Genomic DNA, 57671 nt, shown 5'->3' on the forward strand with positions numbered 1-57671 from the left:
TAGACCCGGCCGGTCAGCATCATGTCGGCCATGCGGGGCACGCCGATCAGCCGCGGCAGCCGCACCGAGCCGCCGCCGCCGACGAAGATGCCGCGCTGGCCCTCGGGCAGCGCGAAGTATGCGGACGGTTCGGCGACGCGGATATGCGCCGCGCAGGCCAGCTCCAGCCCGCCGCCGATCACCGCACCCTTCAGCGCCGCGATCACGGGCACGCGGCAATACTGGATGCGGTCGAACACGCGATGCCACATCTGGGAATGGATGAGACCTTCGGTCGCATCGCGCTCGCTGAGCTCGGACAGATCGAGGCCGGAGGAGAAATGGTCGCCGATGCCGTGGATGATCACGGCGCCGATCTCGTCGGGAATCGCGGTGAAACAGTCACGCAGCGCCAGGATGATGCCGTCGTTCAGCGCATTGCGCTTGGCGGGACGGTTGAGCCCGATGGTCAACACCGCGCCCTTGGTCTCGATCTTGAGCAGCGATGCATCACTCGCGGCGGAGGCGGCGTTTCCCATGGCTTTATTACTTCCTGTCCAGAATGATTATATTTTATAACGATCTCACGAAGAGTCAATGGTGGCCTCTTCACCTCTCCCCGCCCTTTTGCGGGGAGAGGTCGGATCGCCCTCGGGCGATCCGGGTGAGGGGCCGTGCACGATGTTGCCATACAATCAACCTCTCCGACTCCGCGATTGCCCAGTCGGCAGGCTGCGAGCTTGTGATGGGCAGTCTGCCTCGCCCCTCACCCGCCGCCTGCGCTGCGCTCCGGCGTCGACCTCTCCCCGCAGAAGGGCGGGGAGAGGTGAAAGGCTAGATCGCGCTCTCACCTTCGTGCTGGAAGCCGAGATAACTTGCCGCCACGCGGCTGTTGGACGCGATCTCCTTGGCCGAACCCGACAGCACGAACTCGCCGAGCTCCATCACATAGGCGCGGTCGGCGATCTTGAGCGCGGCCTGCGCATTCTGCTCGACCAGCAGCACCGAGACGCCGGCAGCACGCAGCTCGCCGACGATGCGGAAAATGTCGGCGACGATGATCGGGGCAAGACCGAGGCTTGGCTCGTCCAACATCAGCAGCTTCGGTGCGCCCATCAGCGCGCGGCCCATCGCCAGCATCTGCTGCTCGCCGCCGGACAGCGTGCCGGCGAGCTGCTTGCGCCGTTCCTTCAGGCGCGGAAACAGCGTGTAGACCCGCTCCAGCGAGGCCGCGGCGGTCGCCTTCGAGATCCGGAAAGCGCCGAGCTCGAGATTGTCCTCGACATTCATGGTGCCGAACAATTCGCGATGCTCTGGCACGAGGCTTAAGCCCGCAGCGACACGGTCCTCGATATCCAGCGGCGCCATGTCGGTGCCGGCGAAGCTGGTGCGGCCCTTGAGCGGGAATACGCCCATGATGGCGTTGAGCAGGGTGGTCTTGCCGGCGCCGTTGGCGCCGATGATGGTCACGATCTCGTTGTCGGCGACGTCGAGCGAGACGCCGCGCACGGCCTCGACCTTGCCGTAGGAGATGTGGACGTCGCTGACCGTCAACAGCGCACTCATGCGGCAGCTCCGAGATAGGCCTTGATCACATCGGGGTTGGTCTTGATCGAGGCCGGCGTGCCCTCCGCGATCTTGGTGCCGAAATCGAGCACCACGATGCGGTCGGCGAGATCCATCACAAAGCCCATATCGTGCTCGACCAGCAGCACCGACATGCCGCCGTCGCGCAGCTGCCGCAGCAGGGCGGCGAGGCGCTGCTTCTCCATGTGGCGCAGGCCGGCAGCCGGCTCGTCGAGCAGCAGCAGCATCGGATCGACGCAGAGCGCGCGGGCGATCTCGACGATGCGCTGCTGGCCGAGCGACAGCGAGCCGGCGAGCTGGTCGATCTGGTCGGTGAGGCCGACGCGCGCGATCTGGCGGGCGGCTTCCGCCAGCAGCTTCGCTTCTTCGGCACGGTCGAACCGGAACATGCTGGTAACAGCGCCGGACGACCCGCGCAGATGCGCGCCGATCGCGACATTCTCCAGCACCGTCATATCGGGCACCAGCTTGACGTGCTGGAAGGTCCTGCTGACGCCGAGCTTCACCACCTCCTGGGGCGGTGCGTTCTCGACTTCCTTGCCGCGCACAAAGATCTTGCCGCTGGTCGCGGTCAGCACGCCCGTGATGAGATTGAAGGTGGTGCTCTTGCCGGCACCGTTCGGGCCGATCAGCGCCACGATCTCGCGGGCGTTGACGTCGAAGGAGACGTCGTTCACGGCGGTGACGCCGCCGAACTGTTTGCGCGCCTTCTCGATGTGCAGCAGCGTCTCCGAGGTCGCAGCCGCGCGTTCGCGCGTCTCGAGCTTCAGGGACGTATCCGGCTTCTTGCTGGCCGGCTTGATCGAAAGCCGCGCCATCAGCCACGGCCAGACGCCTGATGGGGCGAGCTGCAGCAGCAGCACCAGCAGGATGCCGAACACGATGGTCTCGAGCTGGCTCTGGCCGCCGAAAATGTAGGGCAGGTAGCTCTGCAGCACTTCTTTCAGGACGATGACGACCCCGGCGCCGAGCACGGCCCCCCAGACGTACCCGGCGCCGCCCACGACTGCGATGAAGAGATATTCGATGCCGGCCTGCGCGCCGAACGGCGTCGGGTTCGCGGCGCGCTGGAGGTGCGCATAGAACCAGCCGGACAGGCCGGCGAGCACCGCGGCGTAGATGAACACCAGAAGCTTCGCGCGCGGCGTCTGCACGCCAAAGGCTTCGGCGGCGATATGGCCACGGCGCAGCGCGCGGATCGCGCGGCCGGTGCGGGAATCCAGCAGGTTCATGGTGAGGATCGCGGCCAGGAGCACGCCGATCCAGATCGCGTAATAGATCGTATCCGGGCTCAGCATCCTGAACGACCCGATCGACAGCGGCGGAATGCCGGAGATGCCATCATTGCGGCCGAGGAATTCGAGCTTGCTGAACAGATAGAACAGGCCGATGCCCCAGGCGATGGTGCCGAGCGGCAGGTAATGGCCGGAGAGGCGAACTGTGACGATGCCGAGCAGCACCGCGGCGATGCCGCTGACCAGGAGCGAGGCGGGCAATGTCAGCCAGGGCGAGACGCCATAGGCCGTGGTCAGCACTGCCGTGGTATAGGCGCCGAAGCCGCAGAACGCGGCCTGGCCGAACGAGGTGAGGCCGCCGACGCCGGTGAGCAGCACCAGCCCCATCGCCACCAGCGAGGCGAGGCCGATATTGTCCAAGAGCACGATCCAGAACGGCGGGATGCCCGGGATCAGCGGGATCACCGCCATCAGGGCGGCGAAGATGACGAGAGGAAGCCGCTGCATCGCGCTCAATCCTTCTCTTCTTCGACCGCGGGCGCCGCGAGCGAGCGCAGCACCAGCACGGGCAGGATCAGCGTGAACACGATGACTTCCTTGAAATTGCTGGCATAGAACGAGGAGAAGGCTTCGACCGTGCCGACCAGGATGGCCGCGACCGCGGTGAGGGGGTAGCTGACCAGGCCGCCGATGATCGCGGCGATGAAGCCCTTCAGGCCGATCAGGAAGCCGGTGTCATAATAGAGCGTCGTGATCGGTACGATTAGAATGCCGGAGATGGCGCCGATCACCGACGCCAGCAGGAAGGCGATCTGGCCCGACAGCGTGGTGCGGATGCCGACGAGGCGCGCGCCGAGCCGGTTGACGGCCGTGGCGCGCAGAGCCTTGCCCATCTTGGTGAAGCCGAAGAACAGCCACAGCCCGACGATGAAGGCGATGGTCAGGCCGTAGACCGCAAGGCTCTGGCCGGTGAAGACCAGCGGGCCGGCCGGCACCGAGGCCTTCGACAGCGCAGGTCCGCGCAGGCCTTCGGCGCCGAAGAACACGAGGCCGAGGCCTTGCAGCGCCAGATGGCAGCCGACGGAGGCGATCAGCAGCACCAGCACGGACGTGTGCGCGATCGGCTGGAACGCAATGCGATAGAGGAATACGCCGATCGCCGCGACGATCAGCAGCGCCAGCGCAATGTTGACCGCGATCGGCGTGGTCGGCCCGGCGAGCCTGGTGGTGGCGATGAAGAGCGCGATCGGAAACACGATGTTGAGCGCCGCCGAGCGCGCGATCTTGCGCAGATGCAGCGCCTTGCGTGCGGCATAGAGATCAAGCGCAAAGGCGACAAAACCCATCGCGACCGCGAGCCGCACCGTGCCCGGCACCTGGCCGGTCGCGAGCATCGCGTAGCTCAGCGCGCCATAGGTGACGAATTCTCCTTGGGGAATCAGGATGACCCGCGTCACCGCGAACACCAGCACCAGCGCCAGGCCGAGTAACGCGTAAACCGCGCCATTGGTGATGCCGTCCTGCAGCAGGAACAGCAAGATCGTCGTATTCAAGGCCGAGCGCTCCCCCTTTTGGGCGTCCGCATCCGGCGCTCACGTTGGGTGCGACGGCCGGGGCGGCGAATGACGGCTGTTGAAAAGCCGGTGATATTTGATATGGTCCATAACAATTATCAAATATAATCTCAAGGCCCGCGCACGCCGTGCGCAACCATCCTAGCGGGATTGCGAGTTCCGAGCGATGACCGTTTCCAAGACCGCCGCCGATACTGCCAGACCCTCCCGCGCGTCACGGAAGGACTTGGTCGAGCCCGCCGCCGACGACAGCGTGCTCCAGCTCGGCGAACTGGCCGGGCTGCTCGGCTATTCGCTCAAGCGCGCCCAGCTCAAGGTGTTCGAGGACTTCCTGCGCTGCGTGGCGCCGCTGCAGCTGACGCCGGCGCAGTTCTCGGTGCTGCTGCTGCTCGACAAGAACCCCGGCCGCAACCAGACCGAGATCGCCAACACGCTCGGCATCCTCCGCCCGAACTTCGTCGCCATGCTCGACGCGCTGGAGAGCCGCGACCTCTGCAGCCGGATGCGCTCGGCCAACGACCGCCGCTCCCACATCGTGGTGCTGACCGAAAAGGGCCGCGCGGTGCTCGCCCGCGCCAAGAAGTTCGTCGCCAACAAGCACGAGGCCCGCCTGATCGAGGTGCTCGGCCCCGAGCACCACGCGCTGATGCTGGAGATGCTGGCGAAGCTGGCGCGGGAGTTTTGAACCGGGCTCGCCGCCTGCGCTCCCCGGATGCTGCGCAGCGCGTAGCGGTGCGCTGCTGGTCCGGGGCCCATCCGTCGTCATGGACAGACCTGGGTCCCGGCTCTGCGGAGCAGCGTTGCACGCTGCACCGCGTCCGGGACACGAGAGCATCAATCCACCAAAATCACCCGGACGTCATTCACATTCGTCAACGTCGGTCCCGTCAGCAACAGATCGCCGGTCTTCTCAAAGAACCCCGTCGCGTCGTTGTTCTCCAGGTAAGCCTTCGGATCGAGCCCGAGCGATTTCATCTTCGCGAACGTCGCCTGGTCGATGATCGCGCCGGCCGGGTCGCTGGCGCTGCCGGCGCCGCCGTCGGCGCCGTCGGTGTCGGCGGCGAGCGCTGAAACGTTCGGCGTGTCCTTCAGGAGATCGGTGAGTGCGAGGGCGTATTCCTGGTTGGGGCCGCCGCGGCCGTTGCCGCGCACGGTCACCGTGAGCTCGCCGCCGGAAAGGATCGCGATGCGCTTGCCTTCGCTGCGGGCCTGCAGCGCCATGCTTGCATGCGCGGCGGCGACCTCGCGGGCCTCACCCTCGAGATCGGCGCCGAGCTCGATCGTGGCGTAGCCGGCGTCGCGCGCGACTTTTGCCGCGGCTTCGAAGGAGGCGCCGGGTTTTGCGATCAGCTCGAACGTTGCGCGGGCGAACGCGGGATCATCAGGCTTGCAGCTTTCATTCCTGGGATCATCGAGCGCGCGGCGGACCGCGTCGTCGATCGTGAGATTGTAGCGGGCGACGAGGGCGCGGGCGTCCGCGAGCGTGGTCGGATCGGGTACCGTCGGCCCGGAGGCAATCGCGGAGGGATCGTCATGCGGCACGTCCGAGATCGCGAGCGTCACGATCTCGGCGGCGTGCCGGCCGGCGCGGGCGAGGCGACCGCCCTTGATGCGCGAGAGATGCTTGCGCACCACGTTCATCTCGCCGATCGGCGCGCCGGAGCGGAGCAGCGCGCGGTTGACTTGCTGCTTCTGCGCAAAGCTCACGCCCTCGACCGGAGCAATCCAGTTCGCCGAGCCGCCGCCGGTGAGCAGCACCAGCAGCAGGTCGTCGGCGGTCGCTTCCGCGGCGAGCTTCAGCGTGCCGTCGGCGGCCCTCAGCCCGGCCTCGTCGGGCACGGGATGGCCAGCCTCGATCACCTTGATCCGCCTTGTCGGCACGCCATGGCCGTGACGCGTGGTGGCGATGCCGACGAGGCGCGACGGATCGAGCTTGAGCACGTCGAGATAATGCCGCTCGGCGGCCTCCGCCATCGCGCCGGCGCCCTTGCCGGCGCACAGGCAGATCACCCGTCCCTTCGGTACGGGGCGCAGATGCGCCGCCAGCACGACATCGGGATGCGCGGCTGCGACCGCAGCATCGAAGATGGAACGCAGGAAGGAACGTCGGTCGGTCATGATGATACTCGCGAGCTTGCCGCGGAAGGATAAAGCAAAACCCCCTGCGATTGTATCGCAGGGGGCTCGATTTTCCACGATATGGGAAGACTAGCCTTAGCCGTTGGCGTCGGCGCTGATCACGTCGCCGAACAGTTCCCACTTGTCGCCCTTGAATTTCATCAGCTGCAGCTGGCTGATCGGGGCGAAGTCGGTCGGGCCGGTGTTGATCTTGATGCCGGGCAGCAGCACCTCGGTGCGGAAGTCCTTCAGGCTCGCGGCCTGCTTCATGACGTTCTCGCGGGTGAGGTTGTCGCCGCACTGCTTCAGCACCTGCACCAGCGTCTGCGCGACGCCGAAGCCGACCACGGTGCCGCCGTCGAGCTTGTCACCCTCCGGGAAATCCTTGGCCATGAAGGCGTAGAACTCCTTCATGCCGGCGTCATTGTCCCACTGCTTGTCGGAGGCATCCTTCAGATAGGCCGCCGAGATGATGTCCTGCGCATTCTCGTAGCCGGCCGGCTTCAGCACGCTGCCGACCGAGGCCGAGACGTTGTTGAGGAAGTGGGTCGGCTTCCAGCCGATCTCGGCATTCTTCTTGATCGCCTGCGCCGCGAATTTCGGCGTGGTGATGTTGATGAACACGTCGGCGCCGGTCGACTTCATCTTGACGATGTGGGAGTCGATGGTCGGCTCCGAGGTTTCGTAGCTCTCCTCGACGACGATCATCGAGGCGCCCTTGGCGCCGAGGCCGTCCTTCAGGCCCTTCAGATAGTCCTTGCCGTAATCGTCGTTCTGATAGAGCACGGCGATCTTGGCGTTCGGCATGTTCTTCAGGATGTACTTCGCATAGATCTGGGTTTCGCTCTGGTAGTTGGGCTGCCAGCCCATGGTCCAGGGGAAGTCCTTCGGGTCGTTCCACTTGGTGGCGCCGGTGGCGACGAACAGCTGCGGCACCTTCTTGGCGTTCATGTATTTCTGGATCGCCGAGTTCGGTGGCGTGCCGAGCGAATTGAAGATGAACAGCACCTCGTCGCTCTCGACCAGCTTGCGCGCCTGCTCCACCGTCTTCGGCGGCGAATAGGCGTCGTCATAGGAGACGAAATTGATCTTGCGGCCGTTGATGCCGCCGGCGTCGTTGATCTTCTTGAAATAGGCGGCCTCGGTCTTGCCGATGATGCCGTAGGCCGACGCCGGGCCCGAATAGGGCATGATGTTGCCGATCTTGATCTCGGTGTCGGTGGCGCCGGTGTCGTATTTCTTCTGTGCCAGTGCGCCGCCCGTCGAGGCGGCCATGAATGCGAACGCGGCCGAAAGCACCGCAAGTTTTTTGGTAGCGGACATTAATGTCTCTCTCCCTGTTATGGTCTGATGTGCCGTGGCCCTCGGAAGGCTCTTTTTGTTGCGGCGGAAACTATCATCTTGCCGGGGCCGTCTCAACGAAAAGCCCCCGCGGCAATGCCGCAGGGGCTCCCGTCTTTAGTCGACCGTCCGGAGCGATTTCGAGCTAGCCGCCGACGTCGCCGCTCAAAATTTCACCAAAGCGCTCCCAGGTCTCGCCCTTGAAGCGGATCAGTTGCAGCTGCGAAAGCGGCGCGAAGTCGGTCGCCGAGGTGTTAACCTTGACGCCCGGCAACAGCCCGCCCGGCTCGAAATCCTTGAGACTTGCGGCCTGCTTCATGATGTTCTCGCGGGTCAGATTGTCGCCGCAGGCCTTCAGCACTTGCACCAGGCCCTGGCTGACGATGTAGGCATACATCACCGAGGCGTCGGCGCGGTTGGCTTCCGGATAGTACTTATCCAGGAATTCGTTCCAGGCGATCATCGCCTTGTCGCTCTTCCACTGCGCGTCGGTCGGGTCCTTGAAATATTGCGAGGAGATGATGTCCTGCGCGTTATCGAAGCCGGCCGGCTTGATCACGCTGCCGATCGAGCCCGAGACGTTGTTGAGGAAATGCAGCGGCTTCCAGCCGAGCTCGGCGTTCTTCTTGATCGCCTGCGCCGCGAATTTCGGCGTGGTGATGTTCATGAAGACGTCGGCGCCCGTAGCCTTCAGCCGTACGATGTGCGAGTCGATGGTCGGCTCGGAGACCTCATAGCTGTCCTCGATCACGATCATCGAAGCCGCCTTGGCGCCGAGGCCGTCCTTGAAACCCTTCAGATAGTCCTTGCCGTAATCGTCGTTCTGGTAGAGCACGGCGATCTTGGCGTCCGGCTTGTTCTTCAGGATGTACTTCGCATAGATGATGGTCTCGCTCTGGTAGTTGGGCTGCCAGCCCATCGTCCACGGGAAATCCTTCGGGTCGTTCCACTTGGTGGCGCCGGTGGCGACGAACAGTTGCGGCACCTTCTTCTGGTTCATGTATTTCTGGATCGCCGTGTTGGGCGGCGTGCCGAGCGAGTTGAAGATCAGCAGCACCTCGTCGCTCTCGACCAGCTTGCGCGCCTGCTCCACCGTCTTCGGCGGCGAATAGGCGTCGTCATAGCTGACAAAATTGATCTTGCGGCCGTTGATGCCGCCCTCGGCGTTGATCTTGCGGAAGTAGGCTTCCTCGGTCTTGCCGATCACGCCATAGGCCGACGCCGGTCCCGAATACGGCATGATGTTGCCGATCTTGATCTCGCTGTCGGTGGCGCCGGTATCGTATTTTTTCTGTGCGATGGACGTGGTGGAGGAGGCCGCGAGAAGTGCGAGGGCGGCGGAAAGGGCGCCCAATCGCAAACGGAATACAGGCATTTTGATCTCCCTTGGGATCATGATGATGCGTCATGTTTTTTTGGATCGGGAGCACTTCGCGGCTCGTTGTGGCATTGAATACCTTTCGCCGCTGACCGGCAATAAGAAGCCCCCGGCGATGATGTCGCGGGAGGCGTCATTTAGTCGAACGCTGCGATCAGAGGATGCCGCTGCGCGGAATATCGGGATGATGCGGGGAAGTAGAAAGCCAGCCGCACTTCGCGATCGGCGCGAAGCCCGCCTTTGTTGGTCTCAATGGCCGAGATCGGCGGAGATGATGTCACCGAACAGCTCCCACTTCTGGCCCTTGAAGCGCATCATGCGCAGCTGCTTGATCGGCGCGAAGTCGGTGGCCGAGGTGTTGACCGTGATGCCCGGCAGCAGCGTATCGAGCTCGACGCCTTTCAGGCTGGCGGCCTGCTTCATGACATTGGCGCGCGTGAGATCGTCGCCGCACATCTGCAGCACTTTTGCCAATGTCTGCGCGGCGGCGTAGCCGAACACGACGGCACCATCGAGCTTGTTGGCGTCCGGCTCGTACTTCTGCAGGAACGCCAAGAATTTCATCATGCCGGCGTCATGGTCCCATTGCGGGTCGGAGCCGTCCTTCAAATAGGAGGCCGACAGGATGCCCTGCGCGTTCTCGAAGCCGGCCGGCTGCAGCACGCCGCCGACCGAGGCCGAGACGTTGGACACGATGTGCAGCGGCTGCCAGCCGATCTCGGCGGCCTTCTTGATCGCCTGCGCGGTGAATTTCGGCGTGGCGATGGTGATCAGGGTATCGGCGCCGGCCGCCTTCAGCTTCACGACGTGGTTGTCGATCGCGGACTCGGACGTCTCGTAGCTCTCCTCCAGCACGATCATCGCGGCCTTGTCGCCAAAGCCATTCTTCAGGCCCTTGAGATAGTCCTTGCCGAAATCGTCGTTCTGGAAGAGCACGCCGACCTTGGCCTCCGGCTTCTCCTTCATGATGAATTTGGCGTAGACCCGCGCCTCGTCCTGGTAGCTGGGCTGCCAGCCCATGGTCCACGGAAAGTTGGCCGGATCGTTCCATTTCGACGCGCCGCTGGCGACGAACAGCTGCGGCACCTTTTTCGTGTTCATGTATTTCTGGATCGCGCCGTTAGCTGCGGTGCCGAGCGAGTTGAAGATCAGCAGCACCTCATTGCTTTCGACCAGCTTGCGGGCCTGCTCCACGGTCTTGGGCGGCGAATAGGCATCGTCATAGGAGATGAACTTGATCTTGCGGCCGTTGATGCCGCCCTCGGCATTGACCATCGCGAAATACGCGGCTTCGGTCTTGCCGATCACGCCATAGCCCGAGGCCGGGCCGCTATAGGGCATGATGTTGCCGATCCTGATCTCGCTATCGCTGGCGCCCGTGTCGTATGTCTTCTGGGCCTCTGCGCCGCTGCAGGTCGCGGCGAGCAGGACGAACGCCGTCGAGAGCGCGGCGAGGGGCAGGCGGGCGGCCATCATTTGGTTTTTTGATCCGTATTCTTTGAAGCATGATCCGGAAAAGTGTGACGCGGTTTTCCGAAAAGATCATGCTCGAATAAAAAGCCTGAAGCGCGACGCTTCGCGCTTCAGGCGGGATTCAATACCATTCATGCGACGCGTCAACAAAAAGCCCCTGCAACTTCCGTTGCAGGGGCTTCCTTGGTCAGTACTGCAGTGCAGCGTTATTCGGACGCGACGTCGCCCGAGATGATGTCGCCGAACAGCTCCCACTTCTCGCCCTTGAAGCGCTGCATCTGCAGCTGGGCGAGCGGGGCGAAGTCGGTGGCCGAGGTGTTGAGCTTGACGCCGGGCAGGACGGTGTCTGGCGCAAAATCCTTCAGGCTCGCCGCCTGCTTCATCACATTGGCGCGGGTCAGGTCGTCGCCGGACATCTGCAGCACCTTGGCGAGCGTCTGCGCGGCGCCGTAGCCATAGACGATGCTGGTGTCGGTCTTGTCCGCGCCCGGCATGTACTTGTCGACGAACTCGTTCCATTTCTTCATGCCGGGATCGTTGGCCCATTGCGGGTCGCTGGAGTCCTTGGCATAGGCCGCCGACAGCACGCCCTGGGCGTTCTCGAAGCCGGCCGGCCGCATCACGCTGCCGACCGAGATCGAGACGTTGGTCAGGATCTGCAGCGGCTTCCAGCCGAGCTCGGCGGTCTTCTTGATGGTCTGGGCCGCGAATTTCGGCGTGGCATAGATCAGCAGCACGTCCGGATTGGCGGCCTTGATCTTCACGATGTGCCCGTCGATCGACGGCTCGGACACTTCATAGCTCTCTTCCATGATGATGGTGGACGCCGCCTTGGCGCCGAGCCCGTCCTTGGTGCCCTTCAGATAGTCCTTGCCGAAGTCGTCGTTCTGATAGAGCACCGCGACCTTGGCGTCGGGCTTCTCCTTCATCAGCCATTTGGCGTAGATCTGGGCTTCGCTCTGGTAGGACGGCTGCCAGCCCATGGTCCACGGGAAGTTCTTCGGATCGTTCCACTTGGTGGCGCCGGTGGCGACGAACAGCTGCGGGATCTTCTTGGCGTTGAGATATTTCTGAATCGCGGTGTTCGAGGGCGTGCCGAGCGGGTTGAACACGAACAGCACCTCGTCGCTCTCGACGAGCTTGCGGACCTGCTCGACGGCCTTCGGCGGCGAGTAGGCGTCGTCATAGCTGACGAAGTTGACCTTGCGGCCGTTGATTCCGCCCTGATCGTTGATCATCTTGAAATAGGCTTCTTCGGTCTTGCCGATCACGCCATAGGCGGATGCCGGCCCCGAATAGGGCATGATGTTGCCGACCTTGATCTCGGTGTCGGTCGCGCCCGTGTCGTATTTCTTCTGGGCGAAGGCGGTGGTCGAAGTCGCGGCAAAGGCGGTGACCGCCGCGGCAGCCGCGGCGATCCTCAAAGTCGAAAGCATAGTGTCTCCTGGATCTCTCTTCTTGGGTTCTTAGTTCTTCTTGAGCTTGCCAAACAGTTGCGTGGCAACGATGGCGACCTGCCTTGCGCCATGCGGCACGAGGAAGATGACGAGGAACAGCAGCACGCCGAACACGGCGCCGGAGAGGCCCTTGGAGATGCCCTCGGCGATGTTCGGCACGAAGATGATGAAGGCGGAGCCTACGATCGAGCCGGGCAACCAGCCGACGCCGCCGACCACCATGCCGAGGAACAGCGAGATCGCCAGCGTGATGGTGTAGCCGTCGGGCGCGACAAACTGCACCGCGATGGCGCCGAGGCCGCCGGCGACGCCGGTGATGCCGGCCGAGACGCCGAACGCCAGCGTCTTGTACAGCGCGACGTCGACGCCCATCGCGGAGGCCGCGATCTCGTTGTCGCGGATCGCCATGAAGGCGCGGCCCGAGCGGGAGCGCAGCAGGTTCACCGAGGCAAGGTAGATCCCGATGGTGATCACCAGTGTGAAGTAATACAGCCACATGTCCTGCGACATCGGCAGCCCGAACGGCGCATCCGGCTTGGTGACGACGAGGCCCTGCACGCCGCCGGTCCAGTGCTCGAAGAAACCGAGCTTGAGCAGCTGCGGCATCGCGGTGGCGAGCGCGAACGTCGCCAGCGCGAGATAGACGCCGGAGAGCCGGAGCGCCGGCTTGCCGAACAGGTATCCAAAGCCAAAGCAGATGATACCTGCGATCGGCAGCGTCAGCGCGTAGTTCATGTTGGCGTGTTCCATCAGGATCGCCGACGTGTAAGCACCGACGGCATAGAACGCGCTTTGGCCGAGCGAGAACTGCCCGCTTCCGCCGGTCAGGATGTTCAGCGCCAGCACGGCGAGGCCGTAGATCAGCAGCATCGTCATCTGGAAGATGATGAAGTTCTTGACCAGCAGCGGCGTGATGATCAGTGCGACCAGCACCACCAGCGAGGTGCCATAGCCGAGCGTCATGGCGCGCTTGGGAACGGCCTCGACGGCCTGGCCTTCGGTGACGACTTCTTCAGCGGCGCTCATGATCAAACTCGCTTGATGATGGGCCGGCCGAACAGGCCTGCCGGTTTGACGACCAGGACGGTGATGATCAGCGCAAGCGCGATCGGGAGCTTCAGCTCATTGCCGACGCCGGGAATGTAGGTCCCGACGAGGTTCTCGAAGACGCCGACCAGGAAGCCGCCGACGACGGCACCGAACGGCGAGGTCAGGCCGCCGAGCACGGCAGCGGCGAAGCCGTAGATCAGCACACCCAGCATCATGTTCGGCTCGAGGAACACGACCGGCGCGATCATCATGCCCGCGACCGAGCCGATCGCGGCGGCCATGCCCCAGCCGAGCGCGATCATCCAGGACGTGTTGATGCCGACCAGCCGCGCCGATTCGGGCAGCGAGGCGGCGGCCCGCATCGCGAGACCCACGCGGGTGAAGCGGAAGAAGAAGAACAGCAGCACCAGCATCAGGATCGTCAGCCCGATCATGCCGGCCTGGTGGGTCGAGATCAGCTGGCTGCCCAGGAACGGCGAGGAGCCGAACGGGGTCGGATACTGCTTGATGGTGAAGTCCCAGATCAGGCCGGCGACGCTGTTGATGATCGCATACAGCGCGATGAAGCCGGCGACGTTGGTCAGGATCGGTGCCTTGGCCAGCGGCTTGAACAGCAGCCGCTCGATGGCGATGCCTGCGACGAACGAGAAACCGACCGTGAGCACGAAGGAGCCCCAATAGGGCACGCCCCACTGCATCAGCTGCCAGGAGATGAAGGTCGAGAACATCGCCATTTCGCCCTGGGCGAAGTTCAGATGGTCGATCGCCTGGTAGATCATGACCACGGCGAGCGCCATACAGGCATAGATCGCCCCGGTCGCGACGCCGGCCAGGACTTGGTTGACGAACAGTTCCATGGTCCCGGTCCCTCAGTAGCCCAGATAGGATTTGCGGACGTCTTCGTTGTTCGCGATGTCCTTGGCGTTGCCAGCCATCACGATCCGTCCGGTTTCGATCACATAGGCCTGGTCGGCGAGCTCCAGCGCCAGCTGCGCGTTCTGCTCGACGACGAGGATGGTGACCTTGTCCTCACGGTTGATCTTGCCGAGGATGCCGAACAGGTCGCGCACGATCAGCGGCGCGAGGCCGAACGACGGCTCGTCGAGCAGCATCAGCCGCGGCCGCAGCATCAGCGCGCGCGCGACCGCGAGCATCTGCTGCTCGCCGCCCGACAGCGTGCCGGCCTGCTGGGTGTAGCGCTGCTTCAGCACCGGGAAGTGCGCGTACATCCGCTCGATGTCGGAGACGATCGCCTTCTTGTCGGTGCGGGTGATGGCCCCGAGCTGCAGGTTCTCCTCCACCGTCATGGTGGTGAAGGTGCCGCGGCCCTGCGGCACATGGGCGATGCCGAGGCGGACCACGTTCTCGGTCGAGCGGGTGCCGATCGGCTTGCCCTCGAACTCGATCGCCCCGGTCGAGCGCACCATGTTGCAGATCGCGCGCAAGGTCGTGGTCTTGCCGGCGCCGTTGGCGCCGAGCAGCGTGGTGAGCGAGCCCTCGTTGAGCGAGAAGGACAGGCCGTGCAGGGCCTGGACCTGGCCGTAATAGGCGCGCAGGTCCTTGACGTTGAGCATCGCGGTCATTGGTCCTTGCTCCCCAGATAGGCCTTGATCACATCCGGGTCGGCCTGGACCTGGGCCGGCGTTCCCTCGGCCAGCTTGCGGCCGAAATTCAGTGCGACGACGTGGTCGGCGATCGACATCACGAGACCCATGTGATGCTCGACCAGCAGCACGGTCATGTGGCGCTCGTCGCGGATTTTGCGGATCAGGTCGCCGAGCACATAGACTTCCTCATGGTTGAGGCCGCCGGCCGGCTCGTCGAGCAGCAGGATCTTGGGATCTGCGGCCAATGCGCGCGCCAGCTCGACGCGCTTCTGGGTGCCGAAGGGCAGGCCGGACACCACGGTGTGTGCGACGCTTTCGAGATCGAGATAGGCGAGGATCTCGTGCACCTTCTTGTTCATGTCGGCTTCGCCGCGGCGAACCCAGGCGAGCTTCAGCGAGTCGCTGACGATGTCGCTGGAGGTGCGGGCATGGGCGCCGACGCGCACATTGTCGATCACGGACAGGTTCGGGAACAGCGCGACGTTCTGGAACGTGCGGCCGATGCCGATCTCGGCGATCTTGTGCGGCGGCCGTGTCAGGATGCTCGCGCCTTCCATCAGGATGTCGCCGGAGGAGGGCTGGTAGAGGCGGGACAGGCAGTTGAACAGCGTGGTCTTGCCGGCGCCGTTCGGGCCGATCAGGCCGAGGATCGCACCCTTGTGCATGTCGAAGGTCACGCCGTTCAGCGCGATGATGCCGCCGAACACGACGCTGACGTCGCGAACCGCGAGCAGGGGCGCATTGCTCTGCGCGAGTTGTGCCTGCGTCATCTCGTCTCGCCCGCGCTCTTGAAGCTGCGGGAGCGACCTTGCGAAGCAAGTCGCAGGTCATGATGGACGCGCTCAGATCCCCTCGGCCAAACGTGCAACTTTCCCTCCTCCTCTAGGCTTTTTGCTTTCTTGTTTTTTGAATTGCGGCGCCGTTCCACCGAGCGCCTGTTCGATGTTCCTTACCATCGCGACAAGGCGAGGTCCAATGTCGTTGCGCAAACGGTCTTCCGTGAAGCGGAATGCCGGTGCGCCACAATTGAAGGCATATGGTCCAGTTCCATCGTTCAGCTTCAGCGCGACGCCGGCGGCGGCGACGTCGTCCTGCCAGTCGCCGGTCGACATCGTGAAGCCATACTTCGCCACCGTCTCGCCGGAGCGCTCGATGCCGTCGCGCATCTTGGCCCAGCGGCTGCCGTAGTGATCGCGCAGATCGCGCAATAAAGCGGCACGCTCGTCGGGCGGCAGTGCCCAGATATAGGCACGGCCCATCGCGGTGGTTGCGATCGGAATCCGTGAGCCGACATCGAGTTGCACACCGAGCGTCAATCCGTTCCGGCTCTGGCCGAAGTAGATCATGTTGTGACGGTCGCGCCCGCCGATCGCGACCGCGCCGCCGGTCTCGCGCATCACTTCTTCACGATAGGGCTCGGACAAATGCCGAACGCCGAGATTGGCGAGTGCGGCGTAGCCCAGCGCCATCGCCGACGGCGCCAGCTGATACTTCTCGAAACGGGGAACGGGTGTCAGGTATCCCAGCTTGGTCAGCGTATATGTCAGGCGGGAAATGGTCGGCTTCGGTAATTTGGTCCGCGCCGCGATCTCCTGATTGCCAAGCAGGCCGTCATTGGGTTGGAATGCGCGCAGGACATCGAGCCCGCGGGACAGCGCGACGACGAAATTGCGATCGGTCGCTGCTTTCTTCCCTGGTCGCTTCATTCCCTGCCTTCGTCATGCTCGTTGACAAGGCACGTGCTTCAAAATAACCCTCCGTGTCAAGATGTGGAATTAAATTTCGCTCTGCGAAATTGGTCTAATCGCAGCTTCTCGACGCAAGTCGCGCAGCACCTCAACGCAAGTTCAAGAACAAGCATCAGGGAGAGTCCCGTGAGCGAAGTCGTCACACTCGAACGTCAGGACAATATTGCTGTCATCACGGTTAACAGCCCTCCAGTGAATGCGCTGAGCGCCGCGGTGCGCGGCGGTATTCTCGAATGCATGAAGAGCGCGATCGCCGATGCACAGGTTCAGGGCATCGTGCTGACCTGCGCCGGCCGCACGTTTATCGCCGGTGCCGACATCACCGAATTCGGCAAGCCGCCGAAGCCGCCCGGCCTCGCCGAAGTGCTTGTCTTGATGGATGACTCGCCGAAGCCGATCGTTGCCGCGATTCACGGCACCGCACTCGGCGGCGGTCTCGAGGTCGCGCTGGCATGCCACTATCGTGTTGCGACCAAGGATGCCAAGCTCGGTCTGCCCGAGGTGAAGCTCGGCCTGCTGCCGGGCGCCGGCGGCACCCAGCGGCTGCCGCGCGCGGTCGGCCCTGAGCTTGCCGTCAAGATGATCGTCGGCGGCGATCCGATCGGCGCGGAAGCTGCGCTGAAGGCCGGCCTGATCGAAGAGATCGTTGAGGGACCGGCCGCCGGCGGCGTGGCGTTCTGTCGCAAGCTCGTGGCCGAGAAGCGCCCGCTGCGCCGGCTGCGCGATGACGACAGCAAGATCGCGGCTGCCAAGGCCGATCGCTCGATCTTCACCAATGCCGTCGCCGCGCTGACCAAGAAGGCGCGCGGGCTGGAAGCGCCGTTCGCGGCTGCGGATGCCGTCGGGGCCGCGATCGACCTGCCATTCGACGAGGGTCTCAAGAAGGAGCGCGAAGGCTTCCTCAAATTGCTGACGAGCGACCAGTCCAAGGCGCAGCGCTACGCCTTCTTCGCCGAGCGCGAGGCCAACAAGATCGAGGGCGTGCCAGAGGGCACCAAGTCGCGCCCGGTCGCGCGCGTCGCGATCCTTGGCGCCGGCACCATGGGCGGCGGCATCGCGATGTCGTTTGCCAATGCCGGGATTCCCGTCACGCTGATCGAGACCGCCGAGGAGCAGCTCAAGCGCGGCATGGGCATCATGCAGAAGAACTGGGAAGCGACCGCAGCGCGCGGCGGCATCCCGGCGGACGCGCCCGCCAAGCGCATGGCGCTGATCAACGGCGTCGTTGGCATCGAGAACATCGGTGACGCCGACCTGGTGATCGAGGCCGTGTTCGAGACCATGGCGGTCAAGAAGGACGTGTTCGGCAAGCTCGATCAGTACGCCAAGCCCGGCGCGGTGCTCGCTTCGAACACCTCGTATCTCAACATCGACGAGATCGCGAAGGCGACCAAGCGTCCGCAGGACGTGCTCGGCATGCACTTCTTCTCGCCGGCCAATGTGATGAAGCTGTGCGAGATCGTCCGCGCCGACAAGACCGCGCCAGATGCGCTGGTCACCGCCGTCTCGATCGCGCGCAAGATCGCCAAGGTCCCCGCCGTGGTCGGCGTCTGCGACGGTTTTGTGGGCAACCGCATGCTGGCCCAGCGCGGCAAACAGTCGGAAAAGCTCTTGTTCGAAGGCGCGTTGCCGCAGCAGGTCGACGCCGTGGTGACGAAGTTCGGCATGCCCATGGGGCCGTTCGCGATGGGCGATCTCGCCGGCCTCGACATCGGCTGGCGCTCGCGCAAGGACCGCGGCATCAAGTCGGAGATCGCGGACGCGCTCTGCGAAGCCGGCCGCTTCGGCCAGAAGACCGGGAAGGGCTACTACAAGTATGAGCAGGGCTCCCGCTCGGCGCTGCCCGATCCCGAGGTCGAGACGCTGATCGACGAGACCTTGGCGCGCCTCGGCCTCAAGAAGCGCGTCGTCAGCGACGAGGAGATCCTCGAGCGCATGATGTACCCGATGATCAACGAGGGCGCGAAGATCCTCGCCGAAGGCATCGCGGCGCGTCCGAGCGACATCGACGTGGTCTGGCTCTATGGCTACGGCTGGCCGATCTATCGCGGCGGCCCGATGTTCTGGGCCGACACCGTCGGCCTCAAGCACATCGCCGATCGCCTGGCCTTCTACGCCAAGGAGACCAACGATCCCTCGCTGGAGCCGGCCCCGCTGCTGAAGAAGCTCGCGGACGAAGGCAAGACGTTCGCCTCGCTCGCGGCGGCGTCGAAGGCGGCGTGATCTGCTTTCGTGATCGTCCTTAGCGACACAAAGACGGTGACAGGGTTCCCTCCCCCCTTGTGGGGGAGGGTTAGGGAGAGGGGTGGCGGCATCGGGACTGCCCGAGTGGACCCCCTTCCCCCAACCCCTCCCCACAAGGGGGAGGGGAGCCCGCGCGCCGGTGCTCACCTCACGTAACGGTAGTCGAACTCTTCATGACCTATCCCGGCGAACAATATTATCCGAACGGCGTGCGCTGGAGCGATCCGATCACGCGCGGCACGCTGCCGGACCTACTCTTCACCGCGGCCGCCGAATTCGGTGCGCGCCCGGTGCTCGAATTCCGCGATCGTCCGATCAGCTACAGCGAGCTGGAAGCCCTGGCAGAAACCGCGGCCGCCGCATTTCTGCGCGCTGGCTACGGCAAGAACAATTCGGTCGCGCTGTTCCTCGGCAACACGCCGGACCATCCCGTCAATTTCTTCGGTGCGTTGAAAGCGGGCGCCCGTGTCGTGCATCTGTCGCCGCTCGACGGCGAGATCGCGCTGTCGCACAAGCTTTCCGACTCCGGCGCGCGCGTGCTGGTCACCAGCAATCTCTCCGCGCTGCTGCCGACCGCGCTGAAATTCCTCAACAAGGGGCTGCTCGACCGCCTGATTGTCTGCGAGGACGACCGGTGGGGCAAGGTCGGCACGCCGCAAACAGCGCTGCCCGACGATCCCAGGATCATCACCCACAAGCAGTTCGCCGATGGCGCGACCAAGCCGGCGCAATGGCCGGCGATCGACGTCGAGGACGTCGCGCTGCTGCAATATACCGGCGGCACCACCGGCCTGCCGAAGGGCGCGATGCTGAGCCACGGCAATCTCACCTCGGCGGTCTCGGTCTATGACGTCTGGGGCGCGCCGGCGCGACGCGAGCGCAATGCGATCGAGCGCGTGATCTGCGTGCTGCCGCTGTTTCATATCTACGCGCTGACGGTGGTGCTGCTGTCGGCGATCCGCCGCGGCCATCTGATCTCGCTGCATCAGCGCTTCGACGTCGAAAGCGTGATGCGCGACATCGAGGTCAAACGTGCGACCGTCTTCCCGGGCGTGCCGACGATGTGGATCGCGATCGCCTCGCTGCCCGATCTCGACAAGCGCGATCTGTCGTCGCTGGTCACGGCCGGCTCCGGCGGCGCGCCGCTGCCGGTGGAGGTGGCAAAGATCTTCGAGCGCCGCGTCGGCATGAAGCTGAAGAGCGGCTGGGGTATGACGGAGACCTGCTCGCCCGGCACCGGCCATCCCAAGGAAGGCCCGGACAAGCCTGGCTCGATCGGCCTGATGCTGCCGGGCATCGAGATGGACGTGGTGTCGCTGGAAGACTCGACCAGGGTGATGCCGGTGGGCGAGGTCGGCGAGATCCGCATCCGCGGTCCGAACGTGACAAAAGGCTACTGGAACAGGCCGAAGGAAACCGCGGACGCCTTTGTCGGCGATCGCTTCCTGACCGGCGATATCGGCTACATGGATGCCGACGGCTATTTCTTCCTGGTCGACCGCAAGAAGGACATGATCATCTCCGGCGGCTTCAACGTCTATCCGCAGATGATCGAGCAGGCGATCTACACGCACCCCGCCGTTCACGAGGTGATCGTGATCGGCATATCAGACGATTATCGCGGCGAGGCCGCGAAGGCCTTCATCAAGCTGCGCGACGGCGAGAAGGAATTCTCCGTCGACGATCTCCGCGCCTTCCTCACCGGCAAGCTCGGCAAGCATGAATTGCCCGCCGCGGTCGAATTCGTCGCCGAGCTGCCGCGCACGCCCGTTGGAAAGCTGTCGCGCCATGAGCTGCGCCAGCAACAACCCTCATCCCAACCCAAACCCCAAGCTGCATCAGGATCCCGTTCATGACCGACGCCGTTATCGTCTCCACCGCCCGCACGCCGATCGGCAAGGCCTATCGCGGCGCGCTCAATGCCACCGAGGGCGCGACCTTGCTCGGTCACGCCATCGGCGAGGCCGTCGCGCGCGCAAAGGTCGATCCGAAGGAGATCGAGGACGTGGTGATGGGCGCCGCCCTGCAGCAGGGCGCGACCGGCGGCAACATCGCGCGCAAGGCGCTGCTTCGTGCCGGTCTCCCGGTGACCGTCGCCGGCACCACCATCGATCGCCAGTGCGCGTCCGGCCTGCAGGCCATCGCACTCGCCGCGCGCTCGGTGATTTTCGACGGCGTCGAGATCGCGGTCGGTGGCGGCGGCGAGTCGATCAGCCTCGTGCAGAACGACAAGATGAACGGCTTTCACGCCCAGGACCCCGCGCTCTTGAAGATCAAGGGCGAGGTCTACATGCCCATGATCGACACGGCGGAAGTCGTGGCGAAGCGCTATGGCATCTCACGCGAGAAGCAGGATGAATATTCGCTGGAGAGCCAGCGCCGCACCGCAGCCGCCCAGCAGGGCGGCAAGTTCAAGGACGAGCTCGCGCCGATCAAGACCATGATGGCGGTGACCGACAAGGCCACCGGTGCCGTGACGATGAAGGAAATCACGCTGTCGCAGGACGAGGGCCCGCGGCCCGAGACCACGGCGGAAGGCCTTGCCGGCCTGAAGGCCGTGCGCGGCGACGGCTTTACGATCACCGCCGGCAATGCCAGCCAGCTCTCGGATGGCGCCAGCGCCTCCGTGATCATGAGCGACAAGGAAGCGGCCAAGCGTGGCCTCGCCCCGCTCGGCATCTTCCGCGGCTTCGTCTCCGCAGGCTGCGAGCCCGACGAGATGGGCATCGGCCCGGTATTCGCGGTGCCGCGCCTGCTCAAGCGCCACGGGCTCTCGGTCGACGACATCGGTCTCTGGGAATTGAACGAGGCTTTCGCCGTGCAGGTGCTCTACTGCCGCGACAAGCTCGGCATCGATCCCGAGAAGATCAACGTCAACGGCGGCGCGATCTCGGTCGGCCATCCCTACGGCATGTCGGGCGCGCGCCTGACCGGCCACGCGCTGATCGAAGGCCGCCGCCGCAAGGCCAAGTACGCGGTCGTCACCATGTGCGTCGGCGGCGGCATGGGCGCGGCGGGTCTGTTCGAGGTGCTGAACTAATTCCGTCGTCCTGGCGAAAGCCAGGACCCATTACCCCAAGTCTCGGCAGGGGCATCGACGGCAGCCACCGACTGATACGACGAAGGCCGGTGGTAATGGATCCTGGCTTTCGCCAGGATGACGAAGGAAGAAGCTAGGTTTTGCTCAAAGGAGGATCCGATGGATCTCGCTTTCACCAAGGAAGAAATCGCGTTTCGCGAGGAAGTGCGGGAGTTCTTCAAGACCAACGTGCCGCCGGATACGCGGCGCAAGCTGCAGGAAGGCCGCCATCTGTCGAAGGACGAGATGGTCACCTGGTGGCGCATCCTCAACAAGAAGGGCTGGGGCGTCACGCACTGGCCGAAGGAATATGGCGGCACCGGCTGGACCAGCGTGCAGCACTACATCTTCAACGAGGAGCTGCAGTCCTATCCGGCGCCGCAGCCGCTCGCCTTCGGCGTCAGCATGGTCGGTCCGGTCATCTACACCTTCGGCAATGAGAAGCAGAAGAAGGAATACCTGCCGCGCATCGCCAATGTCGACGACTGGTGGTGCCAGGGCTTCTCGGAGCCGGGCTCGGGGTCGGACCTCGCCTCGCTGAAGACCAAGGCCGAGCGCAAAGGCGACAAGTGGATCATCAACGGCCAGAAGACCTGGACCACGCTCGCCCAGCACGCCGACATGATCTTTTGCCTCTGCCGCACCGACAACAATGCGAAGAAGCAGATGGGCATCTCCTTCATCGTGTTCTCGATGAAGTCGAAGGGCGTTACCGTGCGTCCGATCCAGACCATCGACGGCGGCCACGAGGTCAACGAAGTCTTCTTCGACGACGTCGAGGTTCCCGTCGAGAACCTGATCGGCGAGGAGAACAAGGGCTGGGATTACGCAAAATTCCTGCTCGGCAATGAGCGCACCGGCATCGCCCGCGTCGGCGTCTCCAAGGAGCGGCTGCGCCGCATCCGCGATCTCGCCTCCAAGGTCGAGGCCGGCGGCAAGGCGATCATCGAGGATCCCGCGTTCCGCGAGAAGCTCACGGCCTGCGAGATCGAGCTGAAGGCGCTGGAATTGACCCAGCTGCGCGTCGTCGCCGACGAGGGCAAGCACGGCAAGGGCAAGCCCAACCCGGCCTCCTCGGTGCTCAAGATCAAGGGCTCGGAGATCCAGCAGACCACCACCGAGCTGCTGATGGAGGTGATCGGCCCGTTCGCCGCGCCCTACGACGAGCACGGCGATGCCGGCTCCAACGAGAGCATGGACTGGTCCGCGCAGATCGCGCCGAGCTACTTCAACAACCGCAAGGTTTCGATCTACGGCGGCTCCAACGAGATCCAGCGCAACATCATCAGCAAGGCGGTGCTGGGGCTTTGATCCTCCCCCTCTCCCCGCTCTTGCGGGGAGAGGGTTGGGGTGAGGGGCATCTCTCCGCGCAATGATTGCCTGGGGACCTGTACCCCCTCACCCGACGCGTTTCACGCGTCGACCTCTCCCCGCAGGCGGGGAGAGGTGAAGAGGGGGCCCCGGTTTCGGTAACGACTTTCAGTTTAAGGGAACGAACATGGATTTTGATCTGTCCGAGGAGCAGCGGCTTCTCAAGGAAAGCGTCGACGGGTTGCTCGCCGATTCCTACGACTTCGAGGCGCGCAAGAAGTACATGAAGGAGAAGGGCGGCTGGAGCAAAGCCGTCTGGGGCAAGCTCGCCGAGCAGGGTCTGCTCGGTCTGCCCTTTGCGGAAGCCGATGGCGGCTTCGGCGCCGGCGCGGTCGAGACCATGATCGTGATGGAGGCGCTCGGCAAGGCGCTGGTGGTCGAGCCGTATCTGGCGACGGTGGTGATCGCCGGCGGCTTCCTGCGCCATGGCGGCTCGGCCGCGCAGAAGGAAGCGCATGTGCCTGGTATCATCGACGGCAGCAAGACGTTTGCCTTCGCGCAGCTCGAGAAGAACTCGCGCTACGATCTCCACGATGTCGTGACATCAGCGAAGAAGAAGGGCGACGGCTGGGTCATCGACGGCGAAAAATTCGTCGTGCTCAATGGCGAGAATGCCGACACGCTGATCGTGACCGCGCGCACGTCAGGCGCACAGCGCGACAAGACCGGCATCGGCGTATTCCTGGTGCCGGCCGATGCGAAAGGCATCACCAGGAAGGGTTATCCGACCCAGGACGGCCTGCATGCCGCCGACATCACCTTCACCAATGTCGAGGTCGGCGCGGACTCTGCGATCGGCAATCCCGCGGACGCGCTGGCGCTGATCGAACGCGTCGCGGACGAAGCCCGCACCGCTGTTTGCGCGGAGGCGGTCGGGGCGATGGATGAATCGCTCAAGACCACCGTCGAGTACATCAAGACGCGCAAGCAGTTCGGCGTCGCGATCGGCTCGTTCCAGAGCCTGCAGCATCGCGCCTCCGACATGTTCGTGGCGCTGGAGCAGGCCCGCTCGATGTCGATGCTGGCGACCATGGCGGCGGATTTCGACAACGCCAGGGAACGCGCCACGTCGGTTGCTGCGGCCAAGGTGCAGATCGGCAAGTCACTGAAGTTCGTCGGCCAGCAGTCGATCCAGCTCCATGGCGGCATCGGCATGACCATGGAGGCGAAGATCGGCCACTACTTCAAGCGGCTGACCATGATCGAGAACAGCTTTGGCGACACGGACTACCACCTCCGTCGCGTCAGCGAGAGCGGTGGACTGCTGTAGCCTCATCATCACTGTCATCCCCCGCGAAAGCGGGGGACCCAGTACGCCGCGGCTTCTCGGTTTGTGCCGCGCCGCCTCTGGAATACTGGATCGCCCGCACCAGTGCGCAAGTGCGCACAGGGCGGGCGACGACACTGAGTAAGTGGACGTAACGGAGCCCAACAACAATGAAAAACACCCCGTTCGATCTCACCGGCCAGGTCGCCATCGTCACCGGCTCGAGCCGCGGCATCGGCAAGGCCTCCGCTGAATTGCTGGCCAGGCTCGGCGCCAGGGTCGTGATCTCCTCGCGCAAGGCGGATGCCTGCAAGGAGGTCGCCGACGGCATCAACAAGAGTGGCGGCGACGCGATCGTGATCCCCTGCAACATCTCGCGCCGCGAGGAGGTCGAGGCGCTGATCTCGGGTACGATCAAGCACTACGGCAAGATCGACATCCTGGTCTGCAACGCCGCGGTCAATCCGTATTACGGCCCGCTGCTCGACATCAAGGACGAGGCGTTCGACAAGATCATGGGCTCGAACGTCAAGAGCAACATCTGGCTCTGCGCACTCGCGGTCCCGCAAATGGCCGAGCGCGGCAAAGGCTCGGTCGTGATCATCTCCTCGATCGGGGGATTACGCGGTTCGACCGTGATCGGCGCCTACGGCATCTCCAAGGCCGCCGACTTCGCACTGTGCCGCAGCCTTGCCGGCGAGTGGGGCCCCAAGGGCGTGCGCGTCAATTGCGTGGCGCCGGGCCTGGTGAAGACCGATTTCGCCCGCGCGCTGTGGGAAGACCCCGACAACCTCAAGCGCCGCACCGCCTCCACCCCGCTCCGCCGCATCGGCGAGCCCGAGGAGATCGCGGGCGCGGTGGCCTATCTGGCGTCGGACGCGTCGACCTTCATGACCGGGCAGACGATCGTGGTCGACGGTGGCGTGACGACGGCGGCGACTTAAGCCAATCTTGTGTCCCGGACGCGGTGCAGCGCGTAGCGGTACACCGCAGAGCCGGGACCCATCTCAATTTTGCGCGCGGCGTGGGCCCCGGCTTAGCAGCGCACCGCAAGCGCGCTGCGCCGCATCCGGGGCACGAGAGCTACCTTGACCTTGCCCCGCTAATCCGCTCCTTTTGCGCTCCACAAACTCCCGGAAACGCCAAGGAACATCCCATGTCTTTCGTGCTGGCCATCGATCAGGGCACCACATCCTCGCGCGCCATGGTGTTCCGCTCCGATATTTCCATCGCGGCGGTCGCGCAGCAGGAGTTTCCGCAGCATTTCCCGGCCTCGGGCTGGGTCGAGCACGAGCCGGAGGACATCTGGACCTCGACCGTCATGGTCTGCCGCGATGCGCTGGAGAAGGCCGGGCTGAAGGCGAAGGATATCGCCGCGATCGGCATCACCAACCAGCGTGAGACCACTGTGGTGTGGGACCGCGCGACGGGACAGGCGGTGCACCGCGCCATCGTCTGGCAGGACCGCCGCACCGCCGACATCTGCGCCAAATTGAAGAGCGAAGGCCATGAACCCGCGATCTCGGCCAAGACAGGCCTGATCATCGATCCCTATTTCTCTGGGACAAAAGTCGCCTGGATCCTCGACCACGTGCCCGGCGCCCGCGAGCGTGCCGAGCGTGGCGAGCTCTTGTTCGGCACCGTCGATTGCTATCTGCTGTGGCGGCTCACCGGCGGCAAGGTGCACGCGACCGACGCCACCAATGCCTCGCGCACGCTGCTGTTCAACATCCACACCGGCGCGTGGGACGATGAACTGATCAAGCTGCTTCGCGTGCCGCGCTCGATGCTGCCGGAGGTGAAGGACTCCTCCGCCAAATTCGGCGAGAGCATCCCCGATCTCTTTGGCGGTCCCATCGCGATATCAGGCATCGCCGGCGACCAGCAGGCCGCAATCATCGGCCAGGCCTGCTTCGAGCCCGGCATGATGAAGTCGACCTACGGCACCGGCTGCTTCGCGCTGCTCAACACCGGCGCCACGCCGGTGAAGTCGAAGCACAAGCTGCTCACCACCATCGCCTATCAGCTCGGGGGAAGGCGCACCTACGCGCTGGAAGGCTCGATCTTCGTCGCAGGAAGCGCCGTGCAGTGGCTGCGCGACGGCCTCGGCATCATCAAGCAGGCCTCGGAGACCGGTCCGCTCGCCGACAAATCCGATTCCATGCAGAGCGTCTATCTGGTGCCGGCCTTTGTCGGCATGGGCGCACCCTACTGGAATCCGCGCGTGCGTGGCGCGCTGTTCGGCCTGACGCGCAACACCGGCCCGGCCGAGCTCGCGCATGCGACCCTGGAGAGCGTCTGCTACCAGACCTTCGATCTCTGGGCAGCGATGCGCACCGACTGGCCGGAGGCGAATGCCGCCAACACCGTGCTTCGTGTCGACGGCGGCATGACCGCATCCGACTGGACCATGCAGCGGCTCGCCGATCTGCTCGACGCGCCGGTCGATCGTCCGATGATCCAGGAGACGACGGCGCTCGGCGCCGCCTATCTCGCTGGCCTGCAAGCCGGCGTCTATCCGGAGCCCGTCAAATTTGCCGACAATTGGAGGCTCGAGCACCGCTTCAAGCCGGCGATGAGCGAGGAGACGCGCGCGCGCAAGCTTGCGGGCTGGGCGCGGGCGGTAAAGGGTGTGCTGGCGAGCGACGAAGGAGAATAACGCGCGCGGAGCAAGCGCGCGTTCAACGATAACAAAAGCCGGGAGAACAAGATGAACACGGATTTCAACCGCGTCATTCGAAAGTACCGTAGACTTGTAGGGTGGGCAAAGCGACTTGTCCGCCGAAGCCTCGGCGAAGGCGGAAGCGTGCCCACCATCACGAGCACGACACTTGACGGTGGGCACGGCGCGAAGACGCGCCTTTGCCCACCCTACAAATCTTCTCCCATCATCGCACTTCGCAGCTTGACCCGACTGGTCGGGGCTACGCTCTGCGCAGCGCTGCTCGCATCGCCAGCCATCGCGCGCGACAAGGACAACGCCCTCGTCGCCGCCCGCCAGACCAGGTCCGACGTCGCCGGGCTGAAGGCACCGGCGCAGATCCTGGTCGATGTCTGGGGCATCCCGCACATCTATGCCGGCAACGAGCACGACCTGTTCTTCCTGCAAGGCTTCAACGCCGCGCGCGATCGGCTCTGGCAGATCGATCTCTGGCGCAAGCGCGGGCTCGGTCTGCTGGCGAAGGATTTTGGTCCCGCCTATGCCGCGCAGGACAAGGCGCTGCGGCTGTTCCTCTATCGCGGCGACATGACCGCGGAATGGGCTGCCTACGGCCCGAAGGCGAAGACCTATGCGGAGGCATTCGTCGCCGGCGTCAATTCCTATGTCGGCGATGTCAAGGCAGGCAAGCGCCCGCTGCCGATCGAATTCCGCATTGCCGGCACCATGCCCGACCTGTGGTCGGCGGACGACGTCGTGCGCATCCGGAGCCACGGCCTCACCCGCAACGTCGCCTCCGAGGTGAAGCGCTCGCTGGTCGCCTGCGCCGCCGGCCTCGATGCGGATCGATTCCGCGTCAAGCTCGAGCCGGCCTGGACCACGAAAATCCCTGATGGACTCGATCCTTGCAGCGTGCCCAAGGCCGTGCTCGCGGCCTACGATCTCGCCACCCGCCCGGTCGCCTTCGCCAGGCCGAAGGACCAGAAGGCCGCGCTGGCGCATGATCCCGACAAATTCCTCACCGAGGCCGATCAGCAGCGCGACACCATCGGCTCCAACAATTGGGTGATCGCCGCTTCGCGCACCGCGACGGGCCGGCCGATCCTCGCCAACGATCCGCATCGCGAGCACAGTGTGCCGTCGCTGCGCTACATCGTCGGGCTGAATGCGCCCGGCCTATCCGTGATCGGCGCCGGCGAGCCGGCGCTGCCGGGCATCTCGATCGGCCACAACGACACCATCGCCTTCGGCCTCACCATCTTCAACGTCGACCAGGAAGATCTCTACGTCTACGAGCTCAACCCCGCCAATCCGAACCAGTATCGCTACGGCTCCGGCTGGGAGGACATGCGAATCGTCAAGGAAAAGGAGGAGGTGAAGGGCGAGGCGGCCAGAGACCTCGAGCTGAAGTTCACCCGCCACGGTCCGGTGATCTATGTCGACGAGGAGAACAAGCGTGCGTTTGCCGTGCGCTCGATCTGGTTCGAGCCGGGCACCTCGGCCTATTTCGGCTCGTCGGACTACATGACCGCAAAGGACTGGACCGGCTTCCTCGCCGCGATGCGCCGCTGGGGCGCGCCGTCGGAGAACCAGGTCTATGCCGACACGCGCGGCAACATCGGCTGGGTCGCCGCCGGCAAGACGCCGCGCCGCACCGGCTATGACGGCCTGATGCCGGTGCCCGGCGACGGCCGCTACGAGTGGAACGGCTTTCTCACGCTCGACGAACTGCCAAAGGCCTATCAGCCGAAGCAGGGCTGGTTCGCCACCGCCAACCACATGAACCTGCCGGAGGGCTATCCCGTCGCCGAGCGCAAGGTCGGCTTCGAATGGGCCGACAGCGCGCGCTGGCAGCGCATCGCCGAGGTCCTGGAGAAGAACAGCAAGGTGACGCTCGCCGACGCGATGGACCTGCAGAACGACGACACGGCGATGATCGCGCGCCGCCTCGTCGCACTGCTCAAGCCGCTGTCGTCTGACGATGCCAACACGAAGAAAGGCCTCGATCTGCTGAAGGCCTGGGACGCGCGCGACACCGCCGACAGCGCGGCGGCCGCGGTCTACGAGGTCTGGATCTCCAACCATCTCGGCCGCGTGCTGCTGAAGACCACGGCGCCGAAGGCGGCGGACCTGATCGCGCCGGAGGCCTCCAGCATCTCCGCCATAACAGCCTATCTCGAAAAGCCCGACGCTGCATTGAGCGCCGACGCGCGCGACCGCGTGCTGCGCGACAGCCTCGGCGAAGCCACAGCCGACGTCGCCGAGAAGCTCGGCGCGGATAGCTCGACGTGGCGCTGGGGCCGTCTCCACGTCGCAAAGTTCGATCACGCGCTGATGCCGCTCGCCGACAAGGCCACGGCGGCACAGATGTCGGTCGGCCCGCTCGCCTATGGCGGTGCCGCCAACGTGCCGCGCGCCGCCACCTATCGCCGCTCGGACTATCAGCTCACATCCGGCGCCTCGTTCCGCATGGTGCTCGACGTCGGCAACTGGGACGCCAGCCGCACCATCAACACGCCCGGCCAATCCGGCGATCCCTTCAACGCCCACTACCGCGACCTCGCGCCGCTGTGGGCCACGGGCCAGTATGTGCCGTTGCTGTACAGCAGGCCAGCGGTGGAGGCGGCAACCGCGGAAGCGATCTCGCTGACGCCACGGCGGTGAGGCGCCGCGAACTCCACTTCACCTCGCCCCGCTTGCGGGGAGAGGTCGGATCGCATCGAAGATGCGATCCGGGTGAGGGGGTACAGGTCCATCGATAGACATCACTCGCGGAGAGAGCCCCTCACCCCAACCCTCTCAGCGCGAGCTATGCTCGTCGCGCCCCCGTGAAGAACGGGGAGAGGGGGGCGCAGTCCCGTTTCGACCGCGAGTCTACTCCATTGAGAGGCCACCATGATCCTCCCCGACGGCTACTACGATATCCCCGCCGGCAAGATCGCCGCCATCGTCACCCATCTCGAAATGACCGCCCGCCCGCCGCGCCGCGACGATCCGCCCGGCGATTGGCGCCTGCGCAAGGTCGACCACCCCGATCTCGCCTGGTACCGCGACCTCTACCGCCGCGTCGGCGAGGAGTGGCTGTGGTTCTCCCGCGCCCGCAAGAGCGACGCCGATCTCGCCGCGATCATCCATTCCCCCGGTGTCGAGGTCTACGCGCTGGTGATCGACGGCCGCGACGAAGGCCTGCTCGAACTCGACTTCCGCGAGCCCGGTCAATGCGAGCTCGGCTATTTCGGCGTCACCGCAAAGCTGATCGGCACCGGCGCCGCCCGCTATCTGATGAACCGCGCACTCGAGATCGCCTGGTCGCGCGAGGTGACGCGCGTCTGGGTGCACACCTGCACCTTCGACCATCCCTCGGCCGTGGCGTTCTACCAGCGCTCCGGCTTCAGCGCGTTCCGTCGGCAGGTGGAGGTGGCGGATGATCCACGGCTAGATGGGACGGCACCGCGCGATGCGGCAAAGCATGTGTCGGTGATTGAGTGGCAGGCCGCCGCAACGTATCGCTGAAATGCTCAGTCAGAACTTGATGCCAACGGTCCAAAACCCATACCGGTTTCCGGGCGTCTTATGTCGAACATTCTGGATCGCAACATCAACTAAATCGGACGCTTTTGGTGCTCCCGGTAAGTGTCCCGTATGGTCTAGAATCAACTCTGCTACAGCTTGCTTGATAAACACAAAGATTTTGTGCATCTCGTCATGATCGGGGCTGATAGGAGCATTTGGAGCAAAAAGGATGGCCATTCGCTTCAGTTTCTTATGGTCAGTCAGCGATATGATCCCTTGGTTATGAACGATCGAATTACGTAAGATGCGCAAGTCCCCAAGCGCGTCTACTTTCACGTCATTTGCCGTGACCCCTCTTATCGCAGCAATCTGTGGTCGGATGTCTTCGTCCCATCGAGTGAAGAGAAAGACTATTATTGACCAACAGATTTGCTGTTCATTGAAGCCCGCTTCCGCGTTTGCGGCAATAAAGTCTTCCGAGCGTGTGATCCGATGGTGCAGAATATCGGGAGATTTAGGATCCTCGACGCTGCTCCAAACAATTACTGGCTGGCCATCTTCTATGCGACGCGAAGTAGGACGTCGAACCCGCGGAATCTGTCGTTCAATCCTCGCCTTGTTGCCACTGAAGCCGGATAAACAGTCGCAGTAAACTCCGACTTGCCGATTGATAAAATCGATGAAGCCGCGGAGAACGTCGAGCTCTTTTGATGCGTTGACCATCGCGAAATGGCTGGCTGGGTAGCTAAGATGTTGATACGAAAATCATTCGGAGAGGTCGTTAGGCGATTCGCATAAGTTACTCCCGATCTCGATCTCGATCGAATTGTATCTCCATTCTCCCATCTACGAACCTGTGGCCAAATGATTTGGGAGGAGGGAGCCCGAAGTGCTTTTTGATAAAATCGATTGGCGGAGTAGTTCGCGAGAACACAAATCGTTCGGCTTGACCAACAGCGATACGGTTAAATCTAGCAACTCCACGAGAATTTACCCGAGCCAGAATTGCACGATTCGTACTTGAAATACGAGGTGCGGGCAGTGCGGCGACTGCTAGGTCGGGCGTCAGCGGGGCGTACACATCGAATGGGACTGGTCCAGCGTCCCAAGGCTCTTCTGGCGACACTCCGGCGTCAGAGAATAGAAACTCGTTTGGTGATTCTCGCTTGATGAAGAAGATCTCCGAACGAAGTATTACCTGACAATAGAGGTCGAACGTCCTAAGCATATTATCTAGGGCAATTGTTTTCACGAGATTGCCATTCGATATCAAGTCGCCTCCGAGGAGGTTTGTGCCACTCATTGAATGGTAATCCTGAATCCGCTTCAGGTATCGCGGATTCCTAACGATGAGTGCAGCGATGTATCTGGATAGAGACGATCGATGTTCCTGCGGCAACGCGATAGTCTCAGTGTAATCCCTGACGATGAAGCCCACATGTTCGGTGGTCCTTCTCTTCTCTGGATCGCCTTTGAATGGCTTCCTTGATAGACTTGGAATTGTCGAAACGTAATCGAGAGTTTTCGCGAAGGGGGCTTCAATCTCGACGGAAAACCAGCGCTCGATGGTAAGATCCTTCGAGCCAGTTAAATCGTAGCGAGTATACAGATCGCCTTCCAAGCCAATATTGGCTGGGCTACTTGTAAAAGAAGTCCCATCCGACCGAACAGCATGGATTGTGCCGTTGCTATTGGTCCAATGTCGGGATTGTAGCTGTGGCCACCAGTGGTGGCGCTTGGGTCCGCTCATTCAACCATAACTTCCTTAGGACGCGGATTAGAGCAGGGTACCACGGTAACTCAAAACACCTTCTGCTCCGCCCGCGACAGCGAAAACCCGTGCTGCATGGCGTTGAAGCACGTCAGCCCGGTCTGCTCTGAGCGACACGTAAACCCGCCGCGCTGCCAGACCTCGCCATAGGCGAGCAGCGGCAGGCGGGAGTCCATCACCGTGTCGCCGTGGCAGATGCGCCCCGCGCTGCCCTTCGCCGTCATCTCGAAGGCGTGGCCCCAGTCGAGGTCGCAGTCGGCGGGGCGGCGCGGCTGGGTGTCCATGTTGGCGATGTCGCAACGGAGCGCGGGCCGGTTGTCGTCGGTGAAGAACTGGCAGGCGATGTTTTTCGACGGCGTCTGGAAGCCGACGAGGCCGTCCTGAGCCTGCGCGCTGGCGGCAAGCGGCAGCAGGGCTAGCAGAATGACTGGCAGGCAATGCTTCATCGGAATGACTCATCTTGTTGCAATGCGGCGCAGCCTATCTAGGATGGTGCAAAGCGCAACCCATGGCCGAGTGTCTCCGTGCTCCCCGCAAATCCCCTTGCGAGGCAACGGATCACTGCGGCCTGACCGATGATGAGATGACCCATGTTCCTGATCGGCCAATACGACTCGCCCTTCGTCCGCCGCACCGCGATCGCGCTGCGGCTGTACGGAATTGCCTTCGAGCACAAGCCGTGGTCGACGTTCGGCGATGCCGAGACCATCGCGCCCTACAACCCGCTGCGGCGGGTGCCGACCTTGGTGCTAGATGACGGCGAGGCGCTGATCGAGAGCACGGCGATCCTGGATTATCTCGACGAGCTGGTCGGGCCGGAGAAGGCGATGATCGCGCGCGCGGGCGCGGAGCGCCGCAAGCAGCTGCGCATCTGCTCGCTCGCCTCCGGGCTTGGCGACAAGGCGGTGAGCCTGGTCTATGAGCGCGTGCTGCGGAAAGAACAGCTCAAGCTGTGGGTCGAGCGATGCGAGGCGCAGATCGGCGGCGTGCTCTCCGTGCTTGAGCAGGAGCGCGCGGCGGTGAAGACGCCGTACTGGTTCGGCACCGCCATCGGCCACGCCGACATCGCGGTCGCCTGCGTGCTGCGCTTCACCGGCGAGGCGCATCCCGCATTGTTCGACGATCGCTATCCAGCGCTGCAGGCGCATGCGGCGAAGTGCGAAGCGCTGGCGCCGTTCAAGGAGATCGTGCAGCCGCTGGCGCCGCCGAGCGGTTAGATCGTAGCCCGGATGAGCGAAGCGACATCCGGGAGACCCTCTGCGGATGGGACGGTGCCGGATATCGCTTCGCTCATCTGAGCTACGGGCCTGTGACAAATTCGACACGACGGGCAAATCAGCGAGAGCGCGAAAAACCTGTCAAGTGACTCCTTCAAAAATATTCCTATTTACTGGAAGTTCTGAATATGCTAATAATGACGCATCCCGCCCTCTGAGGGGCGTTGCGCAATGTCACGAACGCGGGTCGGGATGCGGTGGACGCCGAACGTGCGATAGATGTGCGCATGCAAGGCGTACGGCGAAGTCGTGTGGGCTTGCCGCCCCGATGCTGGTGGCAAGTCCGCGAGAGGTCCAAAGCCGATCGCGGATGATGGTGGCACAAAAGCAGAGTCTCACCAGGGCGAGCACGTATAAGCCGTAAAACCATCGCGCAGGGAAGGCCGGCGTGCCTCCGCTGCTCTGTATGCCCGTGTGCGCCACTTTCTATCCCATTGCGCACGGGACCTCGGGTGCAGCGTGCACCCGGCTTTCCCTGCGCCCTCACTCAAGAGAGAGGGCGGAACGAACGGAAAAACTCGGGCAAATCATGTCGCGAGACCGCGGACCTACACCCTCGTCGCTGTTTGATATGTGAATCGGTGCCTTCGCCAGGACGACGATGTTGAGCAAGCCTTGGGCTACTTCGCCCGCATCGCTTCCGGCGTATCCGGCTGCGCGGTGGGACTCGCCTTCGCAAACGCCGGCAGCGCCATTGCGGTCTCGTGAATGCGCTTCACGGTCGGCCAGGGCGACAGATTGATCTGCTGGTTGATGGCAAAGGAGACGTGGCCGACCAGGCAGATGTCGGCCATGGTGGGCGCATCGCCGTGGCAGAACTGGCCAGTCGCCTTGTGGCCGGCGAGATGGCCTTCGAGCGCGGCCAGCGTTTCGATCGTCCAGTGCCGCCGCCAGGCATTTAGCTGGCTGTCGCGCAAATCCAGTTCACGGTCGAGATAGCGCCGCACCCGCGGCGTGACCAGCGGATGGCCCTCGCAGGCGACCATCAGCGCCAGCGCGCGCACGCGGGCACGGCCGAGCGCATCCGAGGGCAGCAACGGCGGGTTGGGAAAAGTTTCGTCGAGATAGTCGAGGATCGCCAGCGACTGCACCAGCACGGTGCCGTCATCAGTCACCAGCGCCGGCAGCGCCATCTGCGGATTGAGCTTGCGATAGGCGTCGGCGCGCTGCGCGTCGGCATCGATGTCGACGAAGACCACTTCGGCCGGCACGTCTTTCAGGTTCAGCGCGATCCGCACCCGAAAGCTCGCCAGCGATCGCCAGAAGGAGAAGAATTTCATGGGGAGATTTCCGTTCTTCACCTCGCCCCGCTCTTGGCGGGGAGAGGTCGGCGCGCAGCGCCGGGTGAGGGGCATGGCACAACGTTGCCGCACTATAGCCCTCTCCGACTCGGAAATCCTCACTCGCAACAAGGGAGACCGTCCCTGCGGGACCACCCCTCACCCGAAATTCGCTGCGCGAATTTCGGCCTCTCCCCGCGAAGGGCGGGGCGAGGCGAAGCGCTCAGCCAGCTCCGACCGCCTTCTTCCGCCAGGCCAGATGCACGGCGCAGGTGCACCCTTGCGGGTGCGAGGCCACATCGTTCGCCGGCGTCGCGGCCGGCGCGATGACCGGCTCCTTCTCCGCTTGCGACGGAATGTAGTTCAGCACCGGCGCGAGCCAGCGCTCGATCTCGGCGACGCTCATGCTCTTGCGTGCGGCGTAATCCTCGACCTGGTCGCGCTCGATCTTGCCGACGCCGAAATAGAAGCTCTCGGGGTGCGAGAAGTAGAGACCCGACACCGACGAGCCCGGCCACATCGCAAAGCTCTCGGTCAGCTTCACGCCGGACGTCTTCTCGGCATCGAGCAGCCTGAACAGCGTCGCCTTCTCGGTGTGATCGGGCTGCGCGGGATAGCCGGGCGCCGGGCGGATGCCGTCGTACTTCTCGAGGATCAGCTCGTCCGCCGAGAACGTCTCGTCCGGCGCATAATTCCAGAACTCCTTGCGGACGCGCTGGTGCATGCGCTCGGCAAAGGCCTCGGCGAGGCGATCGGCCAGCGCCTTGCACAGGATCGAGGAGTAGTCGTCATTGGCATTCTTGAAGCGGTCGGCGACTGCATCCTCGCCGATGCCCGCGGTGACCACGAAGCCGCCGATATAGTCGGGCACGCCCGACGTCGCCGGCGCGATGAAGTCCGACAGCGCGGCATTGAAGCGGCCCTCGCGCTTCTCGAGCTGCTGGCGCAGCGCGTGGAAGGTCGCGATCTCGGTCGTCCGCGTCTCGTCGGCATAGACCTTGATATCGTCGCCGACGGCGTTGGCCGGCCAGAAGCCGATGGTCGCACGCGCGGTGAACCACTTCTCCTTGATGATGGTATCCAGCATCTTGCGGGCATCGTCATAGAGCGAGCGCGCGACCTCGCCGATCTTGGGATCGTCGAGAATCGCCGGAAAACGCCCCGTGAGCTCCCAGGTCTGGAAGAACGGTGTCCAGTCGATGTACTGCGCGAGCTCGGCCAGATCATAGGCGTCAAAGCTCTTCAGCCCGAAGAAGGTCGGCTTCCTCGGCGGCACGGCGGCAAAGTCGATCGCGACCTTGTTGGCGCGCGCCTCAGCGAGTTTCAGCCGCTTCTTGTCGGCCTGTGCGCGGAAATGCGCCGCGGAGATTTTTGCATACTCGGCGCGCACCTCGGCGGCGTAAGCCTGCTTCTTCTCCGGCGACAGCAGCGAGGAGGCGACGCCGACGGCGCGGCTCGCGTCGTTGACGTGCACGACAGGCCCGCCCGGATAGTTGGGGTCGATCTTCACGGCGGTATGCACGCGGCTGGTGGTCGCGCCGCCGATCAAGAGCGGCACGTTCATGCCCTGCCGCTCCAGCTCGCCGGCGAGGAAGCTCATTTCATCCAGCGAGGGCGTGATCAGGCCGGACAGGCCGATGATGTCGGCGCCCTCGGCCTTCGCGGTCTCGATGATCTTGTTGGCGGGCACCATGACGCCGAGGTCGATGACCTCGAAATTGTTGCACTGGAGCACGATGCCGACGATGTTCTTGCCGATGTCGTGGACGTCGCCCTTCACGGTCGCGAGCACGATCTTGCCGGCGGCGTTACGGCCACCGGTAACGCCATTGGCGAGGTTGCGTGCCTTCTCTTCCTCCATGAACGGCATCAGATAGGCGACCGCCTGCTTCATCACGCGTGCCGACTTCACGACCTGCGGCAGGAACATCTTGCCGTCGCCGAAGAGGTCGCCGACGACGTTCATGCCGTCCATCAGCGGGCCTTCGATCACGTCGAGCGGGCGCGTCGCGTTCTGCCGCGCAGCTTCGGTGTCGGTCTCGATGAACTCGGTGATGCCATGGACCAGCGCGTGACTCAGGCGCTTCTCGACCGGCCATTCGCGCCAGGCGAGGTCCTGCTCCTTGGTCTGCTTCTCCTTGCCGCGGAATTTTTCCGCGAGTGCGAGCAGGCGTTCGGAGGCGCTCGCGTCGCGGTTGAGGATGACGTCTTCGCAGGTCTGGCGCAGCTCGGGATCGATGTCGTCATAGACGATCATCTGCCCGGCATTGACGATGCCCATGTCCATGCCGGCCTTGATGGCGTAATACAGGAACACCGAGTGCATGGCCTCGCGCACCGGCTCGTTGCCGCGGAACGAGAACGACAAATTGGAGACGCCGCCGGAGATGTGGGCGCCCGGCAGGTTCTGGCGGATCCAGCGCGTCGCCTCGATGAAGTCGACGCCGTAATTGTTGTGCTCCTCGAGGCCGGTCGCGATCGCGAAGATGTTCGGATCGAAGATGATGTCCTCGGCCGGGAAGCCGAGCCGGTTGACCAGGATGTCATAGGCGCGCTTGCAGATCTCGGTCTTGCGCTTGAACGTGTCGGCCTGCCCGGTCTCGTCGAACGCCATCACCACCACGGCCGCGCCATGGCGCTTGGCGACGGTGGCCTCGTGCAAGAACTTCTCCTCGCCTTCCTTCAGCGAGATCGAGTTCACGATCGGCTTGCCCTGGATGCATTTCAGGCCGGCCTCGATGACGTGGAATTTCGAGGAGTCGACCATCACGGGCACGCGGGCGATGTCGGGCTCGGCGGCGACGAGGTTGAGGAAGGTCACCATCGCCTTCTCAGAGTCCAGAAGGCCCTCGTCCATGTTGACGTCGATGACCTGGGCGCCGTTCTCGACCTGGTCGCGCGCGACCTGCAGCGCTGCCGTGTAGTCGCCGGCGGTGATCAGCTTGCGGAAGCGGGCGGAGCCGGTGACGTTGGTGCGCTCGCCGACGTTCACGAAGGGGATCGCGTCCGTCAGCGTGAACGGCTCGAGGCCGGACAATCGAAGTTTGGGCGCGATCTCCGGCACGATCCGCGGCTTGTGCGGGGCAACGGCCGCGGCGATGGCGCCGATATGGTCGGGCGTGGTGCCGCAGCAGCCGCCGACGATGTTGACGAGGCCGGCGGCGGCGAACTCGCCAATCAGGCGTGCCATGTATTCGGGCGTCTCGTCATACTGGCCGAACTCGTTAGGCAGGCCGGCATTCGGGTACGCGCAGACCAGCGTATCGGCGACGCGGCCGATATCGGCAATATGCGCGCGCAGGTCCTCGGCGCCGAGCGCGCAGTTGAAGCCGATGGTGATCGGTTTGGCATGCCGCACCGAATGCCAGAACGCTTCCGGCAGCTGGCCGGAGAGCAGGCGGCCGGACTTGTCGGTGATGGTGCCCGACACCATCACGGGCACATCGATGCCGCGCGCCTCGGTAATCTCGGAGATCGCGTAGAGCGCGGCCTTGGCGTTCAGCGTGTCGAAGATGGTCTCGACCAGCAGCAGGTCGGCGCCGCCGTCCAGCAGGCCCTTGATCTGCTCGCCATAGGCCTTGCGCAGATCGTCGAAGGTCACGGCGCGATAGCCGGGGTTGGAGACGTCGGGCGAGATCGAGGCAGTGCGGTTGGTCGGGCCCAGCGCGCCGGCGACGAAGCGCGGCTTGCCGTCTTCGGCGGAGACGCGCTCGGCAGCGTTGCGGGCCAGCCGCGCGCCTTCGCGGTTCAGCTCATAGGCGAGGTCCGACATGTCGTAGTCGGCCTGCGCGATCGAGGTCGAGGAGAAGGTGTTGGTCGCGACGATGTCGGCGCCGGCACGCAGGTAAGCGGCGTGGATGTCCTCGATCGCCTGCGCCTGCGTCAGGATCAGGACGTCGTTGTTGCCCTTGATGTCGCGATGAAAATCCGCAAAGCGCTCGCCACGGAACGCGGCCTCGTCATACTGCAGGCCCTGGATCATCGTGCCCATCGCGCCGTCGAGCACGAGGATGCGTTCGCGGGCAGCCGCGAGCAGAGCGGTACGCTTGGGAGAAACGGGAACGGTCATAGGTCAGGCAGCTTTCTGGGCGCCATGCGGCCGGATGCCGAGCAGATGGCTGATCGCGAACACCAGGTCCGCGCGGTTCATGGTGTAGAAGTGGAAGGTGTCGACGCCGTGCTTGAACAGCTTTTGCACCTGGCCGGCAGCGACGGTCGCCGCCACCAGCTTGCGGGTTTCGGCGTCGTCATCGAGGCCTTCGAATTTCTCGGCGAGCCAATCCGGCACGCTGGTGCCGGCGCGGGTGACGAAATTGCGGGCCTGCTTGAAATTGTGCATCGGCATGATGCCCGGCACGACAGGGATTTCGATGCCGCGCGCGCGGACGCGGTCGAGGTAGCGGAAATAGAGATCGTTGTCGAAGAACACCTGGGTGATGGCGCGGGTTGCGCCGGCGTCGACCTTGGCCTTCAGCGTGTCGATGTCGGCATCGAAGCTTGCGGCTTCCGGATGCTTCTCGGGATAGGCCGAGACCGACACCTCGATATCGGGATGACGCCTCTTGATGCCGGCGACGAGCTCGGCCGAGCTCTGATAGCCGTCGGCATGGGTGTGATAGGCGGTGCCGATGCCGCCGGGCGGATCGCCGCGCAGCGCCACGATGTGGCGGACGCCGACCTCATGATAGCGGTCGACGATCTCGTCGATCTCGCCGCGCGAGGCGCCGACGCAGGTCAGGTGCGCGGCCGGCAGCAGGTCGGTCTCTTTCAGGATACGGCTGATGGTCGAGTGGGTGCGTTCCCGCGTGGAGCCGCCCGCACCGTAGGTGACCGAGACGAAGTTCGGCGTCAGCGGGGCCAGGCGATTGATGGTCTCCCAGAGATTGCGCTCCATCTCCTCGGTCTTCGGCGGGAAGAACTCGAACGAGATTCTTGGGGTGCGCTGCCCGTTGGCAGTGGGGGACTTGACCTCGGACATGGGACGCTACGGGCTCCACGGGATTGGGCAGGCGACAGGCCTACCCCGGCAGAGGCTAAGATAAGGCAAAGAGGGTTTGGCTGACAGCCCACAGCAGATGGGAATTTGCCCACTTTTTGCAAAGTAATGACCTTTGGTGAAGACAGGAAGATATCGTTGGGCGACTTGCGGAAAGTGCGTTATATTGGTGATAAATCAAATATAATCAATATGTTATATCATGGCTTGGGTCGATGTTTGATGCCTTTTGGGTGGTGGGCAGAATGCATGCTTTAGGAGATTGTCTCAATTCATCCCATAGCTCCGCCGCTCAATCAGGCGCTAGCCGCGAAGTCTGCGGGCCTGATCTGCGCCGCCGAGGCCTTTGTGCCCTTGATGGGCCACACTAGGTTGAGCGCCATGATCCCCTTGTCCGTTCTCGACCTCTCCGTCGTCACCACAGGCACGAAACCCGCCGCGGCGCTGCGCAACAGCATCGATCTGGCGCGGCATGTCGATCAGCTCGGCTTCACCAGGTACTGGCTGGCCGAACATCACAACCTCGCTTCCGTCGCGAGCCCCGCGCCCGATTTGATGATCGGGCAGATCGCGGCCGTGACGCAGAACATCCGCGTCGGCTCTGGCGGCGTGATGCTGCCCAACCACGCGCCGCTGGTCGTCGCCGAGCGCTTCAAGATGCTGGAGGCGCTGTTTCCCGGCCGGATCGATCTCGGCCTGGGACGGGCGCCCGGCACGGACGGGGCGACGGCTTATGCCTTGAGGAGCCGGCTCGACCGCCGCGAGGGCGACGATTTTCTCGAGCGGCTGCATGAGCTGACGCTGTGGGAGACGCGCGATTTCCCGGCCGGCCATCCCTGCACCAAAGTGGTAGCAATGCCCGATGACTCGCCGCTGCCGCCGATCTGGCTGCTCGGCTCTAGCGACTATTCCGCCGAGCTCTCGGCGCAAGTCGGAATGGGCTTTGCCTTCGCGCATCATTTTGCGGCGCATGACGCGGTCGATGCGATGATGAATTATCGCACCCGGTTCAAGCCGTCGGGCTGGCGCACCACGCCGCACAGCATTCTGGCGGTCGCGGTTGTTACGGCTGACACCGATGAAGCGGCCGAGCAGCTCGCATCCTCGATGGACCTCAACCGCCTGCGCCGTGACCGCGGCCAGTATCTGCCGCTGCCGAGCGTCGAGGAAGCGCAGGCCTATCCCTACACCGACGCCGAGCGCGCCTCAATCGCGCGCAACCGCGCGCGCTTCTTCGTCGGCAGTCCCGCGACGGTGTTGACAAAGCTGCAACCGCTGATCGCGGCCAGCCAGCCCGATGAATTGATGGTGATATCAGCCGTCTACGACCACGACGCGCGGAAGAAGTCGTACAGTCTGCTGGCCGAAACGTTCGGGCTTCAGAAGAAGGCCGCCGCGTAACTACTCTGCAGCCTTTTCGCTGAACGTCGCGCGGAACGGATGCGCCGGATAGACGCCGATGATGCGCAACTCGCGCGAGAAGAATTTGAGTTCCTCCAGCGCAAACGCCAGCCCGCGGTCCTCGGGATGGCCGTCGACATCCGAATAGAACTGCGTGGCGAAGAAATTGCCGTCGACCATGTAGCTTTCCAGCTTGGTCATGTTGACGCCGTTGGTGGCAAAGCCGCCCAGCGCCTTGTAGAGCGCGGCCGGCAGGTTGCGGACCCGGAAAACAAAAGTGGTGACCAGCGGCCCCGCGCCGGGCTTGGCCCAGTTGGCCTCGCGCGCCAGCATCACGAAGCGCGTGGTATTGTGGGCTTCGTCCTCGATGTCCTCGGCGAGGATGTCGAGGCCGTAGATCTCGGCAGCGAGGCGCGAGGCGATCGCGGCGACGCCCTTGTCCTTGCGCTCGGAGATGTCGCGGGCGCTGCCGGCGGTGTCGGCGGCGACGATCGGCCTGATGCCGAGCTTGCGGATCACGCGGCGGCACTGGCCGAGCGCGTGGACATGGCTTTCCACGCTCTTGATGTCTTCGAGCTTGGTGCCCTTGATCGCCATCAGCTGGTGGCGGATCGGCAGGAAATACTCACCGACGATGAACAGCCCCGAGGCCGGCAGCAGATGATGGATGTCGGCGACGCGGCCGGCGACCGAGTTCTCGATCGGGATCATGCCGAGGTCGGCCTCGCCTGAGGAGATTGCGGCCAGCGCGTCCTCGAAAGTGGCGCAGGGCATCGGCTCGGCATCGGGATAGGCCTCGACGATGGCGATATGGGAGTTGGCGCCAGGTTCGCCCTGGAACGCAATTTTCAGCTTCTTGGTCATGGAGGGCCTTTTAGCAGCGGCTCAAGTTTTGGCCAGTATCTCGCGGGCCATTTCGAGGTCCGACGCCGTGTCGACGCCGAGCGGCACCGAATCCACGATGGCCCCGTCGATCCGCATGCCGGCTTCGAGCGCCCGCAATTGCTCGAGCTTCTCGCGCTGTTCCAGCACCGATGGCGGCAGCGTGACGAAGCGCGCCAGTGCCGACCGGCGGTAGGCGTAGAGCCCGATGTGATGGTAGCGCGGGCCGTCGCCGTAAGGCGCGGTCGCGCGGGTGAAATAGAGAGCCCGGAGTCGTCTATCGCTCAGCGGCGAGCCGATCAGCTTCACCACGCTCGGGGTGGTGTGCTCCGCCTCCACATGGATTTGGGCGGTCAGCGTTCCGATGTCGACCGACGGATCGTCCAGCAAGGCCAGTGCGGCGCGGATGTCCTGCGGCGGGATCGTCGGCAGGTCGCCCTGCAGGTTGACGACGAACTCCGCCTGGCCCTCGGGATCGAGGATCTCGAGCGCCTCGAAAATCCGGTCCGACCCGGATGGGTGGGAGGCGCTGGTCATCACGGCCTCGCCGCCGGCCGCGGTCACGGCGGCCGCGATTTCGGGCGTATCGGTTGCAACCGCGACCCTGCCGATTTGGGCCTCTTCGGCCCGGCGCAGCACATGCACGATCATCGGCAGGCCGGCGATATCCAGCAACGGTTTGTTGGGGAGGCGGGTGGCGCCCAGACGGGAGGGAATCAGCACCAAGGTACGGGAATCGGTCATCGTTTCTGGGCCGGTCCGGTGGGCGGAAAATCGGTGGGGATGGGACGAAATTCGGCGCGTTTATACGGGTTGCCAGAGCGCGGGCAAACCGATATCTCAACCTTGCCTGGGGGGCGGCACAACACGGTCGATTCCTGGGCCTTTCCCGAACGGCCGTTTCCCGGCCTGACGTCGTCATTCAAGGCCCGGAGCCTGATCCAAAATGGACTCCTTCGAACTCAACAAGATTCTCGGTGCGATCCTCGGCACCTGCATCCTCGTCCTGGTGACGAGCTTTGCCGCCGGCGCGGTGTTTTCGCCCAAGCTGCCGGAAAAGCCGGGTTTTGAGATCGCCGTGAAGGAGGAGAGCCATGGCGGTGGCGGCGAGGCTGCCGCGGCGTCGTCCGAGCCGATCGAGAAGCTGCTGCAGACCGCCTCCGTCGAAAAGGGCGCAGCGGCTGCCAAGAAGTGCCAGGCCTGCCACACCTTTGAAAAGGGCGGCCCGAACCGCGTCGGTCCGAACCTCTATGGCGTCGTCGGCGAGAAGAAGGGCGAGGGCCGCGGCTTCAACTTCTCGGCTGCAATGAAGGGCAAGGGCGGCGAGTGGACTTTCGACGACCTCAACAAGTTCCTGACCAATCCGAAGGGCTTCGTCCCGGGCACCGCGATGGGCTTTGCCGGCGTGCCGAAGGACAGCGAGCGCGCCGACATCATCGCCTACCTGAACTCGAACTCCGAGCACCCGCAGCCGGTGCCGACCGCTTCGAAGTAACGATTTGTTCTGCGATCATATGCAGATGGACGGCCAGGCAATGCCTGGCCGTTTTCGTATGACGGAAACCCAATCGGGATCGCGGGCTTGTTATCGGGACGTTTGGCCGCAGCGAAATTGTTCCCGAGCGTCTATCATGAGGAAAAAGCAACGTAATTCGTCGAACCGTTGCCTTATATTCAGTCCCATCTAAGTGGGGTGGGCTAGCAGCAGGAATTCCGCATTGGCGATCACCCGACGACATCTCCTTCAAGGTAGCGCTCTGGCCGCAATGGCTCCGGCGCTGGGGCTCACCGCAAACTTCCCGTGGACAGAAGCCCACGCCCAGTCCGCGACCGAGGGACTGCAGTGGCAGCACGCGCTTTCGCTGTTCGGCGACGTCAAATATCCGGTCGATTTCAAGCATTTCGATTACGTCAATCCGAACGCTCCCAAGGGCGGCGTCGCCCGCATGATTTCGATTGGCACGTTTGACAACTTCAACATCGCCGTCGCTGGTATCAAAGGCTCGCTCGCGCCGGCCGCCACGCTGATCTACGAGACGCTGATGACCAAGTCACAAGACGAGGTCGCCACGGAATACGGGCTGCTGGCCGAAGGGGCGGCCCATCCGGATGATTTCTCCTGGGTCGTCTATCGCCTCCGCAAAGAGGCACGCTGGCATGATGGCAAGCCGGTCACGCCGGAAGATGTAATCTTCTCGATCAATACCTTGAAGCAGTACAGCCCGATGTACGCTTCCTATTACCGACACGTCATCAAGGCTGAGAAGTCCGGCGAACGCGAAATCAAGTTTACTTTCGATGGCCCGGGAAACCGTGAACTACCGACCATTGTCGGTGAGTTGATTGTCCTGCCTAAGCATTATTGGGAAGGTACCGACAGCCAGGGCCGCAAGCGCGATATCGCGACTACGACGCTAGAGCCACCGCTGGGCTCGGGCCCCTATCGGATCAAGGAGTTCGTTGCGGCCCGCTCCGTCACCCTCGAACGGGTGAAGGATTATTGGGGCGCCAAGACGCCCGCCCAGGTCGGAACGAACAATTTCGACGAGCTGCGTTTCGAGTTCTTTCGCGACAATCTGGTCGCCTTGGAAGCGTTCAAGGCGGATCACGCGGACTGGATCGCCGAGAATTCGGCCAAGCAATGGGCGACCGCCTATGATTTTCCGGCCGTCGCCGACAAGCGCGTCGTCAAGGAAGAATTCAAGATCAACGACTCGGGCCGGATGCAGGCATTCGTCCTCAATCTGCGTCGCGACCAGTTCCAGGATGCGCGTCTGCGTCGGGCATTCAATTATGCCTTCGATTTCGAGGAGATGAACAAACAGCTCTTCTTCAATCAGTACAAGCGCATCAATAGCTACTTCGAGGGAACGGAGCTCGCATCGTCGGGGTTGCCGGAAGGACGCGAGCTGCAAATTCTCGAGACGGTACGCGACAAGGTGCCGGCCGAAGTCTTCACAAAACCTTATGTCAACCCGGTTGGCGGCAATCCGGAGGCGGTGCGCGCGAATTTGCGGGAAGCCGCGAAGCTCCTGAAGGAGGCCGGTTTTCAGGTGCGCGACCAGAAGCTAGTTGACAGCAACGGCAAGCCGGTCACCGTCGAAATCCTGGTGCAGGACCCGTCCGCCGAGCGCATCGCCTTGTTTTTCAAGCCGTCACTTGAACGCATCGGTGTTGCGACGTCGGTCCGGGTGGCCGATGACGCGCAATATCAAAACCGTACCCGCAGTTTCGATTTCGACATGATCATCGACCAATGGGGGCAATCTCTGTCACCCGGCAATGAGCAGCGGGAATTCTGGGGATCACGGACCGCGGATCAGCCGGGTTCGAGGAATACGATCGGTATCAAGAATCCTGCCGTGGATGCTTTGATCGAGCAGGTGATCTTCGCCAAGGACCGCGAAGCATTGGTGGCCGCGACCAAGGCATTGGATCGCGTGCTGCTCTGGAACTTCTATGTCGTGCCACAATTCACCTACGGTTTCTCGCGTTATGCCCGCTGGGATCGTTTCAGCCATGCCGAGCCGTTGCCGAAATACGGCCGTTCGGGACTTCCCACGCTATGGTGGTACGACACCGACAAGGCAGCCAAGCTCAAGCGCTCTTGAACAAGGATCCGCGCATGGCGCAGTTCACCCGTCGGCACGCCCTCGGCCTCGGCATCGGTGCGTTGAGCGCTGCAGGCCTTCGCATCGCGCCTGCAGCGGCCGAGAACGGCACCGAGATGCACGGCATGTCGGTGTTCGGCGATCTGAAATATCCGGCCGACTTCAAGAACTTCGAATACGTCAATCTGAGCGCGCCGAAGGGCGGCACGTTCTCGTCGCTGCCGACGGTGCGCACCAACAACCAGTCCTACTTCACCTTCAACTCGCTGAACGCCTTTATCCTGAAGGGCGAGGGCGCGCAGGGCATGGACCTGACCTTTGCGACGCTGATGGCGCGCGCGGCCGACGAGCCTGACGCGATGTACGGCTTCGCCGCGAAGTCGGTGCGGATCTCCCCCGACAAGCGCGAATACCGCTTCAGCTTGAGGCCGGAGGCGCGTTTCCACGACGGCAGCAAGCTGACGGCGCAGGATGTCGCGTACTCGCTGAACATCCTGAAAGACAAGGGTCATCCGCTGGTCGTGGTGCAGCTGCGCGACATGGTGAAGGCCGATGCGCTCGACGATGCCACCGTGCTGGTGACCTTCGCCGAGAAACGCGCACGCGACGTGCCGCTGTTTGTCGCGAGCCTGCCGATCTTCTCCAAGGCTTATTACGCCAACCGCAATTTCGAGGAGTCGACGCTCGATATCCCGCTCGGTTCCGGGCCCTACAAGGTCGGGAAGTTCGAGGCCAACCGCTATATCGAGTATAATCGCGTCAAGGACTGGTGGGGCGCCGAGCTGCCGGTCTGCCGCGGCATGTTCAACTACGACACCGTACGTTACGAGTTCTATCGCGACCGCGACGTCGCCTTCGAGGGTTTTACCGCGAAGAACTACTTGTTCCGCGAGGAGTTCACCGCGCGCATCTGGGCGACGCGCTACGATTTCCCGGCGATCAAGGACGGCCGTGTCAAGCAGGAGCAGATTCCCGACGAGACGCCGTCGGGCGCGCAGGGCTGGTTCATCAATCTGCGCCGCGACAAGTTCAGGGATCCGCGGGTGCGCGAAGCGCTGATCTACGCCTTCGATTTCGAATGGACCAACAAGACCATCATGTACGGCGCCTATGCGCGCACGCACTCGGTGTTCCAGAACTCCGACATGATGGTGAACAGCCCGCCGTCGCCGGAAGAGCTCAAGGTGCTCGAGCCGTTCCGCGGTCAGGTGCCGGATGAAGTGTTCGGCAAGCCGTTCGTGCCGCCGGTGTCCGATGGCACCGGCCAGGACCGCGCGCTGTTGCGCAAGGCCGGCCAGTTGCTCAATGAAGCGGGCTGCGTCGTCAAGGACGGCAAGCGCGTGCTGCCGAACGGCGAGGTGTTCACGATCGAATTCCTCAACGACGAGAATTCGATCCAGCCGCACCACATGCCCTATATCAAGAATCTCGCCACGCTCGGCATCGAGGCGACCTTCCGCCTGGTCGACGCGGTGCAGTACCGCGCGCGGCTGGAGGATTTCGACTTCGACATGACGATCGAGCGCTTCAGCCTGTCGGCGACGCCGGGCGATGCGATGCGCACCTTCTTCACCTCGCAGTCCGCCAAGACCAAGGGCTCCTACAACCTCGCCGGCATCTCCGATCCCGTGATCGATGCGCTGGTCGAGAAGATCCTGGCCGCCGAAAGCCGCGAAGAGCTGACGCTGATGTGCCACGTGTTCGACCGCGTGTTCCGCGCCGGCCGCTACTGGGTGCCGCAGTGGTATCGCAGCAATCATCCGGTGGCCTATTGGGACGTGTTCGATCACCCGAAGAAGCTGCCGCGCTATCAGATCGACAATTACTCATCGAGCATGGGCGAGCGGACCCTCTGGTGGTGCGACCCGGCCAAGACCGCCAAGCTCGAGCAGGCGAAGTAGCAGATGAGCGCCTATATCGCCCGCCGCATCCTGTTGATGATCCCGACCTTGCTCGGGATCCTCTTCGTCTCCTTCGTCGTGGTGCAGTTCGCGCCGGGCGGGCCGGTCGAGCGCGTGCTGGCGCAGCTTTCCGGCGCCGATACCGGCGGCACCTCGCGCGTCTCCGGCGGCGGCGGCGATTTCGGCGCGCAGCGCAGCCAGATCGGCGCCGGCGGCGGTGAGGTCTCCTCGAAATATCGCGGCGCGCAGGGGCTCGATCCCGATTTCATCAAGAAGCTCGAGGTGCAGTTCGGCTTCGACAAGCCGGCACCCGAGCGCTTCCTGCTGATGGTCTGGAATTTCGCGCGCTTCGATTTCGGCAAGAGCTATTTCCGCGACGTCAGCGTGATCCAGTTGATCAAAGAGAAGCTGCCGGTCTCGATATCGCTCGGGCTCTGGATGACCTTTCTGACCTACATGATCTCGATCCCGCTCGGCGTCCGCAAGGCGGTCGCCGACGGCTCGAAGTTCGACACCTGGACCTCGGCGATCATCATCATCGGCTTTGCGATTCCGGGCTTCCTGTTCGCCATCCTCCTGATCATCCTGTTCGCCGGCGGCTCGTTCTTCAACATCTTCCCCTTGCGCGGGCTGACCTCGGACGGCTGGGCGCAGTTCCCCTGGTACTGGAAGATCATCGACTATTTCTGGCATCTGACCTTGCCGCTGATCGCGATGGCGCTCGGCGCCTTCGCCACCATGACGCTGCTGACCAAGAACTCGTTCCTGGACGAGATCCGCAAGCAATACGTCATGACCGCACGCGCCAAGGGCTGCACCGAAAATCAGGTGCTGTACGGTCACGTCTTCCGTAACGCCATGCTGATCGTGATCGCGGGCTTTCCGAGCACCTTCATCCACGCCTTCTTCTCCAGCTCGCTCTTGATCGAGACCATCTTCTCGCTCGACGGGCTCGGGCTGCTCGGCTTCGAAAGCGTGCTCAACCGCGACTATCCGGTGGTGTTCGGCACGCTGTACATCTTTTCGCTGATCGGCCTGGTGGTCAATCTGATCTCGGATCTCACCTATATGTGGGTCGATCCGCGGATCGATTTCGAGGCGCGGGAGGTCTGATGGTCATGCTCGCACCCCAGACGCCGGTCGAGACCACGACGCAGTCGCCGCTCGGCGAATCCGTTCCCGCCACCCGCCATGCGTTTGAGCCGTCGCCGCTCAACAGGCGGCGCTGGCAGAACTTCAAGGCCAACCGACGCGGCTACTGGTCGTTCTGGATCTTCCTGGCGCTGTTCGCGCTGTCGTTGTTCGCCAACCTCATCGCCAACGATAAGCCGTTGATGGTGAAGTATGACGGCCGCCTCTATTGGCCGGTGTTCTTCAGCTATGCCGAGACCACCTTCGGCGGCGACTTCGAGACCGCCGCCGACTACCGCGATCCCTTTTTGCAGAAGCAGATCGCCGCCAAGGGCGGCAGCATCATCTGGCCGCCGGTCCGCTATTCCTACGGCACGCACAATCTCGACCTGCCGACGCCCGCGCCGTCGCCGCCGACCTGGATGCTGACCGAGGATCAGTGCAAGGAGGTCGTGAAGCGCAAGAATCTCTCCGGCTGCCGCGACCTCGAATATAACTGGCTCGGTACCGACGACCAGGGCCGCGACGTGGTGGCGCGGCTGATCTACGGTTTCCGCATCTCGGTGCTGTTCGGCCTCAGCCTCACCATCCTGTCCTCGATCATCGGCATCGCCGCCGGCGGCATCCAGGGCTATTTCGGCGGCTGGACCGATCTCATTTTCCAGCGCTTCATCGAAATCTGGAACGCGATTCCGTATCTCTATCTGCTGCTGATCATCTCGGCGGTGCTGCCGCCCGGCTTCTTCGTCCTGCTCGGCATCATGCTGCTGTTCTCCTGGGTGGCGCTGGTCGGCCTGGTGCGCGCCGAGTTTCTGCGCGGGCGCAATTTCGAATACATCCAGGCGGCGCGCGCGCTCGGCGTCTCCAACAGGACGATCATGTTCCGCCATCTGCTGCCGAATGCGATGGTGGCGACCATGACCTTCCTGCCGTTCATCGTGTCGTCCTCGGTGATGACGCTGACGGCGCTGGATTTCCTCGGCTTCGGCCTGCCGCCGGGCTCGCCGTCGCTCGGAGAATTGCTGTCGCAGGGCAAGGCCAATGTGCAGGCGCCGTGGCTCGGCTTCACCGGCTTCTTCTCGGTCGCGATCATGCTGTCGCTGTTGATCTTCATCGGCGAGGCCGCGCGCGACGCCTTCGATCCGCGCAAGACGTTCCGGTAAGGGCTGACGCATGGACGCCATCAACCAGCCCCTGCTCGACGTCGACGACCTCTCGGTCGCGTTCGGCCGTTCGCTCGCGGTCGACCGCATCTCGTTCCAGATCAAGCGCGGCGAGTGCGTGGCGCTCGTCGGCGAATCCGGCTCGGGCAAATCCGTCAGCGCGCTCTCGGTGCTGAAGTTGCTGCCCTATCCGGCCGCCTCGCATCCGACCGGCGCGATCCGTTTCCGCGGCCGCGACCTGCTGCACGCTTCCGAGCAGGAGATGCGCGAGGTGCGCGGCAACGACATCTCGATCATCTTCCAGGAGCCGATGACCTCGCTCAATCCGCTCCACACCATCGAGTCCCAGATCGGCGAGATATTGTCGCTGCACAAGGGCATCGGCGGTTCGGCGGCGCGGGCGCGCACCCTGGAGCTGCTGCGCCAGGTCGGCATCCCCGAGCCGGAGACGCGGCTGCAGAGCTATCCGCACCAATTGTCCGGCGGCCAGCGCCAGCGCGTGATGATCGCGATGGCGCTCGCCAACGAGCCGGATCTTCTGATCGCGGACGAGCCGACCACGGCGCTCGATGTCACCGTGCAGGCGCAGATCCTGGCGCTGCTCGCCGAGATCCGCACCCGGCTCGGCATGAGCATGCTGTTCATCACCCATGACCTCGGCATCGTCCGTCGCATCGCCGACACCGTCTGCGTGATGAACAACGGCAAGATCGTCGAACAGGGCCCGGTCGAGCAGGTCTTCACGGCGCCGAAGCACGCCTATACCAAGGCGCTGCTCGCGGCCGAGCCGAAGCCCGATCCGGCGCCGCCGCAGCCGGACGCGCCGGTGGTGATGTCCGCCGATAACCTCAAGGTCTGGTTCCCGATCAAGCGCGGCCTGCTGCGCTCCACCGTCGGCCACATCAAGGCGGTCGATGGCGTCAGCCTCGCGGTGCGCAAGGGCGAGACGCTCGGCGTGGTCGGCGAGTCCGGTTCCGGCAAGACCACGCTGGGCCTGGCACTGCTGCGGCTGATCTCTTCCGACGGTCCCATCGTGTTCCTGGGCAGCAACATCCAGGGCCTGCGCTTCAAGGAGATGCGGCCGTTCCGCCGCGACATGCAGATCGTGTTCCAGGATCCGTTCGGCTCGCTCAGCCCGCGCATGTCGGTCGCCGACATCATTGCGGAAGGGCTCGAGGTTCATCAGCCGCTTCTGTCGCGTGAGCAGCGCGAGGCGCGGGTGGTCAAGGCGCTCAAGGACGTCGGTCTCGATCCGGACATGCGCTTTCGCTACCCGCACGAATTCTCCGGCGGTCAGCGCCAGCGCATCTCGATCGCGCGCGCGGTGGTGCTGGAGCCGAACTTCATCGTGCTGGACGAGCCGACGTCGGCGCTCGACATGCTGTTCCAGGCCCAGATGGTCGACCTCTTGCGCGAGCTGCAGCGCAAGCGCGACCTCACCTACATGTTCATCTCGCACGATCTGCGCGTGGTGGCCTCGCTGGCGAGCCATCTGATCGTGATGAAATCCGGCAAGGTGGTCGAGGAGGGGCCGGCCTCCGAGCTCTTCAAGAGCCCGAAGAGCGACTACACCCGCGCACTGTTCGCCGCCGCGTTCCGGATCGAGGCCGCAGGCGAGGGCGCCGTCGCGACTTAAAGCCGCTTGATCGCGGTCACGTCGCTGCCCGCCGCCTTGATCCGCGCGATCGCGGCTTGGGTGTCCTCGATCACGGTCGCCATGTGATGCGCATTGGCGTGCACGATCGTGGTGGCATCGCGCACGATCGCGACATGGCCTTTCCAGAAGATCAGGTCGCCGCGCTGCAGGTGTTTCATCTCGGCAGGGCTCAGTGTGCGGCCGAGGCCATCCTGCTGCATGTCGCTGTCGCGGGGGCAGCCGGTGCCGGCGGCGGTCAGTGACACCTGCACCAGGCCGGAGCAGTCGATGCCGAGGCTCGACTTGCCGCCCCAGAGATAGGGCGTGCCGACGAATTTCTCCGCGACACCGACGAAATCCGTCTCCATCGCATCGAGGCTGCCGAGATGGCGGCGCGGCAGATGCCAGCCGTCGCGTGTGGCGGCAAAGCTGCCGTCCTCGCGGATGATGGTGATGCGCGCTCCCAGCGGCAGCGCTTCCACCGGCGGCAGTTTGATCGATGGCCCCGGAAACGCAAACGTCCGCAGCGCCGTGACCTTGTGCGTCGGCGCCGCCGCCGGCTTCATCAAGGCGGCAACGGCGATCCAGCCGACATAGCCGTCGCTCGCCAACTGGCCCCAGGCAAAGCCCTCGCCGTTGCGGTCATAGACCGTGATGCGTTCGCCCCTGAGCGCCTGTGACGATTGCTCGGCGTTCGACGCCGGCGCGAGCCGGATCGGCGCAACGGAATCGACCACCTCGAACTCCTCGCCGTCGACGAAGCGCGCGGCCTTGACCTTGCCCTTGAGATAGCGTGCGGCGAGGTCGTCGCGGGCGGGCGTCAGGCGTGGATCATGCATAGCGCTGGCTCAGCAATTTGTAGATCGCGCGCGCCGCCTGGCATTCGCCGCCTTCGGGCCGGCCGGGTTTTGCGGAGGGTGTCCAGCCGTAGATATCGACATGCAGCCAGCTCTTCGCCTGCTCGACGAAACGCTGCAGGAACAGCGCGCAGGTGATCGAGCCGGCAAAGCCGCCGGGCGACGCGTTGTTGATGTCGGCGACCTTGGAGTCCAGCCAGGAATCGTAGGCCGGCCACAGCGGCATGCGCCACATCGGATCGTTCTCCCCCTTGGCGTGAGCGGCGACGCTCTCCGCCAGCGTCTCATCATTGGTGTAAAAGGGCGGTAAATCCGGCCCCAGCGCCACCCGCGCCGCACCGGTCAGCGTGCCGAGATCGATCAGCAGATCCGGCGTCTCCTCATCGGCCAGCGCGAGCGCATCGGCCAGCACCAGCCGTCCCTCGGCATCGGTGTTGCCGATCTCGACCGTCGGGCCCTTGCGCGACTTGAAGATGTCGAGCGGGCGGAAGGCGTTGCCGGCGACTGCATTCTCGACCGCCGGGATCAGCACGCGCAGCCGCAGCTTCAGCTTCGCGTCCATCACCATCTGCGCCAGCGCCAGCACGTTGGCGGCGCCGCCCATGTCCTTTTTCATGATCAGCATGCCGCTCGACGGCTTCAGGTCGAGCCCGCCGGTGTCGAAGCAGACGCCCTTGCCGACCAGCGTCACCTTGGGATGCGCAGGATCGCCCCACGAAAAATCGATCAGCCGCGGTGCGCGCGGCGAGGCCATGCCGACGGCGTGAACAAGCGGAAAATTCTGCTGCAGCAGATCGTCGCCGACGATGCAGGAGAAGCTCGCACCGTATCGCGCCGCAAGCCGGCGCGCCACCTCTGCCAGCTCCTCCGGCCCCATGTCGTTCGAGGGCGTGTTGATGAGGTCGCGTGCCAGCGCGGCGGCTTCTGCCATGCGCGCAAGATCTGCCGCATCGATACCCTCGGGCGGCACCAACCGCACATCGGGCGCCTCGTTCTTGCGATAGCGGCCGAAGCGGTAGCAGCCGAGCGCGAAGGCGAGCGCGGCGAGCCGTGGATCATGCGGCGCATTGGCAAAACGATAGACACCCGGCGGCAGCAGGCCGGGCAGGCTGCCCGGCCTGAACAGGTCGCGCGATTTGGCGCCGTCATCCTCGAGGCCGAACAGCACCTGGGCGATGCTGCCATCGGGCGCGGGCAAGGCGAGGTATTTGCCGGGCTTCGGCGCAAAGCCGTTGGCTTCGGCAAATTGCCGCGCCGGTGCAGGCAACTCGCTGCGGATCGCATCCCAATTCGTCCTGGTGGCGAAGGTGATGGGAACACTCGCTGCACCAGCGGTCTCAAATACGGATGACATTGTTATCGCTCTCGGGCTTTTCCTGGCGGTGTGGGGTCACTACACGCGTTTCGGCTGGCATGGTAGCACCCCCGATTAACCAGACGTTAGGGTTAACAGTCTATTGCTGACGCGTTCGGCTCGATCCAATCGCCCGATTTCGTGAGTCAAAGTGCCATGCGTCGACAGTCCAGCCTGGCCCGGCAGCTTGCCCGGCATCTCGCTTCCGCTTCCCTGGTCGCGGTGCTCGCCGTCAGCCTCGGCGGCTGCCAGACCATGTCCGATATCGCGGGCTCGATCACCACTCCCGGATCATCCCGCGCCGAAGCGGTGCCCGACGATCCGCAGCGCGCCGCCGAGGTCTATGGCGAGCGCTACCGCGCCAATCCCAAGGATCCCAACGTCGCGATGGCCTATGGCCAGGCGCTGCGCATGACCGGCCAGCGCGCCCAGGCCTGTGCGGTGCTGGAGCAGGCGACCATCGCCAATCCCGGCAACAAGCCGCTGCTCGCCGCCTACGGCCGCGCGCTTGCCGACAACGGCAATCTGCAGGCCGCGTTCGATACGCTGAGCCGGGCCCACAGTCCCGACAATCCGGATTGGCGGATCCTGTCGGTGCAGGGCACCACGCTCGACAAGATGGGCAAGCACGAGGAGGCGCGTCGCTACTATGCGAGCGCGCTGCGGATCGTGCCCGAGGAGCCTTCGGTGCTGTCGAATCTCGGCCTGTCCTACATGCTGACCAAGGAACTGCCGCGGGCGGAAGAGAATTTGCGCCGCGCCTATGCCAGCGGTCGTGCGGACGGCCGGGTGCGCCAGAATCTCGCGCTGGTGGTCGGCCTGCAGGGCCGCTTCGCCGAAGCCGAGAGCATCGTCAAGGCCGACTTGCCCGCCGAAGAGGCCGCCGCCAATGTCGCCTATCTCCGCGACATGCTGAACCGCAAGGACGGCCCGAAGACCGCCGCGCGGTCCGCGCCCGTGCTGGCGAAGGACGACTGATCCTTATCCAAGTTCAACCACTGCCAGAAATGAAAACGCCCGGCCGAGCCGGGCGTTTTCGTTTGTCTCGATGTGACCTGGCTCTTTGTTTGCGCATGATCTTTCGGAAAGCCGCTTCACACTTTGCGCTAACGCGGCCCTTCGGGTCCGGATCATGCGCTACGGCATCGCCATGACCTTGATGTAGCTCGGTCCGAGAATGACGATGAACAGGCAGGGCAGGAAGAACAGGATCATCGGCACGGTCAGCTTGGGCGGCAGTGCGGCGGCCTTCTTCTCGGCTTCGCTCATGCGCATGTCGCGGTTTTCCTGGGCCATCACGCGCAGGCTCTGGCCGAGCGGCGTGCCGTAGCGCTCCGACTGCTGGAGCGCGAGACAGACCGATTTGACGCCGTCGAGCCCGGTGCGCTTGGCGAGGTTCTCGTAAGCCACCTTGCGGTCCTGCAGATAGGACAGTTCCGCCGTGGTCAGGGCGAATTCCTCGGACAGTGCCATCGACTGGCCGGCGATTTCGGTCGCGACCTTGCGGAAGGCGACCTCGACCGACATGCCGGACTCGATGCAGATCAGCAGCAAGTCGAGCGCATCGGGGAAGGCGCGCTTGATCTGCAGCTGGCGCTTGCTGATCGCGTTCTTCAGGAACAGCATCGGCGCCTGCAGGCCGATGAACAGCGCCATGATGCAGATGCCGAGCTTGACCATGATCGACAGGTCCAGCGTCGACATGATCCAGAGATAGGCGACGGTCGCGAGCAGCAGCACGATCGGGGTCACGCCGCGGGCGAACAGGAAGGTGACGTAGGGGGCGTGGCCGCGATAGCCGGCCATCACCAGCTTCTCCAGCGCGGATTCCTGCGCCAGCCATTTGGTGAGGTTGAAGTCTTCCACCACCTTGGAGACGACCTGCTTCGGCGTTTGCCGCAGCGTGACCTTCTCCGCCTTGTTGAGGCGGTCGCGCTCGCGCTGGCGGATGCGCTCGCGCTCGCTGGCGACCGCCTTCATGCGCTTATTGAGATCGCCGCCGGCGAGCAGCGGCATCACCAGCGTGTAGGCGGTGGCGCTCGCCGCGAAGAAGGCGAGCAGCATGGTCATGAATCTGACGTCGTGAAGCTTGGCGACCAGGAAATCAATCATAACGCACCGTCAGAAGTCGAAGTTGATCATTTGCTTCATCACGAACACGCCGATGCTCATCCAGACAATGCAGGCGGCGATCATCAGCTGTCCGGTCGGATGGGTCCACAGCAGGGCGATGTAGTCGGGCGTCGTGATGAACACCAGCAGCATGACGATCGGCGGCAGCGAGCCGATGATGGCGGCGGAGGCCTTGGCTTCCATCGACATCGCCTGGATCTTCTCGGCCATCTTCTTGCGGTCGCGCAGCACCTTGGAGAGGTTGCCGAGCGCTTCGGAGAGGTTGCCGCCCGATTTCTGCTGGATCGCCACCACGATGCCGAAGAAATTGGCTTCCGGCAGCGGCATCCGTTCATAGAGGCGGGCGCAGGCATCGCCGAGCGGCATGCCGATCGCCTGGGTCTCGATGATGGCCATGAACTCGCTGCGCAGCGGCTCGGGCGCGTCCTGGGCGACTACCTTGATCGATTCGAACAGCGGCAGGCCGGCCTTGATGCCGCGGACGATGACGTCGACCGCGTCGGGCAGCGCCTTCAGGAACGCCTTCTCGCGGCGCTTCTTCAGGAAGCCGAGCAGCCAGCGCGGCAGGCCGAGGCCCGCGGCAAAACCGATGCCGAGCGCACCGAGCAGGCCGCCGCCGATGATGAAGGCGACGCCGAAGCCGCCGAGGCCGAGCACGCCGGAGATGATCCAGAACTTCTGCTCCGACCACGACAGGCCCGCCTGCGAGATCTTCATGTAGAGCGGGACTTTCTTGCTCTTCAGACTGCGCGCCTCGAGCTCCTTCAGCGAGCCCTCGACCTGCTCGCGGCGCGAGCGCAGGTTGCGGTCGGCAACGCGGTTGGCGGTCGGCTCGGCGCGCGCGACGTTGGCGCGGCGCGACTCGGCTTTCTTCTCGCCGGAGATATAGGGGTAGATGAAGACCCAGGCGAGGCCGCCCACGGTGGTGGCGGCCAGGAAGGCGAGGGCCATTGTCTGCATGCTCATGGCGCGCCCTCCTTAGGCCGGCGGCGGGGCTTCGGAGGCGTCGAGCGCCGCCGCAAGCCGCTTCTCTTCGTTGTAGTAGCGCGCACGCTCCCAGAATTTCGGCCGGCCGATGCCGGTCGAGCGGTGCTTGCCGATGATCTTGCCGTTGGCGTCCTCGCCGACCATGTCGTAGAGGAAGATGTCCTGGGTGATGATGGTGTCGCCTTCCATGCCGATCACCTCGGTGATGTGGGTGATGCGGCGCGAACCGTCGCGCAGACGCGCGGCCTGGACGATGACGTCGATCGAGGCGCAGATCATCTCGCGGATGGTGCGCGAGGGCAGCGAGAAGCCGCCCATCGTGATCATGGATTCGCAGCGCGACAGCGCCTCGCGCGGGTTGTTGGCGTGCAGTGTGCCCATCGAGCCGTCATGGCCGGTGTTCATCGCCTGCAGCAGGTCGAACGCCTCGGGTCCGCGGACTTCGCCGACGATGATGCGTTCGGGACGCATACGCAGGCAGTTGCGCACCAGCTCGCGCATCGTGACCTGGCCTTCGCCTTCGATGTTCGGCGGGCGGGTTTCCAGTCGCACCACATGCGGCTGCTGCAGCTGCAGTTCGGCGGCGTCCTCGCAGGTGATGACGCGCTCGT

46 protein-coding genes (2 of these 46 cut by a window edge) are annotated in these 57671 nt (G+C 64.0%); 19 read left to right on the forward strand and 27 right to left on the reverse strand.

All coding sequences use genetic code 11. The annotated features are described in order from the left end of the window. The 4 genes from JQ604_RS28450 to JQ604_RS28465 form a co-directional block, all read right to left on the reverse strand. A protein-coding gene (locus JQ604_RS28450) for a crotonase/enoyl-CoA hydratase family protein (protein WP_212363996.1) crosses the window boundary here: on the reverse strand, window positions 1–518 show its 5' portion. 280 nt of this gene lie to the left of the window's left edge; only the first 518 of its 798 coding nucleotides appear in the window; it begins with the start codon at window positions 516–518; its stop codon lies beyond the left edge, outside the window. 295 nt (window positions 519–813) lie between these two features. Next, window positions 814–1545, reverse strand: a complete 732-nt coding sequence (locus tag JQ604_RS28455) for an ABC transporter ATP-binding protein (RefSeq protein WP_212363997.1) — start codon at window positions 1543–1545, stop codon at window positions 814–816. Next, entirely contained in the window at window positions 1542–3308 is a 1767-nt protein-coding gene (locus JQ604_RS28460) for a branched-chain amino acid ABC transporter ATP-binding protein/permease (protein ID WP_212363998.1), read from the reverse strand. The genes JQ604_RS28455 and JQ604_RS28460 overlap by 4 nt, the downstream gene beginning before the upstream one ends. A 5-nt stretch (window positions 3309–3313) precedes the next feature. Further along, complete coding sequence (locus tag JQ604_RS28465; RefSeq protein WP_212363999.1) at window positions 3314–4354, reverse strand: branched-chain amino acid ABC transporter permease; 1041 nt, start codon at window positions 4352–4354, stop codon at window positions 3314–3316. Between the two features lie 187 nt (window positions 4355–4541). On the opposite strand from JQ604_RS28465, the gene JQ604_RS28470 reads away from it, so the two are divergent. Further along, complete coding sequence (locus JQ604_RS28470) at window positions 4542–5060, forward strand: MarR family winged helix-turn-helix transcriptional regulator (protein WP_212364000.1); 519 nt, start codon at window positions 4542–4544, stop codon at window positions 5058–5060. Window positions 5061–5209: 149 nt separating this feature from the next. Here the strand turns inward: JQ604_RS28470 and JQ604_RS28475 are convergent, their stop codons facing one another. The 10 genes from JQ604_RS28475 to JQ604_RS28520 form a co-directional block, all read right to left on the reverse strand. Further along, the gene (locus tag JQ604_RS28475; RefSeq protein ID WP_212364001.1) at window positions 5210–6493 is read right to left on the reverse strand and encodes a glycerate kinase type-2 family protein; all 1284 of its coding nucleotides are present in this window, start codon (window positions 6491–6493) and stop codon (window positions 5210–5212) included. 96 nt (window positions 6494–6589) lie between these two features. Next, window positions 6590–7816 (reverse strand): ABC transporter substrate-binding protein, encoded by a 1227-nt coding sequence (locus JQ604_RS28480; protein ID WP_212364002.1) that lies wholly within the window; start codon window positions 7814–7816, stop codon window positions 6590–6592. Window positions 7817–7979: 163 nt separating this feature from the next. Next, complete coding sequence (locus JQ604_RS28485) at window positions 7980–9209, reverse strand: ABC transporter substrate-binding protein (protein ID WP_212364003.1); 1230 nt, start codon at window positions 9207–9209, stop codon at window positions 7980–7982. 252 nt (window positions 9210–9461) lie between these two features. After that, a complete protein-coding gene (locus tag JQ604_RS28490; protein WP_212364004.1) occupies window positions 9462–10688 on the reverse strand; it encodes an ABC transporter substrate-binding protein in 1227 nt (408 codons plus the stop codon). A gap of 203 nt (window positions 10689–10891) precedes the next feature. Then, the gene (locus JQ604_RS28495) at window positions 10892–12121 is read right to left on the reverse strand and encodes an ABC transporter substrate-binding protein (protein WP_212364005.1); all 1230 of its coding nucleotides are present in this window, start codon (window positions 12119–12121) and stop codon (window positions 10892–10894) included. Window positions 12122–12151: 30 nt separating this feature from the next. Continuing rightward, the gene (locus JQ604_RS28500; protein WP_212364006.1) at window positions 12152–13168 is read right to left on the reverse strand and encodes a branched-chain amino acid ABC transporter permease; all 1017 of its coding nucleotides are present in this window, start codon (window positions 13166–13168) and stop codon (window positions 12152–12154) included. Window positions 13169–13170: 2 nt separating this feature from the next. Further along, the gene (locus tag JQ604_RS28505) at window positions 13171–14049 is read right to left on the reverse strand and encodes a branched-chain amino acid ABC transporter permease (protein ID WP_212364007.1); all 879 of its coding nucleotides are present in this window, start codon (window positions 14047–14049) and stop codon (window positions 13171–13173) included. 12 nt (window positions 14050–14061) lie between these two features. Beyond that, a complete protein-coding gene (locus JQ604_RS28510) occupies window positions 14062–14775 on the reverse strand; it encodes an ABC transporter ATP-binding protein (protein ID WP_212364008.1) in 714 nt (237 codons plus the stop codon). Next, window positions 14772–15569: an ABC transporter ATP-binding protein gene (locus JQ604_RS28515; protein ID WP_212364009.1), complete on the reverse strand. Its 798-nt coding sequence runs from the start codon at window positions 15567–15569 to the stop codon at window positions 14772–14774. The genes JQ604_RS28510 and JQ604_RS28515 overlap by 4 nt, the downstream gene beginning before the upstream one ends. A 72-nt stretch (window positions 15570–15641) precedes the next feature. Beyond that, window positions 15642–16505, reverse strand: coding sequence for an IclR family transcriptional regulator (locus JQ604_RS28520; protein WP_212364010.1), 864 nt, complete (start codon window positions 16503–16505; stop codon window positions 15642–15644). Between the two features lie 168 nt (window positions 16506–16673). On the opposite strand from JQ604_RS28520, the gene JQ604_RS28525 reads away from it, so the two are divergent. The 9 genes from JQ604_RS28525 to JQ604_RS28565 all read left to right on the forward strand — a co-directional run bounded on the left by JQ604_RS28525 (window position 16674) and on the right by JQ604_RS28565 (window position 30680). After that, window positions 16674–18770: a 3-hydroxyacyl-CoA dehydrogenase NAD-binding domain-containing protein gene (locus JQ604_RS28525; RefSeq protein WP_212364011.1), complete on the forward strand. Its 2097-nt coding sequence runs from the start codon at window positions 16674–16676 to the stop codon at window positions 18768–18770. A gap of 194 nt (window positions 18771–18964) precedes the next feature. After that, the gene (pimA, locus tag JQ604_RS28530) at window positions 18965–20647 is read left to right on the forward strand and encodes a dicarboxylate--CoA ligase PimA (RefSeq protein ID WP_212364012.1); all 1683 of its coding nucleotides are present in this window, start codon (window positions 18965–18967) and stop codon (window positions 20645–20647) included. Next, window positions 20644–21831, forward strand: a complete 1188-nt coding sequence (locus JQ604_RS28535; RefSeq protein WP_212364013.1) for an acetyl-CoA C-acyltransferase — start codon at window positions 20644–20646, stop codon at window positions 21829–21831. Before pimA ends, JQ604_RS28535 begins: the two co-directional genes overlap by 4 nt. Before the next feature lie 159 nt (window positions 21832–21990). Further along, a complete protein-coding gene (gene pimC / locus JQ604_RS28540; protein ID WP_212364014.1) occupies window positions 21991–23181 on the forward strand; it encodes a pimeloyl-CoA dehydrogenase large subunit in 1191 nt (396 codons plus the stop codon). 187 nt (window positions 23182–23368) lie between these two features. Next, window positions 23369–24511: a pimeloyl-CoA dehydrogenase small subunit gene (gene pimD / locus JQ604_RS28545; RefSeq protein ID WP_212364015.1), complete on the forward strand. Its 1143-nt coding sequence runs from the start codon at window positions 23369–23371 to the stop codon at window positions 24509–24511. A 167-nt stretch (window positions 24512–24678) separates the two neighbouring features. Continuing rightward, complete coding sequence (locus tag JQ604_RS28550) at window positions 24679–25452, forward strand: SDR family NAD(P)-dependent oxidoreductase (RefSeq protein ID WP_212364016.1); 774 nt, start codon at window positions 24679–24681, stop codon at window positions 25450–25452. Window positions 25453–25664: 212 nt separating this feature from the next. Next, the gene (gene glpK, locus JQ604_RS28555) at window positions 25665–27167 is read left to right on the forward strand and encodes a glycerol kinase GlpK (protein WP_212364017.1); all 1503 of its coding nucleotides are present in this window, start codon (window positions 25665–25667) and stop codon (window positions 27165–27167) included. A gap of 246 nt (window positions 27168–27413) precedes the next feature. Beyond that, window positions 27414–29831, forward strand: a complete 2418-nt coding sequence (locus tag JQ604_RS28560) for a penicillin acylase family protein (RefSeq protein WP_249158768.1) — start codon at window positions 27414–27416, stop codon at window positions 29829–29831. Window positions 29832–30062: 231 nt separating this feature from the next. Further along, window positions 30063–30680, forward strand: coding sequence for a GNAT family N-acetyltransferase (locus tag JQ604_RS28565; protein ID WP_212364018.1), 618 nt, complete (start codon window positions 30063–30065; stop codon window positions 30678–30680). Window positions 30681–30689: 9 nt separating this feature from the next. Here JQ604_RS28565 and JQ604_RS28570 read toward each other — a convergent pair whose 3' ends face one another. The 3 genes from JQ604_RS28570 to JQ604_RS28580 all read right to left on the reverse strand — a co-directional run bounded on the left by JQ604_RS28570 (window position 30690) and on the right by JQ604_RS28580 (window position 32897). Beyond that, a complete protein-coding gene (locus JQ604_RS28570; protein WP_212364019.1) occupies window positions 30690–31403 on the reverse strand; it encodes a hypothetical protein in 714 nt (237 codons plus the stop codon). A gap of 76 nt (window positions 31404–31479) precedes the next feature. Further along, window positions 31480–32430 (reverse strand): DUF4238 domain-containing protein, encoded by a 951-nt coding sequence (locus JQ604_RS28575; protein ID WP_212364020.1) that lies wholly within the window; start codon window positions 32428–32430, stop codon window positions 31480–31482. Window positions 32431–32480: 50 nt separating this feature from the next. Continuing rightward, window positions 32481–32897, reverse strand: coding sequence for a DUF6636 domain-containing protein (locus JQ604_RS28580; RefSeq protein WP_212364021.1), 417 nt, complete (start codon window positions 32895–32897; stop codon window positions 32481–32483). A 144-nt stretch (window positions 32898–33041) separates the two neighbouring features. On the opposite strand from JQ604_RS28580, the gene JQ604_RS28585 reads away from it, so the two are divergent. Then, entirely contained in the window at window positions 33042–33668 is a 627-nt protein-coding gene (locus JQ604_RS28585) for a glutathione S-transferase family protein (protein ID WP_212364022.1), read from the forward strand. Window positions 33669–34348: 680 nt separating this feature from the next. Here the strand turns inward: JQ604_RS28585 and maiA are convergent. The 3 genes from maiA to metF form a co-directional block, all read right to left on the reverse strand. Beyond that, window positions 34349–35008, reverse strand: a complete 660-nt coding sequence (gene maiA / locus JQ604_RS28590) for a maleylacetoacetate isomerase (RefSeq protein ID WP_212364023.1) — start codon at window positions 35006–35008, stop codon at window positions 34349–34351. A 223-nt stretch (window positions 35009–35231) separates the two neighbouring features. Continuing rightward, the gene (metH, locus tag JQ604_RS28595; RefSeq protein ID WP_212364024.1) at window positions 35232–39077 is read right to left on the reverse strand and encodes a methionine synthase; all 3846 of its coding nucleotides are present in this window, start codon (window positions 39075–39077) and stop codon (window positions 35232–35234) included. Window positions 39078–39080: 3 nt separating this feature from the next. Continuing rightward, window positions 39081–39986 carry a methylenetetrahydrofolate reductase [NAD(P)H] gene (gene metF / locus JQ604_RS28600; protein WP_212364025.1) on the reverse strand — a complete coding sequence of 302 codons (906 nt, stop codon included), beginning with the start codon at window positions 39984–39986 and terminating at the stop codon, window positions 39081–39083. Window positions 39987–40385: 399 nt separating this feature from the next. On the opposite strand from metF, the gene JQ604_RS28605 reads away from it, so the two are divergent. Further along, window positions 40386–41405: an LLM class flavin-dependent oxidoreductase gene (locus JQ604_RS28605; protein WP_212364026.1), complete on the forward strand. Its 1020-nt coding sequence runs from the start codon at window positions 40386–40388 to the stop codon at window positions 41403–41405. Here the strand turns inward: JQ604_RS28605 and JQ604_RS28610 are convergent, their stop codons facing one another. Further along, entirely contained in the window at window positions 41406–42269 is an 864-nt protein-coding gene (locus tag JQ604_RS28610; RefSeq protein WP_212364027.1) for a prephenate dehydratase, read from the reverse strand. Window positions 42270–42290: 21 nt separating this feature from the next. Beyond that, entirely contained in the window at window positions 42291–43031 is a 741-nt protein-coding gene (locus JQ604_RS28615; RefSeq protein WP_212364028.1) for a 3-deoxy-manno-octulosonate cytidylyltransferase, read from the reverse strand. Between the two features lie 202 nt (window positions 43032–43233). Between JQ604_RS28615 and JQ604_RS28620 the strand changes: the two genes are divergently transcribed. The 6 genes from JQ604_RS28620 to JQ604_RS28645 all read left to right on the forward strand — a co-directional run bounded on the left by JQ604_RS28620 (window position 43234) and on the right by JQ604_RS28645 (window position 51729). Beyond that, the gene (locus tag JQ604_RS28620) at window positions 43234–43782 is read left to right on the forward strand and encodes a c-type cytochrome (RefSeq protein WP_212364029.1); all 549 of its coding nucleotides are present in this window, start codon (window positions 43234–43236) and stop codon (window positions 43780–43782) included. Window positions 43783–44053: 271 nt separating this feature from the next. Then, window positions 44054–45898, forward strand: a complete 1845-nt coding sequence (locus tag JQ604_RS28625; protein WP_212364070.1) for an extracellular solute-binding protein — start codon at window positions 44054–44056, stop codon at window positions 45896–45898. Window positions 45899–45912: 14 nt separating this feature from the next. Next, on the forward strand, window positions 45913–47799 hold the full coding sequence (locus JQ604_RS28630) for an extracellular solute-binding protein (RefSeq protein WP_212364030.1): 1887 nt from the start codon (window positions 45913–45915) through the stop codon (window positions 47797–47799). A 3-nt stretch (window positions 47800–47802) separates the two neighbouring features. Continuing rightward, entirely contained in the window at window positions 47803–48912 is a 1110-nt protein-coding gene (locus JQ604_RS28635) for a microcin C ABC transporter permease YejB (protein WP_212364031.1), read from the forward strand. Further along, on the forward strand, window positions 48912–50093 hold the full coding sequence (locus JQ604_RS28640; protein ID WP_212364032.1) for an ABC transporter permease: 1182 nt from the start codon (window positions 48912–48914) through the stop codon (window positions 50091–50093). The genes JQ604_RS28635 and JQ604_RS28640 overlap by 1 nt, the downstream gene beginning before the upstream one ends. A gap of 10 nt (window positions 50094–50103) precedes the next feature. Then, window positions 50104–51729, forward strand: a complete 1626-nt coding sequence (locus tag JQ604_RS28645; RefSeq protein ID WP_212364033.1) for an ABC transporter ATP-binding protein — start codon at window positions 50104–50106, stop codon at window positions 51727–51729. Here the strand turns inward: JQ604_RS28645 and JQ604_RS28650 are convergent. Beyond that, window positions 51726–52568 (reverse strand): NlpC/P60 family protein, encoded by an 843-nt coding sequence (locus tag JQ604_RS28650; RefSeq protein WP_212364034.1) that lies wholly within the window; start codon window positions 52566–52568, stop codon window positions 51726–51728. The genes JQ604_RS28645 and JQ604_RS28650 overlap by 4 nt on opposite strands. Beyond that, window positions 52561–53940, reverse strand: coding sequence for a leucyl aminopeptidase family protein (locus JQ604_RS28655; protein WP_212364035.1), 1380 nt, complete (start codon window positions 53938–53940; stop codon window positions 52561–52563). The genes JQ604_RS28650 and JQ604_RS28655 overlap by 8 nt, the downstream gene beginning before the upstream one ends. A gap of 156 nt (window positions 53941–54096) precedes the next feature. Between JQ604_RS28655 and JQ604_RS28660 the strand changes: the two genes are divergently transcribed. After that, entirely contained in the window at window positions 54097–54918 is an 822-nt protein-coding gene (locus JQ604_RS28660) for a tetratricopeptide repeat protein (RefSeq protein ID WP_212364036.1), read from the forward strand. Between the two features lie 159 nt (window positions 54919–55077). On the opposite strand, the gene JQ604_RS28665 is transcribed toward JQ604_RS28660, so the two are convergent. The 3 genes in view from JQ604_RS28665 to JQ604_RS28675 are tightly spaced (at most 12 nt apart) and all read right to left on the reverse strand, a layout consistent with a single transcriptional unit that may run on beyond the window. Next, the gene (locus tag JQ604_RS28665) at window positions 55078–56052 is read right to left on the reverse strand and encodes a type II secretion system F family protein (RefSeq protein ID WP_212364037.1); all 975 of its coding nucleotides are present in this window, start codon (window positions 56050–56052) and stop codon (window positions 55078–55080) included. Between the two features lie 9 nt (window positions 56053–56061). Then, entirely contained in the window at window positions 56062–57039 is a 978-nt protein-coding gene (locus JQ604_RS28670) for a type II secretion system F family protein (protein ID WP_212364038.1), read from the reverse strand. Between the two features lie 12 nt (window positions 57040–57051). Beyond that, window positions 57052–57671, reverse strand: partial view of a CpaF family protein gene (locus JQ604_RS28675; RefSeq protein ID WP_212364039.1) — the 3' portion only. The gene runs 844 nt beyond the window's last position; only the last 620 of its 1464 coding nucleotides appear in the window; its start codon lies off the right edge, out of view — the gene reads right to left on this strand; it ends in the stop codon at window positions 57052–57054.

The organism is Bradyrhizobium jicamae (assembly GCF_018130695.1).
GTDB classification, from domain to species: domain Bacteria; phylum Pseudomonadota; class Alphaproteobacteria; order Rhizobiales; family Xanthobacteraceae; genus Bradyrhizobium; species Bradyrhizobium jicamae_B.

Coding starts and splice junctions, on each gene's coding strand:
- JQ604_RS28665 (WP_212364037.1), bottom strand. CDS start 56,052: ATGATTGATTTCCTGGTCGCCAAGCTTCACGACGTCAGATTCATGACC.
- JQ604_RS28475 (WP_212364001.1), bottom strand. CDS start 6,493: ATGACCGACCGACGTTCCTTCCTGCGTTCCATCTTCGATGCTGCGGTC.
- JQ604_RS28670 (WP_212364038.1), bottom strand. CDS start 57,039: ATGAGCATGCAGACAATGGCCCTCGCCTTCCTGGCCGCCACCACCGTG.
- JQ604_RS28635 (WP_212364031.1), top strand. CDS start 47,803: ATGAGCGCCTATATCGCCCGCCGCATCCTGTTGATGATCCCGACCTTG.
- JQ604_RS28460 (WP_212363998.1), bottom strand. CDS start 3,308: ATGCAGCGGCTTCCTCTCGTCATCTTCGCCGCCCTGATGGCGGTGATC.
- pimA (WP_212364012.1), top strand. CDS start 18,965: ATGACCTATCCCGGCGAACAATATTATCCGAACGGCGTGCGCTGGAGC.
- JQ604_RS28575 (WP_212364020.1), bottom strand. CDS start 32,430: ATGAGCGGACCCAAGCGCCACCACTGGTGGCCACAGCTACAATCCCGA.
- JQ604_RS28580 (WP_212364021.1), bottom strand. CDS start 32,897: ATGAAGCATTGCCTGCCAGTCATTCTGCTAGCCCTGCTGCCGCTTGCC.
- JQ604_RS28660 (WP_212364036.1), top strand. CDS start 54,097: ATGCGTCGACAGTCCAGCCTGGCCCGGCAGCTTGCCCGGCATCTCGCT.
- JQ604_RS28535 (WP_212364013.1), top strand. CDS start 20,644: ATGACCGACGCCGTTATCGTCTCCACCGCCCGCACGCCGATCGGCAAG.
- glpK (WP_212364017.1), top strand. CDS start 25,665: ATGTCTTTCGTGCTGGCCATCGATCAGGGCACCACATCCTCGCGCGCC.
- JQ604_RS28505 (WP_212364007.1), bottom strand. CDS start 14,049: ATGGAACTGTTCGTCAACCAAGTCCTGGCCGGCGTCGCGACCGGGGCG.
- JQ604_RS28640 (WP_212364032.1), top strand. CDS start 48,912: ATGGTCATGCTCGCACCCCAGACGCCGGTCGAGACCACGACGCAGTCG.
- pimD (WP_212364015.1), top strand. CDS start 23,369: ATGGATTTTGATCTGTCCGAGGAGCAGCGGCTTCTCAAGGAAAGCGTC.
- JQ604_RS28490 (WP_212364004.1), bottom strand. CDS start 10,688: ATGATGGCCGCCCGCCTGCCCCTCGCCGCGCTCTCGACGGCGTTCGTC.
- JQ604_RS28585 (WP_212364022.1), top strand. CDS start 33,042: ATGTTCCTGATCGGCCAATACGACTCGCCCTTCGTCCGCCGCACCGCG.
- JQ604_RS28630 (WP_212364030.1), top strand. CDS start 45,913: ATGGCGCAGTTCACCCGTCGGCACGCCCTCGGCCTCGGCATCGGTGCG.
- maiA (WP_212364023.1), bottom strand. CDS start 35,008: ATGAAATTCTTCTCCTTCTGGCGATCGCTGGCGAGCTTTCGGGTGCGG.
- JQ604_RS28480 (WP_212364002.1), bottom strand. CDS start 7,816: ATGTCCGCTACCAAAAAACTTGCGGTGCTTTCGGCCGCGTTCGCATTC.
- JQ604_RS28650 (WP_212364034.1), bottom strand. CDS start 52,568: ATGCATGATCCACGCCTGACGCCCGCCCGCGACGACCTCGCCGCACGC.
- JQ604_RS28655 (WP_212364035.1), bottom strand. CDS start 53,940: ATGTCATCCGTATTTGAGACCGCTGGTGCAGCGAGTGTTCCCATCACC.
- JQ604_RS28470 (WP_212364000.1), top strand. CDS start 4,542: ATGACCGTTTCCAAGACCGCCGCCGATACTGCCAGACCCTCCCGCGCG.
- pimC (WP_212364014.1), top strand. CDS start 21,991: ATGGATCTCGCTTTCACCAAGGAAGAAATCGCGTTTCGCGAGGAAGTG.
- metH (WP_212364024.1), bottom strand. CDS start 39,077: ATGACCGTTCCCGTTTCTCCCAAGCGTACCGCTCTGCTCGCGGCTGCC.
- JQ604_RS28515 (WP_212364009.1), bottom strand. CDS start 15,569: ATGACGCAGGCACAACTCGCGCAGAGCAATGCGCCCCTGCTCGCGGTT.
- JQ604_RS28520 (WP_212364010.1), bottom strand. CDS start 16,505: ATGAAGCGACCAGGGAAGAAAGCAGCGACCGATCGCAATTTCGTCGTC.
- JQ604_RS28620 (WP_212364029.1), top strand. CDS start 43,234: ATGGACTCCTTCGAACTCAACAAGATTCTCGGTGCGATCCTCGGCACC.
- JQ604_RS28500 (WP_212364006.1), bottom strand. CDS start 13,168: ATGAGCGCCGCTGAAGAAGTCGTCACCGAAGGCCAGGCCGTCGAGGCC.
- JQ604_RS28625 (WP_212364070.1), top strand. CDS start 44,054: ATGGCTCCGGCGCTGGGGCTCACCGCAAACTTCCCGTGGACAGAAGCC.
- JQ604_RS28570 (WP_212364019.1), bottom strand. CDS start 31,403: ATGGTCAACGCATCAAAAGAGCTCGACGTTCTCCGCGGCTTCATCGAT.
- JQ604_RS28605 (WP_212364026.1), top strand. CDS start 40,386: ATGATCCCCTTGTCCGTTCTCGACCTCTCCGTCGTCACCACAGGCACG.
- JQ604_RS28455 (WP_212363997.1), bottom strand. CDS start 1,545: ATGAGTGCGCTGTTGACGGTCAGCGACGTCCACATCTCCTACGGCAAG.
- JQ604_RS28550 (WP_212364016.1), top strand. CDS start 24,679: ATGAAAAACACCCCGTTCGATCTCACCGGCCAGGTCGCCATCGTCACC.
- JQ604_RS28495 (WP_212364005.1), bottom strand. CDS start 12,121: ATGCTTTCGACTTTGAGGATCGCCGCGGCTGCCGCGGCGGTCACCGCC.
- JQ604_RS28510 (WP_212364008.1), bottom strand. CDS start 14,775: ATGACCGCGATGCTCAACGTCAAGGACCTGCGCGCCTATTACGGCCAG.
- JQ604_RS28645 (WP_212364033.1), top strand. CDS start 50,104: ATGGACGCCATCAACCAGCCCCTGCTCGACGTCGACGACCTCTCGGTC.
- JQ604_RS28610 (WP_212364027.1), bottom strand. CDS start 42,269: ATGACCAAGAAGCTGAAAATTGCGTTCCAGGGCGAACCTGGCGCCAAC.
- JQ604_RS28565 (WP_212364018.1), top strand. CDS start 30,063: ATGATCCTCCCCGACGGCTACTACGATATCCCCGCCGGCAAGATCGCC.
- JQ604_RS28615 (WP_212364028.1), bottom strand. CDS start 43,031: ATGACCGATTCCCGTACCTTGGTGCTGATTCCCTCCCGTCTGGGCGCC.
- metF (WP_212364025.1), bottom strand. CDS start 39,986: ATGTCCGAGGTCAAGTCCCCCACTGCCAACGGGCAGCGCACCCCAAGA.
- JQ604_RS28485 (WP_212364003.1), bottom strand. CDS start 9,209: ATGCCTGTATTCCGTTTGCGATTGGGCGCCCTTTCCGCCGCCCTCGCA.